34 protein-coding genes, 1 tRNA gene and 1 pseudogene are annotated in these 43,250 nt (G+C 42.6%); 5 read left to right on the top strand and 31 right to left on the bottom strand.

Annotation, left to right across the window (positions count from 1 at the left end; genetic code table 11):
- From KZ793_RS18110 to prpB, 4 genes are all read right to left on the bottom strand, one after another.
- A partial coding sequence (locus KZ793_RS18110) for an AMP-binding protein (protein ID WP_225816602.1) occupies positions 1–1,194 on the bottom strand: 1,194 nt, incomplete at its 3' end.
- 70 nt (positions 1,195–1,264) lie between these two features.
- On the bottom strand, positions 1,265–2,716 hold the full coding sequence (locus KZ793_RS18105) for a bifunctional 2-methylcitrate dehydratase/aconitate hydratase (RefSeq protein ID WP_225816601.1): 1,452 nt from the start codon (positions 2,714–2,716) through the stop codon (positions 1,265–1,267).
- Between the two features lie 54 nt (positions 2,717–2,770).
- Positions 2,771–3,937: a bifunctional 2-methylcitrate synthase/citrate synthase gene (gene prpC, locus KZ793_RS18100; protein ID WP_225816600.1), complete on the bottom strand. Its 1,167-nt coding sequence runs from the start codon at positions 3,935–3,937 to the stop codon at positions 2,771–2,773.
- Positions 3,938–3,997: 60 nt separating this feature from the next.
- The gene (gene prpB / locus KZ793_RS18095) at positions 3,998–4,888 is read right to left on the bottom strand and encodes a methylisocitrate lyase (RefSeq protein WP_118986404.1); all 891 of its coding nucleotides are present in this window, start codon (positions 4,886–4,888) and stop codon (positions 3,998–4,000) included.
- Positions 4,889–5,227: 339 nt separating this feature from the next.
- On the opposite strand from prpB, the gene prpR reads away from it, so the two are divergent.
- On the top strand, positions 5,228–6,892 hold the full coding sequence (prpR, locus tag KZ793_RS18090; RefSeq protein ID WP_225816599.1) for a propionate catabolism operon regulatory protein PrpR: 1,665 nt from the start codon (positions 5,228–5,230) through the stop codon (positions 6,890–6,892).
- Here prpR and KZ793_RS18085 read toward each other — a convergent pair whose 3' ends face one another.
- Entirely contained in the window at positions 6,893–7,864 is a 972-nt protein-coding gene (locus KZ793_RS18085; protein WP_225816598.1) for a GlxA family transcriptional regulator, read from the bottom strand.
- A 178-nt stretch (positions 7,865–8,042) separates the two neighbouring features.
- On the opposite strand from KZ793_RS18085, the gene KZ793_RS18080 reads away from it, so the two are divergent.
- Positions 8,043–8,810: a DJ-1/PfpI family protein gene (locus KZ793_RS18080; RefSeq protein ID WP_225816597.1), complete on the top strand. Its 768-nt coding sequence runs from the start codon at positions 8,043–8,045 to the stop codon at positions 8,808–8,810.
- A 370-nt stretch (positions 8,811–9,180) separates the two neighbouring features.
- On the opposite strand, the pseudogene KZ793_RS18075 reads toward KZ793_RS18080, so the two are convergent.
- The 9 genes and pseudogenes from KZ793_RS18075 to xerD all read right to left on the bottom strand — a co-directional run.
- Positions 9,181–9,409: pseudogene (locus KZ793_RS18075) on the bottom strand (ISNCY family transposase); the annotation flags it as partial.
- An 82-nt stretch (positions 9,410–9,491) separates the two neighbouring features.
- Complete coding sequence (locus KZ793_RS18070) at positions 9,492–10,418, bottom strand: Rpn family recombination-promoting nuclease/putative transposase (protein WP_225816596.1); 927 nt, start codon at positions 10,416–10,418, stop codon at positions 9,492–9,494.
- 202 nt (positions 10,419–10,620) lie between these two features.
- Entirely contained in the window at positions 10,621–11,244 is a 624-nt protein-coding gene (locus KZ793_RS18065; RefSeq protein WP_225816595.1) for a CatB-related O-acetyltransferase, read from the bottom strand.
- 251 nt (positions 11,245–11,495) lie between these two features.
- A tRNA-Gly gene (locus tag KZ793_RS18060) sits at positions 11,496–11,569 on the bottom strand.
- Between the two features lie 143 nt (positions 11,570–11,712).
- Positions 11,713–13,227, bottom strand: a complete 1,515-nt coding sequence (lysS, locus tag KZ793_RS18055; RefSeq protein ID WP_225816594.1) for a lysine--tRNA ligase — start codon at positions 13,225–13,227, stop codon at positions 11,713–11,715.
- Positions 13,228–13,236: 9 nt separating this feature from the next.
- Positions 13,237–14,335, bottom strand: a protein-coding gene (gene prfB / locus KZ793_RS18050) for a peptide chain release factor 2 (RefSeq protein ID WP_225816593.1) whose coding sequence is annotated in 2 segments (ribosomal slippage) — positions 13,237–14,259 and positions 14,261–14,335 — 1,098 coding nt in all. Because the reading frame shifts where the segments join, the coding sequence is not laid out codon by codon here.
- Positions 14,336–14,491: 156 nt separating this feature from the next.
- Positions 14,492–16,225, bottom strand: a complete 1,734-nt coding sequence (gene recJ / locus KZ793_RS18045) for a single-stranded-DNA-specific exonuclease RecJ (protein WP_225816592.1) — start codon at positions 16,223–16,225, stop codon at positions 14,492–14,494.
- A gap of 5 nt (positions 16,226–16,230) precedes the next feature.
- Entirely contained in the window at positions 16,231–16,932 is a 702-nt protein-coding gene (dsbC, locus tag KZ793_RS18040) for a bifunctional protein-disulfide isomerase/oxidoreductase DsbC (RefSeq protein ID WP_225816591.1), read from the bottom strand.
- Between the two features lie 23 nt (positions 16,933–16,955).
- Complete coding sequence (xerD, locus tag KZ793_RS18035) at positions 16,956–17,867, bottom strand: site-specific tyrosine recombinase XerD (protein ID WP_225816590.1); 912 nt, start codon at positions 17,865–17,867, stop codon at positions 16,956–16,958.
- 107 nt (positions 17,868–17,974) lie between these two features.
- On the opposite strand from xerD, the gene fldB reads away from it, so the two are divergent.
- Entirely contained in the window at positions 17,975–18,493 is a 519-nt protein-coding gene (gene fldB, locus KZ793_RS18030; RefSeq protein ID WP_225816589.1) for a flavodoxin FldB, read from the top strand.
- 21 nt (positions 18,494–18,514) lie between these two features.
- Here the strand turns inward: fldB and KZ793_RS18025 are convergent, their stop codons facing one another.
- Both KZ793_RS18025 and sdhE read right to left on the bottom strand, forming a co-directional pair.
- On the bottom strand, positions 18,515–18,931 hold the full coding sequence (locus tag KZ793_RS18025) for a protein YgfX (RefSeq protein WP_118986392.1): 417 nt from the start codon (positions 18,929–18,931) through the stop codon (positions 18,515–18,517).
- Positions 18,912–19,178: an FAD assembly factor SdhE gene (gene sdhE / locus KZ793_RS18020; RefSeq protein WP_118986391.1), complete on the bottom strand. Its 267-nt coding sequence runs from the start codon at positions 19,176–19,178 to the stop codon at positions 18,912–18,914. Before sdhE ends, KZ793_RS18025 begins: the two co-directional genes overlap by 20 nt.
- Before the next feature lie 177 nt (positions 19,179–19,355).
- On the opposite strand from sdhE, the gene ygfZ reads away from it, so the two are divergent.
- Positions 19,356–20,345 carry a tRNA-modifying protein YgfZ gene (ygfZ, locus tag KZ793_RS18015; RefSeq protein WP_225816588.1) on the top strand — a complete coding sequence of 330 codons (990 nt, stop codon included), beginning with the start codon at positions 19,356–19,358 and terminating at the stop codon, positions 20,343–20,345.
- 14 nt (positions 20,346–20,359) lie between these two features.
- The gene (locus KZ793_RS18010) at positions 20,360–20,965 is read left to right on the top strand and encodes an HD domain-containing protein (RefSeq protein ID WP_225816587.1); all 606 of its coding nucleotides are present in this window, start codon (positions 20,360–20,362) and stop codon (positions 20,963–20,965) included.
- 132 nt (positions 20,966–21,097) lie between these two features.
- Here KZ793_RS18010 and KZ793_RS18005 read toward each other — a convergent pair whose 3' ends face one another.
- The 15 genes from KZ793_RS18005 to KZ793_RS17935 all read right to left on the bottom strand — a co-directional run.
- Positions 21,098–22,471 (bottom strand): collagen-like protein, encoded by a 1,374-nt coding sequence (locus KZ793_RS18005; protein ID WP_225816586.1) that lies wholly within the window; start codon positions 22,469–22,471, stop codon positions 21,098–21,100.
- A gap of 971 nt (positions 22,472–23,442) precedes the next feature.
- Positions 23,443–24,756: a collagen-like triple helix repeat-containing protein gene (locus KZ793_RS18000; RefSeq protein ID WP_225816585.1), complete on the bottom strand. Its 1,314-nt coding sequence runs from the start codon at positions 24,754–24,756 to the stop codon at positions 23,443–23,445.
- A gap of 344 nt (positions 24,757–25,100) precedes the next feature.
- Entirely contained in the window at positions 25,101–26,423 is a 1,323-nt protein-coding gene (locus KZ793_RS17995; protein WP_225816584.1) for a collagen-like protein, read from the bottom strand.
- A 787-nt stretch (positions 26,424–27,210) separates the two neighbouring features.
- Positions 27,211–28,509, bottom strand: a complete 1,299-nt coding sequence (locus KZ793_RS17990; protein ID WP_225816583.1) for a collagen-like triple helix repeat-containing protein — start codon at positions 28,507–28,509, stop codon at positions 27,211–27,213.
- Between the two features lie 634 nt (positions 28,510–29,143).
- A complete protein-coding gene (locus KZ793_RS17985) occupies positions 29,144–30,466 on the bottom strand; it encodes a hypothetical protein (protein ID WP_225816582.1) in 1,323 nt (440 codons plus the stop codon).
- Between the two features lie 821 nt (positions 30,467–31,287).
- Entirely contained in the window at positions 31,288–32,820 is a 1,533-nt protein-coding gene (locus tag KZ793_RS17980) for an MFS transporter (RefSeq protein ID WP_225816581.1), read from the bottom strand.
- Between the two features lie 21 nt (positions 32,821–32,841).
- A complete protein-coding gene (locus KZ793_RS17975; protein ID WP_225816580.1) occupies positions 32,842–33,729 on the bottom strand; it encodes a prephenate dehydrogenase dimerization domain-containing protein in 888 nt (295 codons plus the stop codon).
- Complete coding sequence (gene pabB, locus KZ793_RS17970; protein WP_225816579.1) at positions 33,722–35,797, bottom strand: aminodeoxychorismate synthase component I; 2,076 nt, start codon at positions 35,795–35,797, stop codon at positions 33,722–33,724. The genes KZ793_RS17975 and pabB overlap by 8 nt, the downstream gene beginning before the upstream one ends.
- Positions 35,778–36,119, bottom strand: a complete 342-nt coding sequence (locus tag KZ793_RS17965) for a chorismate mutase (protein WP_225816578.1) — start codon at positions 36,117–36,119, stop codon at positions 35,778–35,780. Before KZ793_RS17965 ends, pabB begins: the two co-directional genes overlap by 20 nt.
- A 60-nt stretch (positions 36,120–36,179) precedes the next feature.
- Complete coding sequence (locus tag KZ793_RS17960) at positions 36,180–37,454, bottom strand: 8-amino-7-oxononanoate synthase family protein (protein ID WP_225816577.1); 1,275 nt, start codon at positions 37,452–37,454, stop codon at positions 36,180–36,182.
- A gap of 24 nt (positions 37,455–37,478) precedes the next feature.
- Positions 37,479–38,321 (bottom strand): HemK/PrmC family methyltransferase, encoded by an 843-nt coding sequence (locus tag KZ793_RS17955; protein ID WP_225816576.1) that lies wholly within the window; start codon positions 38,319–38,321, stop codon positions 37,479–37,481.
- Positions 38,318–39,751, bottom strand: coding sequence for an NAD(P)/FAD-dependent oxidoreductase (locus tag KZ793_RS17950; protein WP_225816575.1), 1,434 nt, complete (start codon positions 39,749–39,751; stop codon positions 38,318–38,320). The genes KZ793_RS17955 and KZ793_RS17950 overlap by 4 nt, the downstream gene beginning before the upstream one ends.
- A gap of 2,117 nt (positions 39,752–41,868) precedes the next feature.
- On the bottom strand, positions 41,869–42,120 hold the full coding sequence (locus tag KZ793_RS17945) for a hypothetical protein (RefSeq protein WP_225816574.1): 252 nt from the start codon (positions 42,118–42,120) through the stop codon (positions 41,869–41,871).
- An 87-nt stretch (positions 42,121–42,207) separates the two neighbouring features.
- Positions 42,208–42,726 carry a Rho GTPase-activating protein gene (locus tag KZ793_RS17940; protein WP_225816573.1) on the bottom strand — a complete coding sequence of 173 codons (519 nt, stop codon included), beginning with the start codon at positions 42,724–42,726 and terminating at the stop codon, positions 42,208–42,210.
- The coding region (locus KZ793_RS17935; protein WP_225816572.1) for a PTS lactose/cellobiose transporter subunit IIA at positions 42,723–43,250 on the bottom strand (528 nt) is incomplete at its 5' end. The genes KZ793_RS17935 and KZ793_RS17940, both read right to left, overlap by 4 nt.

The following is a 43,250-nucleotide window of genomic DNA, read 5'->3' as shown; positions in this document are numbered from 1 at the left end:
CAGGAATCCTGACGGTACCCCAGTTTCGGTCTGCCAGTAATTATCAATAACAGGGACGTTGATAGCCCCGGCAATCCAGCGGGCGGTATGTTCATCAAGCGGTTCTCCCGCCAAATACAATGACTTAAGTGATGAAATATCGTATTCATTGATATATTCAACCGAATATTTTTTCAGTACACGAATAGCTGTAGGAGCTGAAAACATCCGTGTTACTTGATACTTTTCTACTATTTTCCACCAAATACCCGCATCTGGCCGTATCGGCAGCCCTTCATACATAATCGTTGCCATTCCTGCAATTAAAGGAGCATAAACAATATAAGAATGCCCGACGATCCAGCCAATATCTGATGTGCTGAAAAATACCTCACCCGCTTCACCGCCAAAAATGATATCCATAGATGTTGCCAGTGCGACAGCATAACCTCCGACATCACGCTGAACACCTTTTGGGGTGCCCGTCGTGCCAGATGTATAAAGCACACAGGAGATTTCATTTGATTCAAGCCAAGTCACGGGAACGTCAGAATCAAGGTATTCTTGCCGCAATGTTGCGAAATCAATATCTCTCCCCGGTACCCAAACCATTTCTGCCAGCCCGCGGTTAACCATCAACACATGGTAGGGTTTGTGGTTCGCCAGTTCGATGGCTTCATCTAACAATGGCTTGTAAGGAATAATTTTTCCACCACGAGATCCCACATCCGCAGACACCACCAGCACAGGCTCGGCATTATCCAACCGTGTAGCAAGGCTCTGGGCAGCAAAACCACCAAAAACAACCGAGTGAACTGCGCCGATACGGGCACAAGCGAGCAAAACAAACAGTGCTTCGGCAATCATCGGCATATATACCAAAACCCTGTCGCCTTTTTTAACACCCAGAGAAAGCATCATGGCCGCCGTTCTGCTCACTTCCTGATGTAATTCCCTGAAAGTGAATACTTTCTCACTATTCGTTTCTGTCGAAATCGTGATGAGCGCCTTAGCATCAGGCTGGCTTTCCAGCCAGCGATCCAACGCGTTGTAGCATAGGTTGGTTTTCCCCCCGCAAAACCAATGAGCAAAGGGAGGATTACTATAATCCAGCACTTGCTCGAACGGGTGTTGCCAGAAAATACGTTGAGCCTGCTCAGCCCAGAATGCGTTGGGATCATCAATGGATTGCTGATAAAAAGCGTTGAATGACATAATCTCTCCTATGTGCTGCGTGATGATAAAGCGGCACTTTGGGAGAGCGGCCGCCGATAGTATTGGAAATTCAGATAACGTATAAATCGAGGTATTCGTTTACCGACATGTTTTCTAGCAACGAACGGTCAAGGGAAACAGACAGGATTTTGCTCTGTTGTGTTTCAGGGAACTGACGTGCCAGGTTGATTTTGAATTTTTTCAGCAATAATGGAATGCCTTCCTTACGGCGACGAGCATGGCCGATGGGGAATTCGACTTTAACTTCATTAAGTTGGCTGCCATCTGCAAACACAATAGTTAATGCGTTAGCAATAGAGCGTTTTTCCGGATCATGATAATCACGGGTAAAATCAAGATCTTCAACACACACTATTTTTTCCCGCAGTGCATCAATGCGGGGATCTGCCGCAACGCTATCTTCGTAATCCGCCGCAGTAAGACGACCAAAGATCAAAGGAATCGCAACCATGTACTGAATACAGTGGTCTCTGTCCGCAGGATTGTTTAACGGGCCTTGTTTATCAATAATCCGTATGCAAGCTTCATGGGTACGAATAGTGATTTTTATAATGTCATTGATGGTCTTGCCGGTGTCTTTTAGTTGCTGATGCAGGCTCATTGCCGCTTCCACCGCAGTTTGCGCATGAAATTCTGCCGGGAAAGCAATCTTGAACAACACGTTTTCCATCACATAAGAGCCATATGTACGCTGGAATTTGAAAGGCTGACCATTGAACAAGACATCATAGAATCCCCACGTTTTTGCGGTTAATACCGAGGGATATCCCATTTCACCCTTTTGCGCCATCAGGGCCAAGCGAACCGAGCGGGATGTTGCATCACCGGCAGCCCAAGATTTACGTGAGCCGGTATTGGGAGCGTGACGGTAAGTTCGCAGTGATTGACCATCAACCCAAGCCAGTGATACCGCACTCAGGATCTCTTCCCGATTCAACCCCAACATTTCAGCAACAACAGCGGTCGAAGCCACTTTTACCAGCACGACATGATCTAAACCAACTTTATTGAATGCATTCTCCAGTGCAAGACATCCCTGAATTTCATGTGCTTTAACCATACCCGTCAAAACATCTTTGATCGTGAGAGGCTTTTTCCCACCAGCAACAGCATTTCTTGATAGCCAGTCAGCCACTGCCAAGATGCCACCAAGGTTATCGGATGGATGCCCCCATTCAGCGGCAAGCCATGTGTCATTGAAATCCAGCCACCGGATCATCGTACCAATGTTAAACGCCGCCTGTACCGGATCGAGCTGGAACTGTGTTCCCGGCACACGTACACCATTGGGTACAATTGTCCCCGGCACAATCGGCCCTAGCAATTTCTTACAAGCCGGGTATTCCAGCGCCTCCAGCCCGCAACCTAATGTATCCAGAAAGCAGTAATAAGCCGTTTCATAGGCAACGGATGATGTGATGGCGTATGCCATAACATAATCCACAATATCCACAATCACTTGATCGTATTCACAGCGATTGCTTGCAACAGAGGTAGACATAATAATTCCTTGTTAAAAAAACACTCATGCAGGAATCCTGCATCAAAAAGAACGTTATCCACGTTTATCAATTGGCGTAAGTACGCGATTTTCTGGCCCAATGTAATTGGCTGAAGGGCGAATAATTTTGTTATCAATACGTTGTTCAATGATGTGAGCAGCCCATCCCGCTGTGCGGGCAATCACAAACAACGGTGTAAACATCGCAGTTGGCACGCCCATCATGTGATAGGAAACCGCTGAGAACCAATCAAGATTCGGGAACATTTTTTTGTTGGCCCACATCACCGCTTCTAGTCGATCCGCGATATCAAACATTTTGGTGGTTCCTGCCTCTTTAGAAAGTTGCAGAGCCACATCTTTAATGACGTTGTGACGGGGATCTGAAATGGTGTAAACCGGATGACCAAAGCCGATAATGACCTCTTTTCTCGCCAAGCGCACCAGAATATCACTCTCTGCCTCATCAGGATTTTCATAGCGCTGTTGAATTTCAAAAGAGACTTCGTTTGCTCCACCGTGTTTTGGCCCTCTCAACGCACCAATCGCCCCAATGATAGCGGAGTAGATATCTGTGCCAGTTCCTGCAATAACCCGACTGGTAAATGTCGAGGCATTAAATTCGTGTTCAGCATAAAGGATTAGAGAGGTATGCATGGTTTTTTCCCATGATTCACTGGGTTTTTTACCATGCAAGAGATGCAGAAAATGTCCGCCTATCGACTCATCATCGGTTTCTACCTCAATGCGGCGTCCATTGTGGCTATAGTGATACCAATAGAGCAACATGGAGCTGAGAGAAGCCAGTAATCTGTCAGCAATATCACGCGCTCCCGCAAAATTATGATCGTCTTTTTCAGGCAATGTACAACCAAGAACCGAGACTCCAGTACGCATAACATCCATCGGATGGGCGGCTGCGGGCAATGTTTCCAATGCTGCCTTTACGCTACCCGGCAGACCTCGCAGTGCAGTTAATTTCGTTTTATAGGCAGACAATTCAGCACGGGAAGGCAATTTTTCATGAATCAGTAGGTATGCAACTTCTTCGAATTCACACTGGGTTGCAAGATCAAGAATATCGTAACCACGGTAGTGCAGATCATTACCGGTTTTTCCAACTGTACAAAGTGCCGTGTTACCCGCATTGACGCCAGAAAGGGCTACAGACTTTTTAGGCTTGAAAGTGGTTAACTCAGTCATCGTGTTCTGTTCGCTCATGGGTATCACCTCTACTGTTTTTATGCCATATAAAACGGCGAAATTAGGTGGGGCTGTCCGTCATTGAGATTTTTTCTGGGAGAAAAGCAGATCCAGTTTTTGTTCAAAATCGTAGTAGTTGATGCTTTCGTATAACTCATTGCGAGTCTGCATCATGCTGATCACACTCTTCTGTGTCCCTTCGCGGCGAAGTGTGGTGTAAACCTGCTCGGCTGCCTTATTCATTGCCCGGAAAGCAGAAAGTGGATAAAGCGCAATAGAGACATCCACACTTTTCAACTCTTCAGTCGTGAAAAGTGGAGTTGCACCAAATTCAGTGATATTGGCGAGTATTGGAACCCCGGTTGTTGACGCAAATGTTTGATACATATGTAATTCAGTGATCGCCTCAGGAAACAGCATGTCTGCCCCGGCTTCGATATAGGCTTTTGCCCTGTCAAGAGCCGCTGCTAATCCTTCAACAGCCAACGCATCAGTGCGGGCCATAATGACGAAATTTTTATCAGTACGGGCATCAACGGCGGCCTTGATGCGATCAACCATTTCTTCTTTAGACACAATCTCTTTATTCGGGCGATGACCGCAGCGCTTCGCACCGACCTGATCCTCAATATGCAGCCCCGCCGCCCCTGCTTTAATCATGGAACACACAGTGCGGGCCACATTAAAGGCAGAAGAACCAAAACCGATATCAGCATCCACCAACAATGGCAAATCGCATACGTCGGTAATACGACGAATATCTGTTAACACATCATCCAGCGTTGAAATTCCCAGATCAGGCATACCCAATGAACCCGCAGATACACCGCCACCAGAAAGATAGATAGCTTTATAGCCCGCCCGTTTTGCCAGCAACGCATGATTCGCATTAATGGTACCGACAACCTGTAGCGGGGATTCAGCTTCTATCGCCTGACGAAATGCCAAACCGGCAGAGGAAAGCGTCATACAAGACCTCATTGTTATTATAATGAAACACATTTGTTACTTATCATGTTACTTAGCAATATACGTACCAATAAAGTAAAAAATAGCTGACTGTTTTAAAAAACAAACACAATAAAAAGTTAATATTTTGTTTTTTAATTAAAAAATAGCACTAAGAATATTTATTAGCTTGTAGGAAAGTACCATTGATAGAAAAACCCATCTGTTTCATAATGAATCAATTACGTTTCATGAAACACGAATGAAACAATTGCGAAACATTGAATGATTGTGGTGGGAAAAGCGAATAAAGTGCAGCTAAGGAAAACAACGTACAGAACGTACAAATAGAGGAATAGCATGGCAGAAACACCATCAACAGAGCGTGATAACCGTGATAAACCGGTCATTTGGACAGTATCTGTTTCCCGTCTTTTTGATCTCTTCCGTGATATCACACCAGAGTTCGATCATCAGGCCAATATCACGCCTATCCAACTTGGGTTTGAAAATGCGGTTCAGCATATTCGTCAACGGTTAACAACTGAATGTTGTGATGCCGTGCTCTGTGCCGGCTCCAACGGAGCTTATCTTAAAAGTCGTTTGTCAGTACCGGTTATTATTGCCAAAGCCAGTGGATTTGATTTTATGCAGGCATTAGCCCGCGCACGACAAATCAGCTCCCGTATTGGTGTTATCACCTATCAGAATACATTACCTGCGCTAGAAGAATTTCAACAACGGTTCAACCTGCGCATTGAACAACGCAGTTACGTAACGGAAGAAGATGCACGGGCCCAAGTCAATGCACTAAAAGCCATTGGCATTAAAGTGATTGTCGGTGCCGGGCTAATTACCGATCTCGCCTATGAAGCTGAATTGGTAGGTGTTTTTGTCTACTCTGCTGATTCTATTCGCCAGGCATTCCATGATGCACTGGATATCGCCAGAATGACCAAGCTCAGCCAAGCTTCAATTTCTGCCTACCCAACCGAGAATACCTTGCGTACCCGCCACACTCTCAATGATATCCGGGGAAATTCAGCGATGATGGAACATGTGCGCAACACTATTATGCTATATGCCCGTTCGCCTGCCACAGTGCTGATACAGGGGGAAAGTGGCACAGGGAAGGAGCTAGTAGCACAAGCCATTCACCATGAATATGCCCTGCGGTATGGTCAGGTTGCAGGTAAACATCAACGCCCGTTTGTCGCCGTTAACTGTGGAGCTATTGCGGAATCTCTACTGGAAGCTGAATTGTTTGGTTATGAGGAAGGGGCTTTCACCGGTTCACGACGCGGAGGGCGTGCAGGTCTCTTTGAAGTTGCGCATCGGGGCACGCTATTTCTGGATGAAATTGGTGAAATGCCACTGCCTCTTCAAACACGGCTATTGCGGGTACTGGAAGAAAAATCCGTTGTCAGAGTAGGAGGACACCGCCCCATTGCTGTTGATGTTCGGATCATTTGCGCCACACATTGCGATCTGGATACCTGGGTTCGAGAAGGACGTTTTCGAACAGACCTGTTCTATCGCCTGAGTGTATTGCGGATCAACATTCCGGCCCTCAAGGAAAGAGGTCACGATATTGGTATATTGGCGCTGGAATATCTGCGACGAGCATTTGCTGCATTGAACTTACCGGTATCACAATCAAGAGTGCAAGAGCTTGCTGCCTGTCAGGAGGCATTGCAAACCTATCATTGGCCCGGTAATGTCCGAGAACTACGTAATCTCATGGAACGACTCACGTTATACCTCAGTGCCCATCCTGAACATACCTTAACACCGGAATTGATATTGGCGCTTTCACCGGAGCGCCAATCTACACTCAAGCTAGCGGAACAAAGGATGAAGTCATCCCCTTCTTCAATTCAACAACCTTCACTTGTTGCACCACTTTCAGTTTATGAAACCTTGAAACGGTTTTCTGGCAATCACCATGCAACCGCAGAATATCTGGGGATTAGCCGTACTACGTTGTGGCGACGATTGAAGAAAGAAATGGCGGAGAATAAATAGCTAAAATGTTGCCTTGAAGTGCTTACGGTAGTCCTGTGGCGTGCTACCGAACATCCGGAAGAAACTGCGGCGTAAAGTATCTTCACAGCCAAAACCGCAACGGGAGGCTATACACTTGAGCGATAGCGTAGATTCAGCCAAAAGATAACGCGCCGCTTCTAAGCGGAATCGCTCCACCGCTTTGGCGGGTGTAATCCCTGTATGTTGGCTATAGTGGCGCACAAAGCTACGCTCACTCATATTGGCACGAGCGGCCAAAGCTGCCACTGAAAGGTCTCCCGCCAAATTGTTGGTCATCCAGGCGTGAAGATCTGCAAATTTACTCGTGCTGCTTTGTAACGCCAGTGGAGCACTAAACTGTTCCTGCCCACCAGGACGTTTGAGAAACATAACGAGATTCCGCGCAACATCCAGTGCCAGTTTATGGCCGAAATCCTCCTCCAGTAATGCCAGAGCCAAATCGATGCCTGCGGTGACACCAGCAGAAGTCCACACCGAGCCATCCTGAATAAAGATAGGATCACATTCCACCTGCAATTTACTGTAACGTCGGGCCAGTTCGGCACAACTACTCCAGTGCGTGACGACTCTACGGCCATCAAGCAACCCGCAGGCAGCCAGAATGAATGCTCCACTGCATACAGATACAATACGCCTGGCCAACAATGCATGTCCCTTTAACCAATTGCGCAATAGCGGATGGTTCGCCGCTAACTCAACGCCAGGACCCCCTGCAACGATCAAAGTATCAGCGGGAGAATCCAGCTCAGGCAAGGGTTCTGCCTGCACAGTTATTCCGGCCTGCGTCATTACCTGCCCGGGCTCACAAGCCACGACTTTTATGGCGTAGGGCCGCCTGCGCCCAGTCTTCTCTGCCAGCTCATTGGCGGTAGTAAAGACCTGCAATGGCCCTGAAAGGTCCAGCAGATTTACGTTGGGGAAGATCAGAAAATAGAGAGTTTTAATGTCCATAAAGGCAATTATGGCACTTGGCGTAAATCGTCGCCATATTGGCATATACGCCAATCAGTTAACGGTTACAGTTGCCTCATCAATTCACTACCGGGAATAACAGATATTCGGCGATCGATAAAAATAGCGGCATACGAATTTCTGTTCGCTTCTCAATCTCGATAAGGAAAACTTCTCCATGAAAAACACATCCAAGGAATATCCTGCGGCATTATCTTCGTTAATGAAAGCATCGTCTGGAGAAAAACCCACTCTCGCTTTTGTCATTTTCCCAGGCATGACGCCACTTGATATGATTGGTCCTGCGACAGTTCTTGAAGTCGGAGAATGGTTAAATATTGAATATGTTTGGCACGATTTACTTCCGGTGCGTACTGAGCTGGCATATATATCATTCTCGCCAAGCATTACGTTTGAGCAGTTAGATAAAGTTGATATCTTATGTGTTCCCGGTACAGGAAATCCTTATGCTTTGCTTTCCGAATTAGACATGCTTGATTGGATACATAAAGTGGGCAGTAAAGCATCCTGGGTCACCAGCGTGTGTACAGGATCTATCCTGTTAGGGGCCGCTGGCTTGCTAAAAGGGTATCAAGCAGCGACTCATTGGTCGATGACAGACGATCTCAACAAATTCGGTGCAATACCGGTTAATAAAAGAGTCGTTATCGATAGAAACCGGGTCACTGGGGGTGGAGTCACCGCAGGTATTGATTTCGGTTTAACATTGCTTGCTGAAATCAAAGGTGAAGAATATGCACAAACAGTCCAACTGGCGATGCAATATAGCCCAGAACCGCCGTTCAATAGCGGCATGCCAGAACTCGCCGGCAAAGAAATAACCCATGCCACGCTTCAAGCTATATTTTCCAATGTGGAAAAACAGACGCCTGATTACAAAGAAATATTAATTAAAAGCGCCAAGAGAATATCAGATATTTACTGAATATATTTTCGTATTACGGCTCAATTCAACCTGTTTCAGCGTTCACTTATTTACCAATAACGGAAATATTTCCTATTCTAAGAACGGCTAATTCATAGGTGCATAAATCCAGATTTGTTTTTTTAGATTAAAAGGTATAGGCAACCAATCCGGTTGCCGCTTCCAAGAGAAAGTTTATCGGATTACGATGTTTCAAATATTCTACTTGAGGAATATTCTTTAATTATTCAAATACTATTTCAATTAAAAAGCTTAATACCCGACAGAAAAAGTATGATTTCAAACTTATCCAAATAATATACCGCTTATATGTAAAGTTTTGCCCACTTATTTACACGAACTTTCATGCCGATTAAGGTATCAGCATAAGTCAATCGGCTATTTGTTCAAGTTCGTTCTGGCTCAATCCAGTAGTTTTCATTATTGTTTCATGATCAATACCATTGTTCATCATTCTACAGGCGATTTCCAGAATCTCCTGTTTTTTACCTTTCTGTAATCCTTCTTGGTATGCTTCTTGGTATGCTTCCTGAAATCCTTCTCGGAACGCTTTCTGCTCCAGTTTTTGCGCTATTGTCATCAATTACCTCCTCATATTTCTAGGGGACGGTCCGTTACTCGCTGGACAAGCCCCTCTTCTAACACGAATCTTTAAATACCGATTACGGCTCTCAGCACGAATCAGTGACGTATTTGTTCAAGTTCGTTCTGGCTCAACCCTGTACTTTTCATTATCGTTTCATAATCGATACCATTGTTCATCATTCTACAGGCGACTTCCAGAATTGCCTGTTTTTTACCTTTCTCTTCACCTTTCTGTAATCCTTCCTTAAGCCCTTCTTGATGTCCTTTATGTTGCAACTTCTGCGCTATTGTCATCAGTACCTCCTCATACTTCGGGAACTGTTCTGCCAGTTGCCGGATAAAACCTTCTGGATCGGCGGTATCTCCCACCAGTAATATGTAGTTTAGCATGCTTTTTAGCAGCTCATATGTATAATAATCATACGCAAACAACATGGTCAGCTCTTGCTGTAACTCCGCCATATCACGTTGCCGGATATGTTTTTGTACTATTTCCAGTAGTGCAACCCGTTTGTGCGTCAGGATTTCATCATCCGGGATTACCGTCACATCCACCAGCGGAAACGCGCTGGAATAGATCTCTTCCGCCAGAGCCGAAGCATCGAAGCAGTCGAACCAGTTGGTACTCCACGGATACGGCCGTATTTTTCCATGATAAAACAACACCGGAATAACCAGCGGCAATTTTTCATGTCCCTGCTCTAGATGCCACTGCATTGCTGAAATACTGTAACGCATCAGCCGGAATGCCATCATCTTATCCGGGGAACTCTGGTGTTCAATCACACAATACACATAACTCTCACCCTGCGTAGTTTTTAGTGAATACAGAATGTCGGAATAATGTACCCGCAGATTGTCCTCAATAAATGACCCCGATTCCAGTTGCAGTGTATCAAGATCACAAACTGCCCGTAATGTGGCAGGTAAGTGTATCTCTAGAAAATCTCTGGCGGTATCAATATGACTTAAAAACTTTTTAAAAATAGCATCATGTGGCGTCGGTGTATTTTTTCTTTTCATAAGAGGATAGTAGCATATTTTCTTTTATATTAAAGGGATATTAAATAAATACCGTTTTCAGCTTGAATGCCGAAACGGTATTTCAGATAATAATTAATGCATTTCAGTTAAATAATTCAATAATAGAACATTTTAAAAATAACAATTAATTAGTCCAATCAAGACTAATTAATTGTTCTACGGAACTAATTAACTATTTCCATTAATATGATCTTACAGCAGATTTTAATGCCTTAATATCCGAAGCACAGAGATAGGGTTTTAAAGCATTAAATTTCTCTTCTGACCAATCATATATTTTTAACGCAAGTAGCTCATTGATAATGTGCGGCTCAAAGCGATATTTAACTAATTTCGCAGGCGTTCCAGCAATAATACTATATGGCTCAACATCTTTAGTTACAACGCTATTAGCAGCAACGATAGCACCTTCACCAATGGTGACGCCAGGCATAATCATTGAACGCATACCAAGCCACACACCATCATGAATATGCGTGTCACCCTTACCTACATATGCCTCTTCAATATATTCCATGAATGGATATAAACAGAACCAATCCGCTCTGTGTGTATTGTTTCCACCCATAAGAATGATAGTTTCAGCACCTATGCAAACATAATCGCCAATATACAATTTATCAATCGGCCATTTAGACTCCCATTGAAGACTGATCTTATCACCGTACAAATAACGAACGACAGATTCTTCAAAAACGCCGCTCCAGCAATCGCTATAATAGCTATGAGTTCCTTTGATGACAATATTCGGATTAGTTACAGCTTCATGCAAAAATTGAATTTTTGACCAATGTTTTTCTTTCATGGTAAATAGTCTCTATTAATTATTCATTTACCATAGAATGCTTTCTATGGTGATGTATCCACATTCAAAATACATCACTCCTAGCTGATTCGGGGTTGATTTAATAACGGGATTCTTTTCATATTAGGCGATGAGTTAGTTATTAACTTATATCGGTTATCATTCGTAAATTCTTTTGATCTTATTTACATCATATCAAAAGATATATTTTCAATGCGAACTACTCAGCATTTTTTAGGAAGAAGCAAAACTGGAGCGAGCGAAGGGAATCGAACCCTCGTATAGAGCTTGGGAAGCTCTCGTTCTGCCATTGAACTACGCTCGCTTAGAGATAACATAAATTATTATAGCGGCTTCGTTGGCATCAGCAAGCCATTATCTGTTTAAGTTGTCTATATTTCAGGCAGTTGAAAATAAAAACTCCCCCGGTAACTATGCCATAGGGGAGTTAGAATTTAATTCAAGCTGTTATTTCTGCGGGCGCATTGCCGGGAACAGAATGACATCACGGATAGTATGGCTATCTGTCAACAACATAATCATACGGTCAATACCAATACCCAAACCGGCTGTTGGCGGCATACCGTGTTCCAAAGCCGTTATATAATCTTCATCGTAGAACATGGCTTCGTCATCACCTTCGTCTTTCTGGCGAACTTGCTCAGCAAAACGTTCAGCCTGATCTTCGGCATCATTCAATTCTGAAAAGCCGTTACCAATCTCACGTCCACCAATAAAGAATTCAAAACGGTCGGTGATAAACGGATTTTCATCATTACGACGTGCTAGTGGAGAAACTTCTGCCGGGTATTCAGTGATAAATGTAGGTTGAATCAGGTGGCTTTCAGCTGTTTCTTCAAAGATTTCACACTGAATACGACCAAGGCCCCAACCTTTTTCCACTTCAATACCAAGAGATTCAGCGATAGCCACCGCCTTATCCATATCATCCAAATCAGCTATGTTGGTTTCAGGACGATATTTGCAAATGGCCTCTTTCATGGTCATTTGGGCAAAGGGTTTACCGAAATCGAATTCCTGCTCGCCATAGTTAACCAGAGTATTACCCAAAATATTCTGCGTCAGCGTGCGGAACAGCTCTTCTGTCAGGGTAATCAGATCTTTGTAATCCGCATAAGCCATGTAGAGTTCCATCATGGTGAACTCAGGGTTATGGCGCGGAGATACGCCTTCGTTACGGAAGTTGCGGTTAATTTCAAATACACGTTCAAAACCACCAACAACCAGACGTTTCAGGTAAAGTTCCGGCGCAATACGCAGATACATATCAATATCCAGCGCATTATGGTGAGTAATAAATGGACGAGCTGCCGCACCACCAGGGATTACCTGCATCATTGGTGTTTCCACTTCCATAAAGCCTTTACTGACCATAAAGCTACGCAGGGCCGACAAGACTTGAGAACGAATTTGGAAAGTTTTGCGCGATTCGTCATTGGCGATCAGATCCAGATAACGCTGGCGGTAACGAGTTTCCTGATCAGCCAAGCCGTGGAATTTATCCGGCAATGGACGCAGCGCTTTTGTCAGCAGACGCAGTTCAGTACAGTGAATGGAAAGTTCACCCGTTTTGGTTTTAAACAGTTTGCCACGAGCCCCCAGAATGTCTCCCAGATCCCATTTTTTAAACTGTTCGTTATAAATACCTTCCGGCAGATCGTCACGGGCAACATATAACTGAATACGACCGCCCATATCCTGTAGCGTTACGAAAGAAGCCTTACCCATAATGCGACGCGTCATCATACGACCACCAACCGTCACTTCAATATTCAGTGCTTCCAACTCTTCCTGAGTTTTATCGTCATATTTCGCGTGCAAATCTTCTGAGATGTTTTCACGACGGAAATCATTCGGGAATACAATACCTTTTTCCCGTAAAGCTACCAGTTTTTCGCGGCGAGTTTGCAGTTCATTATTTAAATCGGGAGCCTGTTCCGCACCCTGCTGTTGTTGTGACATTTTAGTTCCTCATAAGCCAGCTTTAAGGCTTGCTTCAATGAATTTGTCCAGATCACCATCCAGCACCGCTTGTGTATTGCGAGTTTCAACGCCGGTGCGCAAGTCTTTGATGCGTGAATCATCCAGAACATAAGAGCGAATTTGACTACCCCAACCAATATCGGATTTATTTTCTTCCATTTCCTGTTTATTGGCGTTCTTTTTCTGCATCTCCAGTTCATACAGCTTCGCTTTTAGCTGTTTCATCGCCTGGTCTTTATTTTTATGCTGAGAACGATCATTTTGACACTGAGTCACAATGTTGGTTGGAATATGGGTAATACGCACCGCAGATTCTGTTTTATTGACGTGCTGACCACCCGCGCCAGATGCGCGGTAAACATCGATACGTAAGTCTGCTGGATTAATTTCAATATCAATATCATCATCCACTTCAGGATAGATGAAAGCAGAACTGAATGAAGTATGGCGACGACCGCCAGAATCAAATGGGCTTTTACGTACCAAACGGTGAACACCGGTTTCAGTACGCAACCAACCATAAGCATAATCGCCCATAATCTTAATGGTCGCTGATTTCAGGCCAGCAACTTCACCATCTGATTCTTCAATGATTTCAGTTTTAAAACCTTTGGATTCAGCCCAACGCAAATACATACGCATTAGCATACTTGCCCAATCCTGGGCCTCGGTACCACCAGAGCCTGCCTGCAAGTCAAGATAACAGTCAGCACTGTCGTACTCACCAGAAAACATTCGGCGAAATTCTAACTGACCCAATTTGCCTTCAAGCTGTTCCAGCTCTACCACAGTTTCATTAAAAGTCTCTTCATCGTCAGCTTCTACTGCCAGTTCCAGTAAACCTTGTACATCTTCCAGACCCTGCTCAAGCTGATCGATAGTTTCAACAATCTCGTCTAATGAGGAACGTTCTTTACCCAAAGCCTGTGCCCGCTCCGGTTCATTCCAAACATCAGGCTGTTCCAATTCAGCATTAACTTCTTCTAAACGCTCTTTTTTGACATCGTAGTCAAAGATACCCCCTCAGAACCGTTGTCCGTTCAGACAGGTCCTGAATGTGGTTTTTTACCGGATTAATTTCAAACATATTCTCGTGTCTTACGTTGTATAGTCGTAGATAAATGGATAATTTTCGAACCGCGTATTGTAGCGGATTCAGCACAGGGTTTATAGCACTTCAACAGATTTGTCACGTATTCATACGAGAGTACGCAACAGTGACTGACTACCTGCTGCTCAACTGTTAATAAGGCCAGAGATGTTGGATCAAAAGCTGTACACTACGGTTGCCACGAAATTCATTAACATCCAGTTTATAGGCAAGTTCTACTTCGCGGACACTGTTATCTGGCCAGCGGGTAGGATCGATATTGAACGCAATACCATCCAGCATCGGCCCACCATTTAATGGCTCTACTATCACCTTTAAATGACGCTCTCCAACAATACGCTGTTGCAGTAGTTTGAATTTACCGTCAAAAATAGGTTCCGGGAATGCCTGCCCCCAAGGACCACCATCACGCAACATTTCTGCCATGTCCAATGACAGTTGATTAGTCGCTAATTCACCATCACTCCAGATAACACCTTCAAGTTGTGAAATATCTAACCAATCCGCCATTAGCGTAGAAAAGTGATACTGAAATTGTTCGAATTTATCCTGTTCAAGTGACAAACCAGCCGCCATCGCATGACCACCAAATTTAAGTATCAACCCCGGATGCAAAGTATCAAGCCGCTCAAGCGCATCACGCATATGCAATCCCTGAACTGAACGACCAGAACCTTTCAAAATACCCTCGCCAGCCGGTGCAAAAGCGATAACAGGCCGATGAAAACGCTCTTTAATCCGGGAAGCCAGAATTCCAACTACCCCTTGATGCCATTCTGGATGATAGAGTGCTAGCCCATAAGGCAGTTCAGTGCTGGTACGTTCAAATTTGTCGCAGATTTGCAGTGCTTCCTGCTGCATTCCCTGCTCTATTTCACGACGAGTCTGGTTAAGACTGTCCAGTTCACAAGCTATCTGACGCGCCTGTGCCATGTCGTCAGTGAGCAATAAAGTGACGCCAATGGACATATCATCAAGGCGGCCAGCGGCATTCAGTCTTGGCCCCAGAAAAAAACCCAAATCGCTGGCTGTCAGTTTATAAGCATCACGATTGGAAACTTCCAGTAATGCGCGTATCCCCGCGCAACAACGCCCAGCACGAATACGATTCAATCCTTGATAAACCAGAATCCGGTTATTGGTATCCAAAGGTACAACATCGGCGACAGTTCCTAACGCAACCAAATCCAACATTTCCGCCAGATTTGGCAGCGCAATTCCTTGCTTTTCAAACCACTGATCTTTTCTCAGCGCCGACCTTAAAGCAGACATCAGATAAAATGTGACACCCACCCCGGCCAATGACTTAGACGGGAACGAACAATCGGCAAGATTAGGATTAATAATGGCATCAGCCGCCGGCAAAACGTCACCCGGCAAGTGATGATCCGTGACAATCACTTTCATATGGTGCTGATGGGCAGCCGCAACCCCTTCATGGGAAGAGATACCATTATCCACGGTAATAATTAGGTCAGCGCCTTTTTTAACAACCTCTTCTACCACCTGTGAACTTAAACCATAACCATCGTCAAAACGGTTTGGTACCAGATAATCCAGATGGCGATATCCCATCGAGCGTAATGATCGGATCGCCAATGCCGTACTGGTTGCCCCATCAGCATCAAAATCACCGACAATAACGATACGCCAATGTTCATGAAGTGCAGCCAACAAGAGCGCCACCGCCTGTTCCACACCACTCAGATGCTGATAATTCAATAACCCTTGAACACCACGCTCCAATTCATTAGCTTGCTGGATACCACGAACGGCATATAAACGACGCAGTAATGGATGAATCTGTTGTGGAAGATGACTGTCATCCACCGCCGGGCGGCGGCGAAGTTGTGTTTCAATATTCACTAAACTTATTTACCACGTTGTGCCAGTGCCGCTGCCAAAGCCTCTGGTGGCATATATCCACCTAACAAGCTGCCATCCTTAAGGACAATCGCAGGCGTTCCCTGCACACCAAACTGGAGGCCCAGTTTGTAATGGTTAGCAATATCCACCTTGCAACCCTTAATTGGCGAAACATCCTCATTTTTAAACGCTGCATCCAGTGATTTCTGCGGTGTTGCACTACACCAGATAGATTGCATATCTTTAGCAGATTGGTGCTGCATACCCTGACGAGGGAATGCCAGATAGCGCACAGTAATACCAAGTTTATTGTACTCTTTCATGTTTTCATGCAATTTATGGCAGTAACCACAGGTAATATCCGTGAAAACGGTAACAATATGCTTCTCTTCCGGCGCTTTGTAGATGATCATTTGATCTCTCATTGCTTCCAACTTTTTCACCAATAATTGATTACTGACATTCACAGGAGCGCTACCACTAACATCATAAATTGGCCCTTGTAATAAATATTTCCCGTCATCAGATAGATAAATGATACCTTGCTCAGTAACTACCGTATTTAAACCAACGATAGGTGATGGCTGGATGCTTTCTGCTTTTATCCCTAGTTTTTGCATTGTTCTATGGACAGCACCATCATCAGCAAGCACATTTCCACTAAACCAGGCCAGCAAAAGAGGGAAACATAACACACTTTTTTTCATTTTCAGTTCCTTTAAATCCGTGCTCACCCACGCGGATGATGTTGTTGATGTAACAATTTGAGCCGTTCTGTTGCTACATGAGTATATATTTGTGTTGTGGATAGATCACTATGCCCCAATAACATCTGCACAACTCGCAAATCAGCGCCATGATTAAGCAAATGCGTGGCAAATGCATGACGCAAAACATGGGGAGATAATCGTTCAGCATCGATTCCAGCCAACAGCGCATAATGTTTAATACGATACCAGAATGTCTGTCGGGTCATTTGTCGCCCACGGTTGCTCGGAAAAAGGACATCCAACGTTGCGCCATTCAGCAACCCGGCTCTCCCATATTCCAGATAATGCTCTAGCCAGTAAATCGCTTCTTCCCCTAAAGGCACTAAACGTTCTTTATTACCTTTACCTATCACTCTCACCACGCCTTGGCGCAAACTGACATCGGAAAGAGTCAATCCCACCAACTCTGATACCCGTAAACCACAGGCATAAAGCACTTCAAGCATGGCTTTATCCCTTAACTCCACCGGCTGATCTGTACAGGGCGCATTAAGTAGATCTTCGACCTGCTTTTCACTTAAATCTTTAGGCAATCGCTTTGGTAATTTCGGTGCAGACAAAAGTGCTGTCGGATCATCTTCCCGCATTTTTTCCCGATAAAAATAGAGAAACAATTGGCGCATGGCACTGAGTAAACGCGCCGAACTACTGGCTTTATACCCTCCATCCACGCGTTCTGCCATAAAAGAGTGCAAATCTATCGTCTGGACAGATAATAAATTGTGTCCATGATGTATCAACCAGTTATCCAGTGCCTGCAAATCCAACCGGTAAGAAGCCAGCGTATTTTCCGCAAGAGCATGTTCCAGCCAGATAGCATCAAGAAACTGTTCTATCAGTGGATTAGTCAACTGAGTTGGTTGTTTTGACACGAAATACTTTCCTTAAATCTGCACATCTCTGCTGGCTATTATGCCTGAAAAAGCAATTATTCTGTTACAATGCCAGCCCAGATATTCAAAAACCATAATGATTAATGATGAAGATTGGTCTTTTTTACGGCTCCAGCACCTGCTACACCGAGATGGTAGCAGAGAAAATCCGCGATATCCTTGGCGAAGATTTAGTTGATCTCCACAATATCAAAGAGACAGCACCTGAATTAATGGAAACGTATTCTGTACTGATTCTCGGCATCCCAACATGGGATTTTGGCGAATTGCAGGAAGATTGGCTGGTTATTTGGGATCAAATCCCTTCCCTCGATTTACAAGGGAAAATTGTCGCCATGTATGGTATGGGGGATCAAATTGATTACGGCGATTGGTTCCTTGACGCTCTCGGTATGCTATATCACCATTTACGCCCTTCAGGCGTGCATTTTATTGGCTTCTGGCCAACTGAAGGTTATGAGTTTACCAGCCCGAAACCATTAACAGATAATGGCTCACAATTTGTCGGGCTGGCTCTGGATGACGTAAACCAGTATGAACAAACTGATGATCGTTTATCGCAATGGTGTATGCAAATCCTGCAAGAAATGGAGCTTCTACTTTAAATCAGGAAAATTTCAGCTCAATTAGATATCAGGATATTGCAACAACAGTTGATTAATATTCCTCCATTCATCCTGTGACATACCATCGGATGCTAGCCATAAACGGATTTTTTTCTGGTTATAAAAAGATTGAGCCGTAATTAATATGCCATAACGACACAACCACGGCCGCCGGATAATTTGCCACTCGTGCTTCTTCCATTGCAACTTATTATCACTGAGAAGAACTAAAAGCCCTTGAGATTTACGGATATTTTTCTGGCTACGCCCCCAACTGACAATAATCAACAGTACCAAAGGAAGCCAGAAAATCCAGAAAATAGCGTCATCCGCAGGCCACGGAGCAAGTAGTACGATAAGCGCTATTGCACCATGAACACAGGTAGAAATTAGCTGGGTATGCCAAGATACCCTGAGATCACATTTCCACAGGACCACGATCTTTATTTCTATTCTGAATAAGTTTAATCATGCGGAATAACTCTTCATCTTCTGGACGCCCATGATTCATTAACCAGTTGAACAGATCAGGATCAGCACATTCAAGTAAGCGAATAAAAAGTCGTTTATCATCATCACTGAGCGAGTCATATTCATAGTTAAAAAACGGCATAATTGAAATATCCAGCTCACGCATTCCACGCCGGCATGCCCAATGAATACGTGCTTTATTATCAATATCCATGTTCAAAAGCTCCCCTTTTTAATTCTCATTGTTAGTTTTAACGCCATTAGCCATATAAGTCGCCCGGCAAACTGATGCATCATGCCAGCTAATAACAATAATAACTACTTGCATTGTGCTTCAGCTCTTTTACCATTATGCATCATTGGCTCAAATATCTGACTGGCAGGATGTGTCATGGCTTATAAAACTCCGTTTTCTTCACAATCTCCATTATCTTCATCAATCCTTCCCCTGACTTTAATATCTCTGGATGACTGGGGACTGGTAGCAGCAACTGGACCGGATGCAGAAAAATATCTACAAGGTCAGGTGACAGCGGATATTTCTGCACTTGCAGCGAATCAACATGTGCTTAGTGCGCACTGTGACGCAAAGGGTAAAATGTGGAGTAATCTGCGCCTCTTCCATCGTGGTGAAAATCTTGCTTATATTGAGCGCCGTAGTGTGCTGGAAAATCAGCTTACAGAATTAAAAAAATATGCATTATTCTCCAAAATTGCTCTTGCTCAGGATGAAAATGCGGTATTGCTCGGTGTTGCAGGTAACAATTGTCGGGAAGCCCTAAGTAGCCTCTTCCCAATCTTGCCGGATGCTGATAATGCTGTCGTTGAATATGAAGCCACTACTCTACTCCATTTTACCTTGCCGTCTGAACGTTTCCTTCTGGTGACAAACACCGCAACTGCTGATCAGTTAACAGAAAGACTTCAAGCTCAGCTTAATAACAGCGAACAGTGGTTAGCTCTAGATATTGAAGCTGGCTTCCCGGTCATTGATGCAGCAAATAGTGCACAGTTTATTCCCCAAGCAACTAACCTACAGGCATTGGCTGGAGGGATATGCTTTAAAAAAGGGTGTTATACCGGGCAAGAAATGGTGGCTCGTGCTAAATATCGCGGTGCTAATAAACGTGCCATGTACTGGCTGGCTGGCAGTGCCAGCAAAATTCCTGTGGCTGGAGATGATTTGGAATGGCAATTAGGAGATAAATGGCGGAGAACGGGTACCGTTTTGTCCGCCGTTAAGTTGAATGATAATAGTGTCTGGGTACAAGTCGTCATGAATAATGATATGGAAAGCCATAGTGTATTCCGCGTTCGTGACGATGAGGGACATTCACTCACCATTCAGCCTCTGCCTTATTCTCTCGATGAAGAAAAATAATTGATGAGGTTTATATGTCGTTAGCAGTACCTACCGTTGATTTTGGCCCTTTTACGAATGTCATCGGTTTTTTGATGGAGTTGGATAAGCTGAAAAAAGTTCAGCGGCGAACTAAGTTACTGGATAACCATCGTCGGGAAAATTCGGCCGAACATAGCTGGCATTTTGCTATCGCCGCAATGAGTTTTGCGCCCTATGTAAAAGGGGTAGATATCCAGCGGGTTATCCAGATGGCATTAATTCACGATATTGTAGAAATTGATGCCGGTGATGTGATGGTTTACGATTTAGCAGCCCGTGAAGCCATTCATGAACAGGAAATCAAAGCCGCCGACCGTCTTTTTGGTTTACTTCCCGAACCACAGAAAAATCATTTTATGTCGCTTTGGCAAGAGTATGAAGCAGCAGAAAGCCAAGACGCCAATTTTGCTCTTACGCTGGATAGACTAATGCCGATGCTAATGAATCTGCATAATAAAGGGCAAAGTTGGGTAGAAGATGGTATTCGTTTTGAGCAGGTGATTAACCGCAATAAATTCATTGCCGATGCCTATCCTGAATTATGGCAATATCTGCTGCCACAACTGGAAATCGCACAGAAGAAAGGTTGGTTGAAATAACTTTTCTCGAAAATTTTATACTACAAATTCAGTGCACATATTAACCATATGATGCACTGAGTTAATTACAAAACTACAGTTGTTTTGATGAAAAACCTCAGATTTCACCCTGATAATCTCACTATCCCTAATCTACTCGTTTCCAGACAGTTCTTTCTTAGAAAACCGAAACACACTTGGATTCATCTCAGTCAATTTGCCGTTGACATATATCCGCCCATCCTTTCCTAACTGGCCTGACTGTCCATTCATACCCCTTTTACCCGCCTTTCCGAAACAACCTACGTCTTGAGTTACGTCTCCATTCTTATCCGATTTGATACCACCGATACCACCATTACCACCTTTCCCTCCATATCCTCCCCTACCGCCAGGCGCTATCATACCTGGTGCTGACTGACTCATAATACGTGGATTACCCGTGGAATAGCTAAAATCTATGTCACCTCCATCTCCACTACAGCCTCCATTACCCCCATCCCCTCCATCCCCGCCATCACCTCCGCACCCTCCATCCGCAGGCCGACACAGTGTGTTATCAGTATGATAATGACGATAATCAGCAATACCACCATAAAAACTACCATACCCTCCCTTACCACCACCACCACCACCACCACCACGACCGCCATTCCCCCCCTTACCACCATCGCCACCCATCGACCACAACTGTATCTGCCCATCCACATGAGTACATACAACAGTTAGTCTCGTCGCCTCTCCACCTGGTACGCCATCCGATCCCCGCGCTCCCGAAGAACCTTTAATTCCATCAGTACCTGATGTAGTCCCAACGACACAAGTATGTTTATTCTGAAGACCAGGTGAACCAGCAATGCCATTAGCTCCGCTGTTTCCAGTTGCACCAGCAGCACCAATTGTTCCATCTATCCCTGCACTGATAAAGTGCTGTGGACCGTTTTCAGCCCCGTGAATGACACTCGCTTCAATCCTACCGTTGGTGTAGCAAATAATTTTGCCTTCCGGTTCAATAGTTATCTGGTTGTACACCAAGACAATGGGTTCGCCACTATGTTCTGTATCTTTAATAATCAATGGATTATTTGCAGTAACAGTGATCTCTTCGCCACTGAATAACGCAACTTTCATCGGAAAACGCTTAGCATTAAGCATTTCTTCATAATCTTTGACCAGAGCGGAATCACCATAGATATAGGCACGAAAAGCTTTGCACAAATCAATATGATTTCCCGGGACGTTTGCCAGTCGTTCAGCAGAGAATGGTTCAGGTAATGGATGATATGATTCCATTTTTCCAGGGCCATACCGACTATCAGGCACCCCTCCGAGTAACTTCAGCTCTTGTATAGTTTGTACCGTAAAAAATGCAGGTGGCACAGTAGCCGTTTTCAGATCGTTAGAAAATATTACCGGCCCGTCAAAATCCGAGGTCTTAAGTTGCTTTGGCTGTCGTTCCAGACCAAACGGATGATGATTCTGATGTAATATTGCCAAAGTTTCAGCAACTGTTCTTATTTTATCCATGGGAATTCTCCTAAGTTTGAATTTATACATTTAGAATAACTTCATATATCAATTATCCATCTGACCCAGTTCCAACGTCTCTACTGCTATCACTACTGGTATGTCACCAAGTTGAATTTTCCCCCTGGCTAATCACCAGATTAGCCATAGCAAAAACATCGACTTTTTCTGGCAATAAAATATAGGCTCTTCAACAACAGATAGGCCAGAAAAATAATTCCGATGAGAATTAATTAGGTAAGTATTTATTCACTTTACAGAAAGCAATTAGATGCAACATTTAAATTACGCCATTTAAAATATTAATGTAAAATCTCACTTTTTCCATTAATTATGGGGAATTTTTCTGTGATACGTCACTACCTTTCAATAAGTGCTAATTAAAAATTTCAATTTTATACCCGTTATCTTTCAAGCTGCTGCTTTGTTGGCTACTTTCACTCACCCCAGTCACATAGTTATCTATGCTCCTGGGGATTCGTTCACTTGCCGCCGCGCTGCAACTCGAAATCTATTAGGTATATATTTATCTCATGAGGTATTATTAGAAAATACAAATAAAAACAACAAATAGAATTATATTTTTCAAAAATCACAACAAGATAGAAACCTATAGATATTATTGAATAATAAAATTATGAACGTAATTTAAATTAAGAGTAGAAAATAATTATTCTTTACAAGAAGAAGATTTTTTTACGAACAGAATTCAACCTTTGAATAAACTCATTTTACAAATAAATACTTAAATAATCGACAGAAAGGCCAATAAGATACCAAGCCCTCCGTCATTATGTTCGAGTAAATTGGATTGTCTGGAGCAAATTGCTATCTATCACCAGTCAAACCAGATCGTTGCACTATTATAATGACCAATATCACCATCCCTATAAACTAATACGATGCAGGCGAAAATCCGAGCTCACTCATTTCCAAACAATTTGTGTTTAGGAAACGGAAACAAACTTTCTTTAATCGCAATCTTGCAATTTGCCATTAACATATATCCGCCCCACATTTCCTGTTCGCTCTCCTGGGTTTCCTATCCCTCCATCAATACCCGCCTGACCAAACTTTCCGGTAAGACTCAACGTGTTACCTCCATTCCCAGTATTAATCCATGAGGAACCACCATCACCGCCTTTCCCTCTCTTTCCCGGCATACCGCCAACCCCCGCAAAACCTGGTGATGCTAAACATTTAATGTGTGGCTCGCCTTCGGCATAGCTAAAATATATGTCCCCCCCATCTCCACTACGACCTCCATTACCCCCATGTCCTCCATCGCCTCCATTGCCTCCGTTCCCTCCATGCCCAGACTCCTGACACAGTGAATTAGTAGTAAGATAATAAAGGTTATTAAAAAAACTACCATAACCCCCATCCCCCCCTTTACCACCAGGACCACCATGACCGCCCCTACCACCATTACCACCATCACCACCCGCCGACCACAAAGTTACTGTTCCCCTCACATCAGGGCATGCGATAGTTAGTTTCTCCCCTGCTTTAGCGGGTTCACCATCCGCTCCATGCACTCCCGAAGAACCGTTAGTTCCATCAGAACCTGGTGAAGGGCTAGCTATACAGCTATGTTTATTCTGAAGACCAGGACTACCCTTAGCGCCATCAGCTCCATTGTTTCCATCTGTACCAACAGCTCCATTGTTTCCATCTTCCCCTTTACTACTAAAATAATATGAGCTCCCTTGAATAACATCCGCTTCAATTCTACCGTTGGTGTAGCAAATAACTTTACCTTCTGGTTCAATGGTTATCTTGTTGTACACCAAGACAACAGGTTCACCATAGCTATCTTTATCTCTAATAATCAACGGATTATCTTCGCTTATAGTGATCTCCTCACCACTGTAGAACGCAACTTTCATCGGAAAACGCTTAGCATTAAGCATTTCTTCATAATCTTTGACCAAAGCAGAATCACCATAGATATAAGCACTAAAGGCTTTGCACAAATCAATATGATTACCAGGGACGTTTGCCAGCCGTTCAGCAGAAAACGGTTCAGGCAACAAATGATGGGGTTCCATTTTTCCAGGACCATACTGACTGTCAGGTACACCTCCAAGCATTTTTAACTCTTGTATCGTTTGTACTGTAAAAAATGCAGGCGGCACAGTAGCTGTTTTCAGATCGTTAGAAAATATTACCGGTCCGTCAAAATCCGCGGTCTTAAGTTGCTTTGGCTGTCGTTCCAGACCAAACGGATGATGATACTGATGTAATATTGTCAAAGTCTCAGTAACCGTTCTTATTTTATCCATAAGAATTCTCCTAAGTTTAAATTTATACATTTAAAACAATTTCATATATCCGTTGTCCATCTGACCAAATTCCAAAGTCTCTGTTGCTATCACTACCTGTTGTGTCACTAAATTACTAATAGTCAGAATTTTGCCCGTGGTTGCTGACAAACCTATTTAAAAAATAGGGTGCGCATCATCGGAAATTTCAGATAGCGTGTTGTTGGCTAATGAGTTTTCTCTAATGTCTAAGTAAAACAAGTTTAAATATCACCATCTCTAATAAACTAATGCGATACAGGGTCAAAATCCTAGCTCACTTGTTTCCAAACAGTTTGTGTTTAGGGAACGGAAATAAACTTTCTTTAATCGCAATCTTGCAATTTGCCGTTAACATATATCCGCCCCACATTTCCTGTTCGCTCTCCTGGCTCCCCCAGCTTTCCATCAATACCCGCTTGACCAAACTCTCCGGTAATACTCGACGTTGTACCTCCACCCCCAGTATTAGTCAAAGTGGTGCCACCATCACCGCCTTTCCCTCCCTTTCCCGGACTACCACCAGCTCCCGCAAAACCTGGTGATGCCAAACATTGAATGTGTGGATCGCCTTCGGAATAGCTAAAATATATGTCACCCCCATTTCCACTACGACCTCCATTACCCCCATCCCCTCCATCGCCTCCATTTCCTCCTTTCCCTCCACTCCCAGACTTACACGGAGAGCCAACAGTATGATAATTATTCAGATAACCAATAGCCTTATAAACACTACCATAACCCCCATCTCCTCCCTTACCACCATTACCTCCATGACCGCCATTACCACCGTTACCACCATTACCACCCGCCGACCACAAATTTACTGTTCCCCTCACATAAGAGCATGCAATAGTTAGTTTATCCCCCGTTTTAGCAGGTTCGCCATCCGCTCCCCGCGATCCCGAAGAACCGTTAGTTCCATCAGAACCTGATCCAGGGGCCATTGTACAGTCATATTTATTCTGAAAACCAACATGACCCTTAACGCCATCAGCTCCATTGTTTCCATCTGCACCAGTAGCACCATCTTTTCCATCGTCCCCTTTATTGGTAAGGTGATATAAGCTCCCTTGAATAACATTCGCTTCAATCCTACCATTGGTGTAGCAAATAACTTTGCCTTCTGGTTCAATGGTTATCTTGTTGTACACCAAGACAACAGGTTCACCATAGCTATTTTTATCTCTAATAATCAAAGGATTATCTTTGCTTATAGTGATCTCATCGCCACTGTAGAACGCAACTTTCATCGGAAAACGCTTAGCATTAAGCATTTCTTCATAATCTTTAACCAAAGCAGAATCACCATAAATATAAGCACTAAAGGCTTTGCACAAATCAATATGATTATCATGGACATTTGCCAGTCGTTCAGCAGAAAACGGTTCAGGCAACAGATGATGGGGTTCCATTTTTCCAGGACCATACTGACTGTCAGGTACACCTCCAAGCGCTTTTAACTCTTGTATAGTTTGTACTGTAAAAAATGCAGGCGGCACAGTAGCGGTTTTCAGATCGTTAGAAAATATTACCGGTCCGTCAAAATCCGCAGTCTTAAGTTGCTTTGGCTGTCGTTCCAGACCAAACGGATGATGATTCTGATGTAATATTGCCAAAGTCTCAGCAACCGTTCTTATTTTATCCATAAGAATTCTCCTAAGTTTAAATTTATACATTTAAAACAATTTTATATATCCGTTGTCCATCTGACCAAATTCCAAAGTCTCTGCTGCTTCACTACCGGTTGTATCACTAAATTGCTAATAGTCAGAATTTTGCCTCTGGCTAATCACCAGATTAGCCAGAGCGAAAACATCGATTTTCTTCTGGCAAAAGATAGTGGTACTTCAACAACAGATAGGCCAGAAAAATAATTCCGACGAGCATTAATTAGGTAAATATTTATTCACTTTACAGAAAGCAATTAGATGCAATATTGAAATTACACCATTTAAAATATTAATATAAATCTCCACTTTTTCCATTAATTATGGCGAATATTTCTGTGATATATCACGACCTTTCAATATACCCTTCATCTTTCAAGCTGCTGCTTTGTTGGCTACTTTCACTCACCCCAGTCACATAGTTATCTATGCTCCTGGGGATTCGTTCACTTGCCGCCGCGCGGCAACTCGAAATCTATTAGGTATAGATGCTAATTAAAAATTTCAATTTTATATTTATCTCACAAGGTATTATTATAAAATACAAATAAAAACAATAAGAATGATTGTATTTTTCAAAAATCACAACAAGATAGAAATCTATAGATATTATTGAGCAATAAAATTATGAACGTAATTTAAATTAAGAGTAGAAAATAATTCCTCTTTACAAGAAGAGGATTTTTCCACACACAAACTCATGCGATGCAGGCTAAAACCCGAGCTCACCCATTTCCAAACAGTTTGTGTTTAAGAAACGGAACGTTCAAAGCAATTTGCCGTTGATATATATCTGTCCCCCCTTTCCTGGCTTCCCTGGCTCCCCTGGCTTTCCATTAATCCCCTTTTTACCAGACCTTCCGGAACAACTTAAGTTTCTAATTCTATCCTCAATATTATACCACGCGGAACCACCATCACCGCCTTTCCCTCCCTTTCCCGCTCTACCGCTAGCCCCCTCTAAACCTGGCATTGACCAATAACTAATGTCTGGATTACCAGTAGAATAGTTAAACTCTATGTCACCCCCATCTCCACTATTCCCCCCATTACCTCCATTCCCGCCATCCCCTCCATCTGCTCCATTCCCTCCATTCCCAGTACGATACAGTGAGCTCGTAGTAACATAACCATGACCACCACAATAACCCCCATCTCCACCATTCCCTCCATCTCCACCATCTCCACCATGACCGCCATTTCCCCCATCACCCCCCTCAGACTCCAAATATATCATCCCACCCGCCCGAGCAGATACGACAGTTAATTTCTCCGCCGCGCTACCTGATTCGCCATCCGATCCTCTCGTTCCCGGAGAACCTTTAGTTCCATCGGTACCTGATGTAGGCGGAGTTACATAGGTATTTTTATTCTGATGACCAGGTGAACCATCAACGCCATTAACTCCACTGCTCCCACTTGTACCAATAGCACCATCTTGTCCATCTACCCCTTTATTGAAAAAGTGATATGGACCGTATCCAATCCCTTGAAGGACATTCGTTTCAATCCTACTGTTGGTGTAGCAAATAACTTTGCCTTCTGGTTCAATGGTTATCTGGTTATACACCAAGACAACGGGTTCGCCATAGTTATACTTATCTTTTATAATCAATGGATTATTTGCAGTAACAGTGATCTCTTCACCACTATATAACGCAATTTTCATCGGAAAACGCTTAGCATTAAGCATTTCTTCATAATCTTTGACCAGAGCGGAATCACCATAGATATAGGCACGAAAAGCTTTGCACAAATCAATGTGATTTCCCGGGACGTTTGCCAGTCGTTCAGCAGAGAATGGTTCAGGTAATGGATGATATGAGTCCATTTTTCCAGGGCCATACCGACTATCAGGCACCCCTCCGAGTAACTTCAGCTCTTGTATAGTTTGTACCGTAAAAAATGCAGGTGGCACAGTAGCCGTTTTCAGATCGTTAGAAAATATTACCGGCCCGTCAAAATCCGAGGTCTTAAGTTGCTTTGGCTGTCGTTCCAGACCAAACGGATGATGATTCTGATGTAATATTGCCAAAGTTTCAGCAACTGTTCTTATTTTATCCATGGAAATTCTCCTAAGTTTGAATTTATACATTTAGAATAACTTCATATATCAATTATCCATCTGACCCAGTTCCAAAGTCTCTACTGCTATCACTACTGGTATGTCACCAAATTGAATTTTCCCCCTGGCTAATCACCAGATTAGCCATAGCAAAAACATCGATTTTTTCTGGCAATAAAATATAGGCTCTTCAACAATAGATAGGCCAGAAAAATAATTGCGATGAGAATTAATTAGGTAAGTATTTATTCACTTTACAGAAAGCAATTAGATGCAACATTTAAATTACGCCATTTAAAATATTAATGTAATTTCCCATTTTTTCTATTAATTATGAGGAATATTTCTGTGATACATCACGATATTTAAATATATGCCAATCAAAAATTTCAATTTTATATTTATCTCATAAGGTATTATTAGAAAATACAAATAAAAACAATAAGAATGATTGTATTTTTCAAAAATTACAACAAGATAGAAATCTATAGATATTATTGAGCAATAAAATTATGAACGTAATTCAAATTAAGAGTAGAAAATAATTCCTCTTTACAAAAAGAGGATTTTTCTACGAATAAACTCATGTGATGCAGGCGAAAACCCGAACTTACTCATTCCCAAACATTTGTATTTAGGAGACGGAGCGCTCACGCAATTTGCCGTTGACATATATCCGCCCCTTCTTTCCTGGCTTCCCTGGCTCCCCCGGCTTTCCATCAATACCCTTTTTACCTGGCCTTCCAGAACAACTTAAATTTCTAGTTTCATCCTCAATATTACACCACGAGGAACCACCATCACCGCCTTTACCTCCCTTTCCCGATCTACCGCCAGCTCCTCCCGAACCTGGGTTTGACGAATAACTAATTTGTGGGTAACCAGCAGAATAATTAAACTCTATGTCACCCCCATCTCCACTATCCCCCCCATTACCTCCATCTGCTCCATCCCCTCCATCTGCTCCATTCCCTCCATACCCAGACTTACACAGTGTGCTAGTAGCAACACGACGATTACCGCTATAAATACTGCCATACCCACCATCACCACCATCCCCCCCACAACCCCCATTACCCCCATCGCCACCATTACCCCCATCCCCCCCTTCACTCTGCAAATAGATCAACCCACGAGCCTCAGCACATGTGACAGTTAGTTTATCCGCCTCTTGACCGGGTTCGCCATCCGATCCCCGCGATCCCGAAGAACCGTTAGTTCCATCAGTACCCGGCGTTGGCTGAGTTATACAGCAACTTTTATTCTCAAAACCAGATCGACCACTAACTCCACTAACGCCACTGCTTCCACTTGTACCAGCAGTACCACGCGCTCCATCTTTTCCTTCATTGACAAAGTGCTTTGGACCGAATCCAATCCCTTGAATGACATTCGCTTCAATCCTACCATTGGTGTAGCAAATAACTTTACCTTCCGGTTCAATAGTTATCTGGTTGTACACCAAAACAACCGGTTCGCCATAGTTATCTTTATCTTTAATAATTAATGGGTTATCTGCGGTAATCGTGATCTCCTCGCCACTATATAACGCGACTTTCATCGGAAAACACTTAACATTAAGCATTTCTTCATAATCTTTGACCAAAGCAGAATTCCCATAGATATAGGCGCGAAAGGCTTTACACAAATCAATATGGCTACCCGGGACGTTTGCCAGTCGTTCAGCAGAAAATGGTTCAGGTAACGGATGATAAGGTTCCATTTTTCCAGGGCCATACCGACTGTCAGGTACACCGCCGAGAGCCTTCAACTCTTGTATCGTTTGCACTGTAAAGAATGCAGGCGGCACAGTAGCCGTTTTCAAATCGTTAGAAAATATTACCGGCCCGTCAAAGTCGGAGGTCTTAAGTTGCTTTGGCTGTCGTTCCAGGCCAAACGGACGATGATATTGATGTAATACTGCCAAAGTCTCAGCAACCGTTCTTATTTTATCCATGGGAATTCTCCTAAGTTTAAATTTATACATTTAGAATAACTTCATATATCAATTATCCATCTAACCAAGTTCCAAAGTCTCTACGGCTATCACTACCGGTTATGTCACTAAGTTGCTAATAGCCAGAATTTTGCCTCTGGCTAATCACCAAATTAGCCATAACGAAAACACCGATTTTTTCTGGCAAAATATACAGGTACTTCAACAACAGGTAGGCCAGAGAAATAATTCCGATGAGAATTAATTAGGTAAGTATTTATTCACTCTACAGAAAGCAATTAGATACGACATTGAAATTACGCAATTTAAAATATTAATGTAAACCCCCATTTTTTCCATTAATTATGGGAAATATTTCTGTGATATATCACTATCTTTCAATAGGAGACAATTAAAAATTTCAATTCTATATTTATCTCATTGAGCATTATTAGAAAATACAAATAAAAACAACAAATAGGATTGTATTTTTCAAAAATCACCATAAGATATAAATTCATAGATATTATTTTATTATGAAATTATGAAATTATGAAATTATGAAATTATGAAATTATGAAATTATGAAATTATGAAATTATGACTATAATTTAAATTAGGACAGTAAACAGTTTTCATTTACCAAAAGAGGGATTTTTTATAAATAAAACTCAACCTTAAAATAACTTTACAAATAAACGCTTATATGACTGATAAAAAGATCAATAAAATAGCCCTAATCAAATAAACAGCAAATCAAAATAATTGAATCAGACAATAGAACCGGATCAATAATTATCCTGATACAGTGCAGCCATTTCCAATGGCTGCACATCAAACTATCAATACTCAAGCACCTGCTCTTTCCGTGGTGCTTTCAGCAAACGCCAGGCGAGCAATACCACTCCTGCGGTCAATACCACGGTCATCCAGCTCATCATATGAATAGCGCTACTGAATGATTCCGCCGCTGCTGTCATCAGTTTCTGCCCCTCTGATTCAGCTAATGAATTCGCTACAACGTAAGCCCCCGCTAACGTCTCTAAAGCCAATCCAGCCTGTTCCTGAGAGACCTCATTCGGCAATTGTAATGTTATACGATAGAAAGCAGTGACCAATCCCCCCAGAATCGTCGTGCCAAGTACAACCCCCACTTCATAAGCAGTTTCGCTTATTGATGATGCAGCCCCTGCTTTAGAAGAGGGTACTGACGAAAGCACCAAATCATTAGACACCGAAGCAATTGCCCCCACACTAATATCTAATAATGCGAAAGCAACAATCAGAGTAACTAAATCACTGCCAATACTCGCTACCAGAAGAAATGCAATGCCTGCAATACTCAGCAAAATTGGCACTAGATAATGAACAGGCACCCGTTGAGCAATAGGCACTATCGCCATACCCATAACAATCGCCAGTATTTGTCCGGGAACCAATGCCAGGCTAGCCAAAATCGGCTTCATACCGAGTACGATTTGCAAGACCTGTGTGGCAAAAAAGACAAAACCAACCAGCAATGCCAAACTCAGCAAGTTAACAATAATCGAACCGGTAAACATACCATTGCGGAACAGGGAAAGATCCATCAACGGCACAGGCAGATGCTGTTGTCGGCGAACAAATAGTACGCCAGCAATAAGACCAACCGACAACTCGAGTATTACACTTACTTCAAACCCATCGCTAGCAAGGTGTTTAATCGCGTAAACAATACCAACCATAGCAACGATCGATAACAGAACGCTATACACATCAATAATGCCAGTCTGTTTTTTATCGGACTCTGGCAATAACATCGGTCCGAAGATCAACAATGGCACTAATACCGGTACTGCCAATAGGAAAATTGAACTCCAATCGAAGAATTGTAATAAAACACCCCCCACTACGGGACCTAAGGCCGAACCGATAGTTAATGTTGTCGCCCAGATAGCAACAGCCAATCGACGCTGTTCACGATCCTCAAAAAGAACGCTGATCAAAGCCAAAGTTGAAGGCATCAGCATCGCACCAAAAAATCCAAGTACGGCTCGCCCTATAATCAATTGTTCGGGTGAAGTTGACAGTGCTGTAAACACCGAAATAACCGTGAATCCCAAAGATCCAAATAACAGTAATGAACGATGACCAACACGATCGCCAAGACTTCCCATTGATACCAGCAAACCAGCCAATGCCAATGAATAAGCATCAATTATCCATAATTGCTGGCTTGCACTGGGTCCCAGAGCTTCAGCTATTTTTGGTAAAGCAAAACTTAAGATCGTATTGTCCACAGTCACCAACAATACTGGTAACATCAATATCAGCAATCCCAGCCAATTTCTGAGTCCTGCCCGCCCGTTAGCCTCAGCAACTCTATTTAACGACATCCCCTCAACTCCTTTCCTATATCATTCAAGCGTTGAAAAAATATGCTGGCAATCAGCAGCACTGATATCAAGCTGTTCCCCCAACTGTTGCGCAATATCTCTGAGGTTACTGCCAAATTCAGTTTGATCACCAGCCTGTACTATCGAATCTAACTGTTGTATGGCATGCAGCAACTCCTGACGCGGCCCGGCAGCCATCGGGTTTTCATATTGAACGTCCCAGTACACTTCTATTGGATTGCGTAAGATCCTTGATAATAACGCCAGCATTGTACGCATGGGCGGTGGCGCAATAGTTGCCAAGGTACGAATATCTAACGGACTTTTCGCTAACACCAAGCCAAAAATCAGTATCGCGGCATGGGGCAAAGCCTGACAAAGCGCCATCACCCGATCATGTTCCTCCGGTGTCATCCTACTGATACGCATATCAGCCTGCATCAATACCCGCTCAATCCAATGTTCACTAACATGACAGTTATCGAGAATGACTGCAACTGGCCTTTTTTGCTCCGGCAAAGATGGCGAGAACATCGGGTTAACACCAATGAAAGGCTGCCTAGGGACGGCAGCTCTTAACGCAGAATAGAAAGGGGCCTGAACTGAACAGGTTGACACGATCTGTACATCATCACCAATAGCAGATAACACCCAAGGCAACGCTTGTATGGCAACCGCTTCCGGTAAGGCAAAGACTACCGCCTTTGCCCCACTAAAAACCTCTCCAGCATCAGCCGCCGGATTTAAGATATCAATCTGGTAGTAATAAGAATGATAGTCATGAGAACGCACTCCCTGCGTTCGTTTGTCAACACTGTATGCTATGTGACCACAGCGAGTAAAAAGACGCCTCAATAAAGAACCAATAGCACCTTGCCCGCCAAGAATGACCACTTTATGGTTACTCACACACTTCCTCCGCCATATGACTAAAACTGAAATAGGGCACACTCGCTTTGACCAATGTCTCTTCAAATTCGCCATAAGGATCGGAGTGAGCAACAATTGCCCCCCCAATGCCAAATTCAGCACACTCTTGATGTAACACTGCTGTACGTATCACAATGCTCAATTCTACTTCACCACTGAAGGATAACCATCCAAGCGCACCGGAATAAACACCGCGTGCCGATGACTCCAACGTGTCAATAATCTCCATCGTGCGCTTCTTCGGCGCTCCGGTCATTGATCCTCCTGGAAAACATGCCCGGATAGCCTCTATTGATGACGTTTCTTCACATAACTCACCGCGTATCGTCGAAACCAATTGATGTACCGAAGAGAAACTCTCAACTTTAAATAATTCAGGTACATGCACACTGCCTGGACGACATACCTGATTAAGATCATGACGCACCAAGTCCACTATCATCAGATTTTCTGCCCTATCCTTAGTCGACTGACTCAATTCCAGCTGCAAATGCTGATCATCTGCTGCCGTTTTTCCTCGTGGCCGGGTCCCCTTAATCGGTCTGGATTCAATATTTCTGGTCTCATCAATACGTAAAAACGTTTCTGGTGATGCGCTGAGTACAGAAAAATCCCCACAGGCTAGATAAGCGCCATAAGGTACAGGGCTGGCATGACGCATACGCCGATAAGCGTCCAATGGATGCCCTGAATAAGCCATCTTTGCCCTATTCGTCAGACAGATTTCATAGGACTCACCATCTGTGATGTATTGGAGTGATTTATGGATTCCATCCATATACTTCTCGGCTCCATATTCCAGACAAATTTTATTCTGATCGATAGCACCAGGAATAAAGTCAGGTATCACTTCACCGGTATTTTTTGCAATGGTAACTAAAAGTTCCGGTGACCAATTATGTGGCTGCCCGATTGGTGTGATAAAACATTCATAAAGTTTACTCTGTTGATGATCGAATACAAAAAAATGCGGAGTAAATATTAAGCTGGCATCAGGATGTTCTGAACGGTATTTGTTGCTGCCAATTGTCAGCGCCTTTAATTCATATCCTAAATAACCAACAAATCCGCCTTTAAATACAAATGGCACCGATTTTGGTGTCGAAATCTCCACCATATCAAGCAACTCAGACATCAGTGAGAAAAAATCTCCCTGAACAATCCTCTCGCCATCAGGACCAGTCAAACGCAAACTCTCAGTCTGTACACAGTATTCAACTCTGACAGCGCCCGGTTCATTACCACTTCCCATCATTGAGAAGCGGGCATTAGGTCTATCAGAATTTTCACTATCAAGCCAAAAAGCGTGTGTATCATTGCCATAATGTTGAATAAACAAGGATTCAGGATCGACTATCTCCTTACATTCACGATAATTCAGGTGGAGATATTGTCTTCCACCTACCGCAAGATAAGCTTCATTGACATCAGTGCATATATTCTGAGCGGTAACTCCCTGTTCGTTATTCTCTTTATACGTCTCCGCTATACGCACGAAATTACTGAGTAGCTCACGCCCATATTCAGAATCAATCGATTCAGGATGAAATTGAACCCCCCAGATCGGCCTTTCGGTGTGCTCAATCGCCATGATTAAGCCATCATCAGTCCAGGCAGTACATTTTAGATTGTCAGGAAGACGGGTACATACCAATGAGTGATATCTGACCACTTCAAACTGTTCAGGCAAACCAAGGAATAATCCTTCTCCCGTGTTCCTGATGCGACTGCGATAGCCATGTACCGGATTGGGGGCATGTTCTACACAGCCACCAAATGCCAGGCTAATTCCCTGATGACCGAGACAAATACCCAACAGTGGCACTTTGGCGCGTGCAATAACTTCAGCACAGACCCCAAAATCACTGCTTTCAGCCGGATGTCCAGGCCCTGGAGAAAGGACTACCGCATCATATTCGTCTATCGTTAACTCTTTATAAGTCAAAGAGTTGGTGACGACGGACGGCACATTGCCCGTCACTTCATACAGATATTGAGCAATGTTTTGCGTAAAGGAATCATAATTATCAATGAGCAGTATTTTCATTATTCTTTACTTTCTCGTGTAACAACTGATCAATCAGTTCTTCTTCTCGACGGCAAGTCTCGTTGATTACCAGTTGAAATATTGATTCAGTATATTCAGGCCGTAACCCAAAATCTGTTGATTTATCCCGCAACATATCCAATAACGAAGTAATACGTTGCGGCTGCATCATCGGAATATCCTGTTCCGCTTTTATCTCAGCGATTTTCATGCAGACTTTCATACGTTCTGAAAGAAGCGCCAAAATCTGCATATTAATAACATCCAGAGATTCCCTGTAAGGTTGTAATATGTCCTGCTTATTTATTATTGATTGAGTCATATGTTGATCTTCGTCACTGATTCATTTCGATGATCTTCTTTATCGATAAATTGGTGTCAATTACACCTGTGGAACTACCGCTTGTGGCTCAACCCAATTCAGCCCTTTTTCCCTTATTTCAAATAAGGTATTTGCTAAATGCTTGATTTCGCCAGCCTTATGCTCACTAGAGAAGGCAAAACGCAACATCGCATTGCCATCCGGGACCAGTGGATAAAATACCGGGAATAATAAGATACCGTTATCACGCAGCAAACGAGCAGCTTCAAGCCCTTCCGCTTCATTTTCGAATAAAGCACCACGAACGGGAGATTGCACACCCGCATTCATCAAACTGTTATCCATCAGAGAATCAAACAAATTGATGTTTTTCCATAACTGCTCCTGCCGGATTTCTATCTCAAGGCTGAGATGAAGTCTTGCTGAGGCAACGTTAGCTGCCAACATCGGCACCATAATCGAATGACCAAAAACCAGAGGATTCGCTAAGGTACTAATCACTTCGACATCATCGGCACCGGCTACCACCACAAAACCCCCAGCGCCACCAAATGCTTTGGATAATGAACCTGCAAGTATGAGGTTGGATGGCAAAATATGGTCAAGTGCAGCAAAGGCATAACCCGCACCATGACGTCCCATAATGGAAATACCATGAGCATCATCGACATAGACATAGCCTCTAGCAACAGCCAATTGTCGAGTTAATTCTGCAACCGGAATTAAACCATTCATTGAACCAATACCATCAATCAGCAGGACAGGTGTACGCTGATTCTCCTTACAGTTCTGCAAAGCTTGCTGTACTGACTGTGCATCAGCACTATCAACCCGCGATACCGGTCCGAACTGTTCGAGAATACCGCGTAGTACCTGCATAGAGGCATGAGCGGTTTTATCCATCAACCAATGTACAGGGCCGGAAAGGGGATAGCCAGGTAAAGAACCACTCCCCAATAACGGTAATACCCCAAGGTGAACATTACTGGTGGAAGTAAACACCGCAACAGACCCCCCCAGATAAATATCTTCCAGCAGTTTCTCCAATTGTCCCAAATATTGTGGGCGCATCGCACCACGGGACGATGACAAATGTATCCCTGTGCGGGACATTGCCTGATTTGCCGCGTCAATTAAGGCAGGATGATGTTCTAATCCCAAATAAGAGCAGGAAACAAATTCAGTAAAAACTTTTCCTTCCTCTGTAGTAATTTGCTTACCTTGACGTTCTACTACAGTGAAACTGGTCAAACCTTCCTCAATAGCCTGCGCTAAGGCTCCGGTTGTCCGTGACCGGCGAATTGTCATCCAATCCTGCTTGTGTTTTACATTCATTATTCAGATTCCAACTGTCTAAGTTCAAATGAGCTTACAACCAACAGTGATTACCGAACTGCCCGTTGTGTCAGAAATATCTTCATCAATAATGGTTCGCACCAAGGAAAAACCAGCATCTGAAAATAATGCTCTGACGCACTCTTCCTGGCTTTCACCATGTTCAATAACTAACCAACCTTCTGATTGCAGTAGCTGTTTAGCTTGTTTGATAATCAACCGCGTTAAGTCAAGCCCATCATCCCCCGAATACACCGACGCATAAGGGTGATGTTCCTCCCACTCCGGCAATATTTCCTGCCGTTCTGGCACATAAGGGGGATTAGCCACAATCAACGCCACCGATCCATTGAATTGAGAAAATGCTTGCCAATCCCGTAAATCTGCTTTTAAAGCATCGGCTTTAATCGCCCAATTCGCCAACCGATAGATATTGCGCGTCAGGTATTGAAAAGCCACATCATCATATTCAACACAAGTGACCTTTAAATCCGGGCGACGTTTCGCAATGGCTAAACCGATGGCGCCACTACCGGAACATAAATCCAGAACCTCGGCCCCCTGAGGTGTTTGATATTCATTCTCCAGCCATTTATGAATAACTTGACTATGAGGACGCGGAATAAATACCCCCGTCCCCACCGTCAGAGGCAATCCATCAAAATCCACAGTACCGACAATATGCCCAAGAGGGATCCGGTTACAGCGTTCATGAACTGCAAGCATAAATTCATCACGGGCGCGATCTTTACAGCGCCTCTCCAGATAACGGTCGATCAGGCAATCAAGATCAGCTTCCACATCCCAAACGTCGGCCTCTGACAGTAACTCTCTGGCTTTATCAATAACAGATTGATCTAAACTCATGACCATGCCTCATAGTAACTACGTAACCGTTCACGCATGGATTCATAAATATGGGAGAAGGCAACCAACTCTGGCGGTGGTGTGAACTGAGGGTGAAGAGACTCAATTAAATTCTGGTAATTGCGCATCATCCCTTCATTGAGCAGTGGCAGCCAATAAGGTTTGATATCCCAACGATATTCGTAACCGGTAGCAAACATTTGTTGGGCAGTCTCTTTAGCCATCACTTCACGGGAGAAACCCACCAACGGAGGACGAACTGGATTGAAATCATCAAGATTAATGAGTGTATTTTCCATTCCTGTCAAAGCATTAGCGACATAATCCGCTAATAACGGTGATTGATGTAAGCCATCACGGTAAGTCCCGGTAGCCAGCCAAAGACCATTCACGCCACATTCGCCAATCAACGGGAACCCATCAGCCGGAATTGGCCGGTTACCAACCTGAATTGAGAGGATCTCAGCATCATGTAAGTTAATGTCCAACTGATCTAGTGCACAATCCAACAAGAACTGCACATCAGAAATCAGTGCCTGACTGCGGGGTTTTTCAGACAGAATATTAGTCGCACCGAGATACAGCACGCCATCACCGCGTGGTACACAATGCAGCCCACAGGCAAATGCCCGGTTAGGGGTACGGATAACTGAGGTCGGCAATTCTCTGCCTTTTGGCATCTTGACTAGAATGGATACCCCATAACCGGCAAAGATTGGCGGAATTTGGCGAACAATAGAAGGTATATTTGATAAGAGATCCAACGAATGCGCGCCAGCAGCCACAACCACCTTATCTGCCATTAAACGCTCACCACTGAGCAGTTCAACGCCAGTGGCTAAACCGTCTTCAATCAGCACACTCTTAACGTTCTCATCTTTGAGAACGCCACCTTCAGCAACCAATGCCGCATCCAGCTTTTCCAGCAATAAATGTGAATCCAGAGCATGTTCATCAGGGATATATAAAGCACGCAGCGGACGCACTAAGTCGTTGGGCTTTAACCACTCAATTTCACGCGGATCAACGGTTTCATAAGACGCCGCATAATCATTCAGGGTTTGCTCGATAGCGTCATAATTAACACTATCAATCTCTTCCATCCCGGCAGTGTTCAGTATCACATGCGTCCCTTTAGCGGTGAACAGCGATCGCGTGTCACCAGAAGAGTCAGCTAACCGTTGCGCCCAGGCAGGCCAAAGCTCTCTGGAGATACAATCCATATTCAATTTCAACTTACCGTGTTCACTCGCTAATAAACCACTGGTAATTTCACCAAAACAACCATTCATTGCACCGGCAGCTTTGGAAGCAGCATTGGTTCGATCAGTTTCTCCAACCCTACAAACCGAAAGATTTCTACTTGCCAGCTCATAGGCGATTGAACCTGCAATTGCCCCTGAACCAACAACAATAAAATCGTATTTCACTTATTTACTCCTATATGGCCATTTTAAATATTTTGTCAACAACGACGAAAAATAATTTTCATCCTCTATAGTGAGGATATTTTCACTGCTTTACATCAATTGTAAAAAAATAACCCTGTGTTCATCAGTAATTAAAATGACGAATCACTATCAGATTTGCACTAAATTTAAAAACAAATATGCAATAACACATCATCACATTAGAAATAGTTTCAATTTATTATCATACAAATATAATAACCCATATTAATTAATTTACGAAAATAAAAACCCACAATAAAAACAATAAATTGAGTAGCATCACAAAATGCCATTTATATTTAAAATAAATAATAACAAGAGATATTATTATATCTGAAATAACATCTGAAAATCAGGGATGAACAATAATCATCAAATACAAAACTGTCAAATAAATTTAGTCTTATATTATAAACAAAAAAACCATATAAATACTTTCAGTATAAAATAAAAACAATTTATATTTAAATTGTTACGGGGAACAATATTCTAAATACCTTTTATTCTTCAATAAAAAAACAAAAATTCTCAAGAAAGGTGTTTTTTTAAATTTATATTCGACATCAATTTTCACCAATATAGATAAATAGAATACATGAGTTATTATATTCTTTATTGACTATAATATTAGTGATTATTTATAATCAACATGTACGTGGTGAACATGCACATTTCAGATTATTGACTTTTAGCATCTCGACTATCACTGCTAAGTTTTCCTCAATAAATAAAACGAGAAAGTTTATACTGGCAGTCTGCATGGGAATGGCATTTTGCTGCCACCAGAGGGATTTAACACTGTTTTTAATGCCTTTAATCTTGTGAAGAAAATCCGTTTCTTATCTGTCAGTGTGGTTTTAAAATCAGGAAAAAAGAGCAAGCACATTATGTTTTTAACATTATTCACTTTTTCTTTTTACTTACATTTCCCTTTTTCGGCGAGAGTAAACTCATTTTTATCGGTAATGATTCAACTGAGGGTTAAAAAAACTAGCATTTTATTAATACCCATTTTTAAAAGGTATAGCGTGATTAAAAAAAGCTTTTTCACTTTCAAATTTAATATATCTATCGGTGATACTATTCTTCGTTTATTTTACATTTAATTGATTTGCCATGATTATTTAAAGATGAGAATAAAGAGGAATTAAAGCTTTTATATAAAAGACGAGTTTAACTCAATAAGTAAAATAATATTATTCATACAGTCTGATATTAAAGTAATTTATTTCCATAATTTTACGAAGCAGACCATCAAAATAATGTAATAAAAAAATGGGTAAAACAGGTTAATTTGGCAGGATTTTAGTTCTGAAAAAAGCGTGATTACTCGAAAGAGTATCTTTACACCATCAGGCTATTTACTGGCTGATTTATAAAGATAAAAGGCAAGTATGATTAATGTTTTTTAAAAATAAAACATAATATACCATGATGATTAAGATTAATAAAAAGCAGAGGTAAAAAAGGGTAAAAACCATCGTTAAAACTTTATACCAGTTAACCCAAGAGTTAAGACGATGATTTTTAATAATAACCTAAAACCTGTCCATTATAAAACCATCAGTGAAAAATGAAAAACAAAGGTTTATTTTATTAATGCTTATTCCCTCTGGGAAAAACGGATAAATATGAATAAATTAATCAGATAGTCTATTTTTTCAAAAGGAACTGTCTTTAATAATGCATTCAACCAAGGAATAAATTTTTTCATAAACCTATTAAATCATCAATCATGAAAAATTTGAATAACAAAATCCTAAAATAAACGATTTAACAGCATACGAATTAAGTTACTTGCAGCGTTATTATTTTACATTTATTATACAAAACCGTGATAACTTAAATTGGCTTTACACCACTTTATCCCATCCAAGAACATATTTTTTACTGTTTGATTTAAACCATTCCTCTTTTTATACTGCCAATGTGATTTAACGCTAAAATCAATTTATATCATTATTTTCCCAAGCTATTTTCACGCACTGTTAACGGTTAAATACCCGCCTAACCGTTATCATATTTCTGATTTATTAATCCGCCAAAGCTTTAACCATTGTCGATGCAATAAAGCGTTATTAAGCATTAAAGAAAAGCTAATTAACCTGAGTTTTGTTTAAGTCGCCACCCGCACCGGGAATAATCGATGCTGCGGCGGCCAAATAATCTAACGCACTCTGCGCTTCAACAAAGCCTTTGATATCACCAATGACCGGTATGAAGTCAGTACCAAGACTGATAACGTCTCCGGCTTGTTTACACGCCTCCGGTGACTGCTGACAAAAGGCTTGCTTTTTCTCCTCGTAGGCTTTGATTGTGCCTGACTTTTCTTTCTCTGCGGCGGACAAAAAAAGAAATCCTAACCGTATGAACTGCACCTTTATAAGTTGAGTATCTAATTTTTGGGGTACAGTTCACAAGGCCAAGAACTTTTTTTAACGTAACCAGAATGGTGGATCGTCTGGGCTTAAGGCATCGTATTCTTCTAAAGAACGATATTGATCTTCCATATACAAAGGCATATCAGTAATAACTACTTTTACAGGTTCGTACTTGTAGTCTGGATATGATTTAAATTCCTCATAATTTACCTTTGCAGATTCAATACAATATGAGAAAGCGTCAAAATAACGAAAAAATACGTCTGATAACATAGGGAAGCTAAGATCCAATCTGCTTTCTTCAACATTAGCCAATCTTACCGTGTCCCATTCAACTGATGAACTTGGCAAACTCATAAATAGTTGACGTACTTGTTCCATCTGAGCCTTTGCCCCCTCTACCTCTTCTTGACGTAAATAGCGCTTATAAAGCCTGTCTGTTAAAAGATGCCAGTTCTGTTCTGGATATTTCCGTTCAACAAAGAGTTTCAAACATTCAAAAAACAATACAACATCACTGATCGTTCCAAGCTCTTTTGTAGAACTTCCACCGCTAAATCCTATATTTCTCATTCTGTCTTGAACCTAATTGATGAGGCACTAATCATGCCGTTAGATTTTTCAACAATACCTTTTCTGATAGCAGCCTCTTGCTGAAATGTCATTGTTTGCCCTCGAACATCAATAACTATCCGTTGTTCCATTCCCGCAGGGAGATTTTTCTGCCGCTCAATCACCTGCTTGACAATATTATTAATCAGGCCATTTTGGTTCGTTGCAATGTTATAATTCTTCACTTCAACGCTGCAAACATTTCCCTGACACCAGTCTGGACGAACACTGCCTTTAGTTCCATAAGGAACTTCCTTACCCTCTTTAAATGTAACCTGACCACTCCAGCCATCTCCTAAATCTTTCCCGACATCAATTTCTGATTTTCTGTGACTAGGGCGTGAAACTGATGCGATTTCATCACTGGCCTTATTGATCAGTTTAGACGCTTCTCCAACGTCACCTTTCTGTAAGGCTTTCTCTACCGCCTTGATAGTTTTCCCGGCAGCATCACCCGCTCCCAGAATAATCGCTACTGCGGCTGC

The organism is Photorhabdus antumapuensis (assembly GCF_020387775.1).
Classification (GTDB): Bacteria; Pseudomonadota; Gammaproteobacteria; order Enterobacterales; family Enterobacteriaceae; genus Photorhabdus; species Photorhabdus antumapuensis.
Note: the sequence above shows the minus strand (reverse complement) of the source record. Positions and strands in the feature narration are given on the sequence as shown.

Excerpts from the sequence above, each read along its gene's own strand:
- KZ793_RS18105 (WP_225816601.1), bottom strand. The coding sequence starts at position 2,716 with ATGTCTACCTCTGTTGCAAGCAATCGCTGTGAATACGATCAAGTGATT.
- prpC (WP_225816600.1), bottom strand. The coding sequence starts at position 3,937 with ATGAGCGAACAGAACACGATGACTGAGTTAACCACTTTCAAGCCTAAA.
- prpB (WP_118986404.1), bottom strand. The coding sequence starts at position 4,888 with ATGACGCTTTCCTCTGCCGGTTTGGCATTTCGTCAGGCGATAGAAGCT.
- prpR (WP_225816599.1), top strand. The coding sequence starts at position 5,228 with ATGGCAGAAACACCATCAACAGAGCGTGATAACCGTGATAAACCGGTC.
- KZ793_RS18085 (WP_225816598.1), bottom strand. The coding sequence starts at position 7,864 with ATGGACATTAAAACTCTCTATTTTCTGATCTTCCCCAACGTAAATCTG.
- KZ793_RS18080 (WP_225816597.1), top strand. The coding sequence starts at position 8,043 with ATGAAAAACACATCCAAGGAATATCCTGCGGCATTATCTTCGTTAATG.
- KZ793_RS18070 (WP_225816596.1), bottom strand. The coding sequence starts at position 10,418 with ATGAAAAGAAAAAATACACCGACGCCACATGATGCTATTTTTAAAAAG.
- KZ793_RS18065 (WP_225816595.1), bottom strand. The coding sequence starts at position 11,244 with ATGAAAGAAAAACATTGGTCAAAAATTCAATTTTTGCATGAAGCTGTA.
- lysS (WP_225816594.1), bottom strand. The coding sequence starts at position 13,227 with ATGTCACAACAACAGCAGGGTGCGGAACAGGCTCCCGATTTAAATAAT.
- dsbC (WP_225816591.1), bottom strand. The coding sequence starts at position 16,932 with ATGAAAAAAAGTGTGTTATGTTTCCCTCTTTTGCTGGCCTGGTTTAGT.
- fldB (WP_225816589.1), top strand. The coding sequence starts at position 17,975 with ATGAAGATTGGTCTTTTTTACGGCTCCAGCACCTGCTACACCGAGATG.
- sdhE (WP_118986391.1), bottom strand. The coding sequence starts at position 19,178 with ATGGATATTGATAATAAAGCACGTATTCATTGGGCATGCCGGCGTGGA.
- ygfZ (WP_225816588.1), top strand. The coding sequence starts at position 19,356 with ATGGCTTATAAAACTCCGTTTTCTTCACAATCTCCATTATCTTCATCA.
- KZ793_RS18010 (WP_225816587.1), top strand. The coding sequence starts at position 20,360 with ATGTCGTTAGCAGTACCTACCGTTGATTTTGGCCCTTTTACGAATGTC.
- KZ793_RS18005 (WP_225816586.1), bottom strand. The coding sequence starts at position 22,471 with ATGGATAAAATAAGAACAGTTGCTGAAACTTTGGCAATATTACATCAG.
- KZ793_RS18000 (WP_225816585.1), bottom strand. The coding sequence starts at position 24,756 with ATGGATAAAATAAGAACGGTTACTGAGACTTTGACAATATTACATCAG.
- KZ793_RS17995 (WP_225816584.1), bottom strand. The coding sequence starts at position 26,423 with ATGGATAAAATAAGAACGGTTGCTGAGACTTTGGCAATATTACATCAG.
- KZ793_RS17990 (WP_225816583.1), bottom strand. The coding sequence starts at position 28,509 with ATGGATAAAATAAGAACAGTTGCTGAAACTTTGGCAATATTACATCAG.
- KZ793_RS17985 (WP_225816582.1), bottom strand. The coding sequence starts at position 30,466 with ATGGATAAAATAAGAACGGTTGCTGAGACTTTGGCAGTATTACATCAA.
- KZ793_RS17980 (WP_225816581.1), bottom strand. The coding sequence starts at position 32,820 with ATGTCGTTAAATAGAGTTGCTGAGGCTAACGGGCGGGCAGGACTCAGA.
- pabB (WP_225816579.1), bottom strand. The coding sequence starts at position 35,797 with ATGAAAATACTGCTCATTGATAATTATGATTCCTTTACGCAAAACATT.
- KZ793_RS17965 (WP_225816578.1), bottom strand. The coding sequence starts at position 36,119 with ATGACTCAATCAATAATAAATAAGCAGGACATATTACAACCTTACAGG.
- KZ793_RS17960 (WP_225816577.1), bottom strand. The coding sequence starts at position 37,454 with ATGAATGTAAAACACAAGCAGGATTGGATGACAATTCGCCGGTCACGG.
- KZ793_RS17955 (WP_225816576.1), bottom strand. The coding sequence starts at position 38,321 with ATGAGTTTAGATCAATCTGTTATTGATAAAGCCAGAGAGTTACTGTCA.
- KZ793_RS17940 (WP_225816573.1), bottom strand. The coding sequence starts at position 42,726 with ATGAGAAATATAGGATTTAGCGGTGGAAGTTCTACAAAAGAGCTTGGA.